This is a genomic window from Pseudoalteromonas sp. APC 3495, assembly GCF_030407645.1.
In the GTDB taxonomy this organism is placed as follows: domain Bacteria; phylum Pseudomonadota; class Gammaproteobacteria; order Enterobacterales; family Alteromonadaceae; genus Pseudoalteromonas; species Pseudoalteromonas tetraodonis.
This window is the reverse complement of record NZ_JASDDA010000005.1, coordinates 1-57,671: the sequence shown is the minus strand read 5'-3', so window position 1 is coordinate 57,671 and position 57,671 is coordinate 1. Positions and strand designations below refer to the sequence as shown.

The following is a 57,671-nucleotide window of genomic DNA, read 5'->3' as shown; positions in this document are numbered from 1 at the left end:
GTGCATTTAGTCAATTCTGCTTTAATGACCAACAATAAGCAATATATGAGCAGATTAAACTTAATAATTTTTTAACTTAAAACCTGTTGACTGCGTTTATATTGACCAATAGAGTGAGTTAAAAGTAGTGACTACAGCCATAATTTCAGTAATTATTTATTAAATAAACACGTGTTTAATCTCAAGTGTAATTGAATTTATAAATGTTTCGTTACGATTTAGCAGTTAAATTTATTTATATTCTACGCTAAGATGGCAATAACGTTTTAGCTGTACCAATTTAAGGAGCTATTTTGATAGCAAAGGTATTTAAAGGTATATGGACGGGGATCAACTTCTCACGTCGTTTAATACTCAACGTATTGTTTTTATTTTTGGTCGTCATTTTTATCGTATCGGTATCAAGTGACGGTGATAAAATTATTGTCGAAGAGGGCTCTGTTCTTAGACTTAACCTTAATGGCCCTATTGTCGAAGAAAAAACCTATATAGACCCTGTTGAAGCCGCTATTAATGATGCAACGGCCAGTGCTGACTCACCCAGTGAAATATTGCTCGACGATGTAGTTGAAGTAATTAATGAAGCAGCACAAGACTCGCGTATAAGCGCTATTTTGCTTGATTTACAAGAAATGCCAAAAGCACATTTAAATAAGCTCAAACAAATTACGCAGGCACTTGAAACATTTAAAGCAACTGGTAAAAAAGTGATTGCCTCAGGGTATTACTACACCCAAGCACAATATTACATTGCCGCGCATGCAGACGAAATTGCGATGCATCCTTATGGTAGTGTGCTTATTGAAGGCTACGGTATGTACCCGCTTTACTTCAAAGACGCATTAGAAAAATTAGAAGTCACTCAGCATATATTCCGTGTAGGTACCTTTAAATCGGCCGTTGAACCGTTTATCAGAAATGATATGTCAGAGGCAGCTAAAGAAGCAAACCGCGTATGGCTTGGTGCTTTATGGAATGAATATAAGCAAGACGTTAGTGCTGTACGTCCTTTTGATGAGTCAAACTTTGATGAAACAATGGATGTTTATTTAGCTAAAATGCAAGCCGCTAATGGTGATGCCGGTAAATATGCACTGGATAACCAATGGGTTGACTCATTAAAAACCAATCAGCAAATTCGCCAACAATTAATTGAATTGGTTGGAGAAAATGAAGATGGAAAAACATTTAAACAAGTCTCTTTTGGTGAATACTTAAGTTTAGTAAAACCGCCTATTGAGTTTGATAACCCTATGACTGAAAAAGTCGCTGTTGTGGTTGCTAAAGGCACTATTGTTGATGGTGAACGCCGTGCTGGTGAAATTGGTGGTGATTCAACTGCAGCCCTCCTTCGCAAAGCCCGACTTGATGACAAGGTTAAAGCGGTGGTTTTACGAATAGATTCAGGCGGTGGCAGCATGTTTGCCTCAGAAGTAATTCGTGCTGAAGTACTTGCACTTAAAGCTGCTGGTAAACCCGTTATTGCATCAATGAGCTCAGTAGCTGCATCAGGCGGTTATTGGATTGCATCGGCGGCCAATGAAATTTGGGCAGCGCCGAGTACAATTACCGGTTCAATTGGCGTATTTGGTACCTTTATGACATTTGAAGATACCCTCGCTAAAATAGGCGTGTATTCAGATGGCGTAGCGACCACCGAATTGGCAGGTTTTTCAATCACTCGCCCACTTAACGAGAAAATGGCTAAAGTTATTCAAATGAGTGTTGAAGAAGCATATGGACGCTTTTTAGATGTGGTTGCTGAGGCACGTAATATGACCCCAGAGCAAGTTGATAAAATTGCCCAAGGTCGGGTATGGATTGCCTCTCAAGCTCAAGAGCTTGGTTTAGTTGATAAACTTGGTAATAAACAAGATGCGATTAAAGCAGCTGCAGAGCTTGCAAAGCTTAACTACTATGACGTTAAAACAATTAAGCAATCGCTTAGCCCACAAGAAAAAATGCTTCAAGATATTTTCGGCAGTGCCGCCGTTAAATCAGTACTTGGGCTTGAAACACAAAAAACAGCAGTATTAGCCAGCCAAGCTAATCTGCAAAGTGTTATTAAACAATTAAGCAGTGAAGTAGAAAACCTAAAAGATTATAACGATCCACAAGGTGTTTATGCCCGCTGTTTAGAGTGTACAGTTGCACAATAGTGCCTTAACAGGCTGTATTGATTAGCAGTTAGCGTTATACTAAGCCCAGTTTTTTTACTGGGCTTTTTTTATGAAACGTAAACGCATTTATATCGCTTACACTGGCGGTACCATAGGAATGAAAAAATCAATCCGCGGCTATATTCCTGCTGAAGGGTTTTTAACCGAAACCGTGGTTAATAACGCAGAGTTTAATCGTGAAGAAATGCCACTATTTGATATTCATGAATACTGCCCGCTTATAGATTCTTCAGATATGTCACCGGCTCATTGGCAACTCATCGCCGATGACATAAAAAGTAAATACCAAGATTACGATGGCTTTGTGGTACTGCATGGCACCGATACTATGGCCTATACTGCATCAGCTCTTTCGTTTATGTTTGAAAACTTAACTAAACCTATTATTGTGACCGGCTCACAAATTCCGCTGTCTCAATTACGCTCAGATGGCCAAGTTAACCTACTTAATGCAATGTATTTAGCGGCTAACTATCCCATTGCAGAAGTCAGCTTATTTTTTAATAATCAGTTGTTCAGAGGTAATCGTGCCACTAAAGCCCATGCAGATGGGTTTGATGCATTCGCCTCACCTAACTTAGAGCCGCTTGCACTTTCAGGTATTAATATTCAGCTGATCAAAGGGCAATTAAGCCCGTATGTAGAAAATGAACTCCAAGTTACCCCTATTACACCGCAAGCTATTGGCGTGCTGTATTTATACCCAGGGATCAGCAAAGAAGTAGTAAAAAGCTTAGTTAATGGCAATATTAAAGCCCTTGTACTGCTAAGCTTTGGTGTAGGCAATGCGCCACAAGACCCTGAGTTTTTAGCGATTCTGGATGAAGCAAGTAAACGGGGTGTTATTATTACTAATTTAACCCAATGTTTAAAAGGCCAAGTGAACATGGGCGGTTATGCCACGGGTAATGCGCTGTTAAACATAGGCGTGATCAGCGGTTACGATATGACCTTAGAAGCATGCTTAACTAAGCTGCATTACTTGTTTAGTCAAAACCTAGAAATTGAAACAATTCGCCATTTAATGCAAGATAACCTGCGTGGTGAGCTGACCCGTTAAGTAATCAGTTAAGCGAATAACAAAAAAGGACGCTACTTAGCGTCCTTTTTAATTACTTAGATTTTATTAACGAACTTTTGCGTCAATATCAACTAAGTCAGTTAAATGACACGTTTCACCACTGTGGGTTTTAATGCCATGCTCACCAAAGTAATCACGCTGGGCTTGAACTAAGTGCCCATTACTTGGTGTTGTTAGCGTTGCTAAGTAGGTTTGTGTTGCACTAAGCACAGGAAACGCCAGACCCGTCATAACGGCTTGGCCAGTCACTTTACGCATCGCTAATGACTCTTTTTCAAGGGTATCAATAAACTCAACGCCTTGCGCTACACTATCAAGGTAATCAGCACGGATAATACACCCTGCACGCCATGTTTGTAGCGTTTTCGCTAAATCAACTTTCCATTGATGAGTTCGTGAAGCGCCTTTAATTAATGCAAGTCCTTGACGATAGGCCAACAGGCTCGCAAGGGTAAACGCATCTTTTAATTCATCTAAATCAATATCAACTTGCGTGGTATTTTGTGCGCTGTATGTCATTTCTTGTGCGGCAGTGGTATTACACGCATTGGTTAAATGACGAGCTTGTACAGCAGCCACTAACGACGGTACCGCAATACCTAATTCAAGGGCGTTTTGTGCTGTCCATAAACCGGTGCCTTTTGCGCCTACTTTATTGTCAATTAAATCTACAAGCGGCACATTATGCGAATTTTCAAGTGATAAAATATGGCTTGAGATTGACAGTAAATAGCTATTTAGTTGCCCTTGAGACCATTCGTTAAATATCTCTGCAATTTCTTTAGGTGAGCGATTAGTGCCGTGACGCAATAGCTGATACATTTCTGCAATCAGTTGCATGAGTGCGTATTCAATTCCATTGTGAACCATTTTTACAAAATGGCCGCTAGCTGACTGCCCTACACGCGCAAAACACGACTCGCCTTTATAGCTTGCAGCAACCTTTGTAAACCATGGCTCGACACGCTCCCAACCACCTTCAGAACCACTGGCCATCATAGCTGGACCGTGACGTGCACCCTCGGCACCGCCTGAAATACCCATAGTGGCAAATTCAAACTTATCTTGGTATTTGAGCTTACGGTTAATACCGTCTTTATAATTACTGTTACCACAATCAACAATAATATCACTGCACTGAACACCCGCTTCAATAAGCTCGTTGCAAACCGCATCAACTAACTCACCAGCAGGCACAAGTAATAAAATAGAACGCGGTGCTTCTAAACGCCTAACCATATCCCCTAAATCAGAGACAATGTGAAGTTTATCAGCCATGCCTTGTGATTTAGCACAACTTAGTAATTCTTCACCCGCATTTGGGTTTTTGTCATAAGCGACAAGCGTTATCCCTTTTTCAATCAAGTTCAGGGCAAGATTTTTCCCCATAACGCCTAACCCTACTAATGCAACTTGCATTTAGTGCCCTCCTCGGTAACAACTATTTGGTTAGTAAATTAAAATAATACCGCGTGCATTATACTCAGACCGCAGCCATGAGCAAAGCTACATGCATTTATTACAGCTAAAATAAACGCCGCAATTATATCAAACAACCGCCCTCTCAGGGGAAGAAATAGCAGTGCTATTTAAATTTTTAGATCATTGACGCCCTGTGACACCGGTGTCATAATGATGACATATTCATTTTGTATATAATAGTCGCAATGTTATAAAAATTGCATAAAACTAAAGATTGCTCTTTATTAGTAATCGCTAAAAACAAAATAACCGTCAACTTGCTTAAAAAAAGCACACAGGAGAATTTAATGTTAAGACGTACAAAAATAGTCGCGACACTTGGACCTGCAACAGATAGAGATAATAACTTAGAAAAAATTATTCGTGCAGGCGCAAATGTCGTTCGATTAAATTTCTCACACGGTGTTGCACAAGATCATAAAGACCGTGCACAAGCTGTTCGAGATATTGCAACTAAACTTGGTAAGCACATCGCGATTCTCGCTGACTTACAAGGCCCAAAAATTCGCGTTTCAACCTTCAAAGAAGGCAAAGTGACCTTATCTGTTGGTGCAAAATTTATTCTTGATGCCAAAATGGAAAAAGGCCAAGGCGATATTAACGCCGTCGGTATTGACTATAAAGAGCTACCACAAGATGTTGCCCCTGGTGATTTATTGCTATTAAACGATGGCTTAATTCAACTCACCGTAGAAAGTGTTGAAGGTCACTTAGTTCATACCATTGTGACTGTTGGCGGCGTACTTTCTAATAATAAAGGGATTAACCGTCTAGGTGGAGGCTTAACGGCACCTGCATTTACGGAAAAAGATAAAGAAGATTTAATCACCGCTGCTGAAATTGGCGTTGATTACATTGCAGTTTCTTTTCCTCGCAGTGGCGATGATATGCGTTATGTGCGTTCATTAGCGGAGGCTGCAGGCTCTAATGCACAGCTTTTAGCTAAAATTGAGCGTGCTGAAGCAGTAGAAACACAAGAAGCAGTTGATGACATTATTTTAGCGTCTGACGCTGTTATGGTTGCCCGTGGCGACTTAGGTGTAGAAATTGGTGATGCTGCACTAATGGGTAAACAAAAACTCATTATTCGTCGTGCTCGTTCATTGAACCGTACCGTTGTAACCGCTACGCAAATGATGGAATCGATGATCGATAACCCTATGCCAACACGTGCAGAAGTTATGGATGTTGCCAATGCAGTACTTGATGGCACAGATGCAGTGATGCTTTCTGCTGAAACAGCCGCTGGTGATTACCCGGAAGAAACCGTTGCTACTATGGCGCGTGTTTGTTTAGGTGCTGAGTCGCAAAAAGAAACACACGTTTCTAAACATCGTTTAGACAGCCGTTTTTCTTCTAATGCCGAATCAATTGCCTTATCAGCTATGTATGCAGCTAACCACTTAGACTCTGTTAAAGCGATTATCACCCTTACTGAGTCAGGTAGCACGGCAAAATTGATGTCGCGTATTAGCTCTGGACTGCCTATTTATTCACTTTCACGTCATGCAAGTACATTAGGTCAAACAGCGCTGTATCGTGGTGTTTACCCTGTATTTTTTGACTCTACAAAATGTGAAAAAGATAGCATGGTTAAAGATGCATTAAGCACACTCGTAGCCGCAGGCTCTTTACAAGCAGGCGATACCGTGATTATTACCCACGGCGATGCGATGGAAACGATTGGTGCAACCAACACGATGAAAATAGTCACTGTTTCGTAACTGTAACGCGCATAAAAAAACGCGAGCTATATGCTCGCGTTTTTTATGCTATTTATTAAAATTAGCTTGCTAATGCTGCTTTTACTTTATCACGGTAACTTCTACTTACTTTGAGCTCTTGTCCGTTATCTAACACTAATAAATATTCACCACTAACCTGAGTTACCAGCTTGCTAATTTGTTTGGTGTTAACAATCGCGCTGCGATGAACACGTACAAATAAGCTTGGATCTAATTCTTGTTCAAGCTCTTTCATGGTTTTACGTAATATATGCGTTTGCCCATCTTGGCAATGCAGACACATGTAATCACCTGCCGCATCTACCCACTGTATAGTAGCAACGGGTACTCTGACAATTTCGCCCTGCTCTTTTACGGCCAATGATTCAGGATAACGACGATCTGTAAGGGTATCGCCAGTGGCTAATTTCTTTAAAATTTCTTCGCAGTTATTGCCTGTTATCCCTGCTACGAAACTCGCTAGTTTTTTCTTATGGGCGTTATCCTGCTGAGTTTTTAAATAGGTATGCACTTTTTCTACCGCCTGTTTTAATCTGTTATCATCAACGGGTTTTAAAATGTAATCTAAAGCATGAATTTCAAATGCTTTAACAGCAAAGTGATCAAACGCCGTAACAAACACAATGGCAGGTAAATCTTTACTGCTTTCACTTAAAGCACGTGCGACTTCAAAACCGTTCATACCAGGCATTTGAATATCAAGAAAGACAAGATCAATTTTTTCGTTTTTACAACTTTCAATCGCATCAAAACCTGAGCTACACAGTTTGATCACTTCAATATCAGAAAACTCTTCAAGCCTGACGGCTAAACCTTTACGTGCTAATGGTTCATCATCAACAATAAGCGTTTTTATTCTTGTCATTTCTTCACAGCCTTCTCAAACGGGACTCGCAGATTAACTTTTAATCCACTTGGCGTATTATGTGATAATACAAACGAGTAATTATTTTCGTAGAGCGTTTTTAATCTGTCTCGGGTGTTTGCCACCCCTACGCCTTGTGCATTAACTAACTGACCATTTTCAATATCAGTGCCAGGCCCATTATCGCCCACTTCAAGTAATAATTCATTAGCAAAAACTTGCGCTTTTATATCAATAACACCACCTTCTGACATATGGGCAATGGCGTACTTAATGGCATTTTCGATGATCGGTTGTAATATTAAGCTTGGCACTAATGCTTGTTTGGCCTGCTCACTCACGTCCACATTAACTTGTAAGCGCTCATCAAAACGTACACGTTCAATTTCTAAATAGAGCATTAATGCATGTAACTCTTGCTCCAGCGGCACTTTTTTAATTGGATCAGTATTAAGTGTATAGCGTAAAAAGTCACTCAATTTAGATACCATCAAGTTAGCATCTTTATTTTCTTTTACCAAAACTAAGGTTGATATTGCATTGAGCGTATTAAACAAAAAATGAGGATTTAGCTGGTATCTAAGCATTTTTAACTGCGCTTCGTGCGCCATCGTGGTTGCTTTTAAGGCTTTTTGACGTTCACTTTGTAATAACTGGTAATACTTAACCCCAAAGTACAAACCACTCCAACACAAAATAATATAAACAGAATCGAGTCCTTGTTGTAAATAATAAAACCATTCTTCAGGACGATATCCGTGGCGATAAATTTCCCACAGGTTAAACTTTTGCACCACGGCCCATAATGTACCGGTTATATAAGAGGCGCCAAATACAACAATAATTAATACCCAAGGTGAGGCATTCCAAATTTTGCGATAAATATAACGCAGAGGCACAGTCATTAAACAGCCCGCATAGGCGTTTAGTAAAATAACGAATACGTAAATATCACGCATTTCGAATACTTTAGAACCAATATAGTTAACTAACGCATAACCTATCCAGCCTGCAATTTGCAAAAGCCAGAAAAAACGTTGTCTGTTATCAATTAAAGACTGCCAATTCAAAATTAATTATTACCTTGTAAATTTGTCACTATTATATCGATTTATCGTCAGGTATAGCACTACCAACTGTCTTACTTTTTAATAGCCCTATCGCAAACAATAAATTAAATAAATACAGGATGGATGCTCAGTTCTGGTTTAGTGGTTACGTCAAACAAACTAAAACTCGTGTTGCAATTACCCCTTGCGGATGATTTAAAACGCATAAAAAAAGCGAAAGGCATCCACCTTTCGCTTATCAATGTTTACTTTTATTTTTTAAGCAAGCTTATCTGAAGCAACTTTATAAGTCGGATCTTCAATTACGTTCACTTCAACTAAGTCACGTGCTTTATGCAGTAGTTCTGTACAGTCTTTACTTAAGTGACGCAAGTGCAGCTTTTTACCCGCTTTATTGTATTTGTCAGCTAAGCTGTCGATGGCCTCAATCGCACTATGATCCGCAACGCGACTGTATTTAAACTCAACAATCACATCTTTGGGGTCGTTCTTAACATCAAATAAATCAGCAAAGTTTTTAACCGAACCAAAAAATAAAGGCCCATGTAGCTCGTACACTTTTGAACCTTCTTTATCAATATAGTTAGTTGTGTAAATATGTTTTGCATGCTGCCATGCAAACACTAACGCAGAGACAATAACACCTACACACACCGCAATCGCAAGGTCGGTAATAACCGTTACACCCGAAACTAATACAATTACAAAAGCATCAGATAAAGGCACGCGTTTCATCATTTTGAAACTCGCCCATTCAAACGTACCCAGCACCACCATAAACATAACCCCAACTAATGCGGCCAGTGGGATCATTTCGATTAAGCTTGAAGCGAAGATAATAAATGCAAGTAACATCAATGCGGCACTAATACCTGATAAACGCGAACGCCCACCTGAATTAATATTGATCATAGATTGGCCAATCATGGCACAGCCACCCATTGCACCAAAGAAACCACATGTGACGTTGGCCGCACCTTGGCCAATACATTCTTTATTAGAATGGCCACGGGTTTCTGTAATTTCGTCAATCAAGCTTAGCGTTAACAGCGATTCAATTAAGCCAATAGCTGCAAGAATAAGCGCATATGGAAAGATAATTTGTAGTGTTTCTAGGTTAAAAGGGACCATAGGAATATGAAACTGTGGTAAGCCACCGGCAATGGTTGCAGCTTCATTTCCTGTCATGCCTTTTAAGAAATCAAGTACCGTACGTGCTTCTAAATCAAGACCAATCACTAAACCCGTTACAGTAACAATAGCAACCAGTGATGAAGGCACCGCGGTAGTTAATTTTGGTAAAAAGTGAATAATTGCCATCGTTAGCGCCACTAAACCTAACATGATGTAAAGCGCACTGCCCGTCATCCACATTTGGCCGCCAGCACCATCAGGCACTTTAAACTGTCCAAGCTGGGCTAAAAATATAACAATCGCTAAACCGTTAACGAAACCGAGCATAACAGGATGCGGAACCATACGAATAAACTTACCGAGCTTAAATACCCCAGCCAATATTTGTAGTAGTCCCATCAGCAACACAGTAGCAAATAGGTATTCCACTCCGTGATCAAGTACTAAACTTACCATCACAACCGCTAATGCACCGGTTGCACCCGAAATCATACCCGGACGACCACCAAAAATAGCCGTAATTAAGCCCACAATAAATGCGGCGTATAAACCAACAAGAGGTTCTACATTTGCAACAAAGGCAAATGCAACAGCTTCTGGGATCAAGGCAAGTGCCACTGTCAATCCAGAGAGAATATCGTTTTTAGCAGAGCTTGGCGCTCTGCTGAGTAAGTTAAACATTGAGTTCCTCAGTTTTATTTCGCTAACAAAAAAAGCGCTAGATTTTATCAAATTAGCGCTCATTTCACAATTATAGTTAATTCAGCCTGTGTGTTTTTAGCTGCTTAGTAAAGTTTAAAGTGGCAGTGCCGTGCTTCGTTTAACACACGTCATGGTCACATTAGAATGAACCTCTTGTACATATTCTAAGCTAAGCAAGTTATCGCGTACAAAGTGCTCATAACCTTCTATGCCTTGAGAAATAATACGCAACATAAAGTCCATAGTCCCAGCCATGGTGTAACATTCAGTCACTTCATCATAGCTAAGTATTAATTTTTCAAACTCAGCTAAATTCTTTTTACCATGGTTTGATAAACGTACATGGGCGTAAACCAACATATCAAAGCCCAGCTTTTTTTCATCAAGCAATGCGACTTTACTTTTGATGTAGCCATCTTGTTCTAATTTAGCAATACGACGCCAACAAGGAGACTGAGAAAGTCCGACTTTGTCTGCAATCTCAGCAGTTGATAAACTTGCATCTTGTTGTAAAAGTGCCAATATTTGGCGATCTACGTGATTTAGAGACATTTTATTTCTTATTTATCTAATAAATTGGTTAAATTATACAGCCTTTTTAAAAAGCAGTCTGCTTATTTTTAACAAATATGCACATCAACCAAACTGGCCACTTACAAATGGGTTAGTAGCCTGTTCATGAGCAACATGGGTGTTGTCACCATGGCCACTTAAAATTGCAGTGTTCGGTGGTAATGTCATGATATGTTGCATTATAGAGTCGATTAGCTGCTTGCTGTCGCCTTTAGGAAAGTCGGTACGCCCTATTGAACCTTTGAAAATAACATCCCCGACGATAACCGTATTGTGTGCTTGTTGATAAAACACAACATGCCCTGGCGTATGCCCTGGGCAATGAAGTACTTTAAATTCAAGCTGCCCAACCTTGATACTATCACCATGGGCTAACCATTCATCAGGATAGAAGGAGTTGATCGGTTTAAAGCCAAACATAGTGGCTTGCATCGGTAAATTGTCGAACCAAAAACGTTCATCCTCATGAGGCCCAATCATCTTTACCTTGTGTTGCTCGCGTAAATTATGCGCAGCGCCTACATGATCTAAATGCCCATGGGTTAACCAAATCGCTGCTAATGATAAATTATGCTGCTTAAGTGATGCATTAATTTTTTCAGCATCACCGCCAGGGTCGACCACGACAGCTTGCTGGGTTTGTTCACATACTATAATGCGGCAATTTTGCATAAACGGGGTTACGGGAATAGTGATTATTTTCATCTTATATTTCTTTATCTTTTTGTGCTGGAATAACTATATTCTCTTCGTATGACATTAAAACTGGGTATTTCAAATAAGCTTGATCATAAAATGGGCTATGCTCATATAACCAATTTAAACGTGCTTCAGCGTTCTTAGCAAAGTCTTTATCCTGGTTTACTTTTTTATCAAATTCTTGGGCTAATTTGGGGTCATCAGCAAGCATTTTTTCAGCAAACGGTATCAAAGCATAATTTTCCATATATTCAGTGCGCTGAAAAATAGTATTAAACTCTCCCCAAGCAAAAAATGAATCTGGTGCTTCAGGATGTAGCAAGTGGACAGCTAACTCTCCTGCCTTTTGCTGCGTACTCACTTCAAACCAACCATCTAAATCCACATTTGTAGCTGGTACATAATCAAAACTAGCCGACACTCTAAAACGCCCTTCAAATGGCGCTTTATCAAAACTATATTGCGCTACTTTTGCCATTTTTAATGGCTGAGTGTTGGCACCACTGAGCTTATTAACTGACACCCCATGCAGGGCTAATTTCTCAATAATATCGGTGTAAACAGGTGGAATAAAAAATGATTTTGGTACTTCAACCGTGTGCTGCACCTCTTTTTGCCAAAAAATAGGCAGCTTGTCATAATCCTGTTTTTTACCCAAATAGCTTACTTCTTGTTGATTTGACAATGGGCTCAGGCTTTTAGAATAAGCAATACCTTTAAACGCGATATGATCAGGCTGCTCAGAATAACCACGCTTAACAATTAATTGCTTAGGAACAAATTCTTGTTCTTTTTTTACTGCATTAGCGAGTTTATCTTTATGCGCTGATAATGCTTCAATAGCACCATCTATAAACACATAAGTCCCTAACACGCGTTGTTTGTATGGCTTTAAAGAATGGTTTTCAACTAAAATGGTAGGCAATGACTTTAAATCACCCCACCCGTTTGAAAACCGCGGTGTGGCAACCCAACCTGCTAAACCTGATTTAAATTCTTGCTTATCCATAACAAACACTAAAGGGCCCGGAACATGGCCTTGCTCAGTGAGGGTTTGATCAATCATTGGTTTAAAATAACGGTTAAGCGCATCTGAAATGGCAGGCGACTCGCTAGCAAATACTGGGTTATAGCCATAGGTTACATCGTATTGGTAATCAGCCCCATCAGTCACGTGTACGTCAATATACAAATTCGGATTATAATCATTAATTACTTGAAGGACGCTTTTAACCTCTGGTGTATCAAGCTTAGTGTAATCACGATTTAAATTAAGATTATTTGCGTTTGTTCTAAAACCCATTTTGACAGGGCCACGCTGATTAATACGATTAAACGCACTACTACGCTCGTGACCATCAACGTTTAATATTGGGATAAATAAAATGTTTACCTTTTTTAATATATCGCGTCGTTTACCCGTAGCAATGTCTCTAAGCAGCATAAACATCGCATCTTTACCATCAATCTCACCAGCGTGAATACCAGCCTGAATAAGCACGGTTGGTTTGGTGCTATTGGCCATTTGCCCCGCATCAAAAAAACCTTGCTCACTAGCAATCAACATTTTTATTGCTCGTTTACTATTACTATAGCCAATCGTTTTTGATTTAAATTGAGTGGGATTCGCCGCCACTAATCTATCAACAAATGCCATGGTATTAGCATAATTGGGAGACGAGACTCCTGCAGAAATTTCAAAGTCTGTGGTTAAGGGTCCCTGTTGTTGCAATAGTGAGGTACTACTACCTTCCCATGGTAATAATGGCGGTAAATGATCGCTATTTACCATACTTGCAGATAAAACCAATAAACTTATAAACATATACTTCTCTAACAAACCCATTAATTAAGAAAAATTATAGCAATTAAACTTTTCTAGTTGCCAAAACTGCGGTGGTTCAACAAAAAAATACAGCCAACGGCATTTTTAGTTGCAGCCCAGCCACGCTATCAACATCTACTGAATAAAAAGGGCTAATTAGTACCTAAAAAAACGAACACACAACGGCAATAAATAAAGGAAAAAGCCTACAAGCGCATAAAAAAGATAATAAATTACAGGCACAAAAAAAGGAGCCATGGGCTCCTTTTCATTACTTATACAAAAACTTAAGCTGCCGCTAGGCCTTCTTTTGCTTTTGCTACAAGCGCTGCGAATGCAACTTGGTCGTAAACAGCGATATCTGCAAGGATCTTACGATCGATTTCTACAGATGTCTTTTTAAGACCATTGATAAAACGGCTGTAAGACAGACCATTTTGACGTGAAGCAGCATTGATACGTGCAATCCATAGTTGACGGAAAGTACGTTTCTTAGCACGGCGGTCACGGTAAGCGTATTGACCCGCTTTAGTAACAGCCTGGAAAGCTACGCGGTAAACACGTGAACGTGCTCCGTAGTAACCTTTCGCTTGTTTTAAAACTTTTTTGTGACGTGCACGTGCGACAACGCCGCGTTTAACTCTTGCCATTTCTAAAAACCCCTATTAAGCGAATGGTAACATACGTGAAACTAGACCATGGTCATTTTTATGAACCATCATCTTAGGACGTAGGTGTAACTTACGCTTAGAAGTTTTCTTAGTCAGAATGTGACGAAGATGCGCTTGTTTACGCTTGAAACCGCCAGAAGCAGTCTTTTTGAAACGCTTAGCTGCGCCTCTGTGACTTTTTAGCTTGTAAGCCATTGCAATAACTCCAATTGTATTGCTTTAAATTTAGTAAGAAGGCGTGAGATATATTGCTATAGCTCCACTTTAAAGGCCTAACTTACTGCTATGTTCCGGTGAAAACCCGATATAAATACCGCAGTTTTACTTTAAAACCGGTTAACTCAGGTGGACATTTTCACATCACTTGCAAACCTGAGCTAAATTCGGTGCGTATTATCGCCTAATTATTACTTTTTAGCAACCGGTGCCATCATCATAACCATTTGACGACCTTCAACACGATTTGGGAAAGACTCAACAACTGCTAACTCTTCTAAATCGGTTTTAATACGGTTTAATAATTCGATACCAATTTCTTGGTGAGCCATTTCACGACCACGGAAGCGGATAGTTATCTTAGCTTTATCGCCAGCTTCTAAGAACTTACGTAAGTTGCGCAGCTTAACCTGATAATCGCCTTCATCCGTTCCCGGACGGAATTTGATTTCTTTAATCTGGATTTGCTTTTGCTTCTTCTTCTGCTCTTTTAGTTCTTTGCTTTTTTCAAAGATGAACTTACCGTAGTCCATAACCTTACAAACAGGCGGCTCAGCGTTTGGACTGATCTCTACAAGATCAACACCCGCTGCATCAGCCATAGCTTGCGCGTCTTTTAATGACTGAATTCCAGCTTGTTCGCCGTCGATGTCGATTAAACGAACTTCTAGCGCTGTAATTTCTTCGTTAATACGATTTTTTTGAGCTGTTTGTTGCCCTTTCTTGCCGCCTCTAATGGTACGTTCCTCCAAGAATATCAATAATATAAGCGTGTAGTTGGCCGTTTGTGATTGCCCTACACGCTCGATTTTTACTGTCGATTTTTGATTTCTTCACTGATTTTAGCGATAAAATCATCGACATTAAATTTGCCTAGGTCTTCACCTGTGCGAGTTCGTACTGCTACTTCTTGTTGTTCAACTTCTTTATCGCCAACAACCAGTAAGTAAGGAATACGCTTAAGTGTATGTTCTCGGATTTTAAAGCCAATCTTCTCATTTCTCAAGTCAGCAGCGGCTCTAATTCCAAGTTTATTTAATTTTTGTACAATTTCCTGCACATAAGGTGCTTGTTTATCGGTGATATTCATAATCACCACTTGCTTAGGCGCAAGCCACGTTGGGAATAAACCAGCGTACTCTTCTGTTAAGATACCGATAAAGCGCTCAATAGACCCTAAAATAGCGCGGTGTATCATAACAGGTGTGCGACGTTCGTTATTTTCAGCTACATAAGTAGCGCCCAAACGACCCGGTAATGCAAAATCTAGTTGCACTGTACCACACTGCCACGCTCTGTCTAAGCAATCGTACAAAGTAAATTCAATTTTAGGGCCATAAAACGCCCCTTCACCTGGTAAATAATCAAATTCAATGTCATTTGCTTTAAGTGCGTCAGCAAGTGCAAGCTCTGCTTTGTCCCACATTTCATCTTCGCCAATACGTTGCTCTGGGCGAGTTGAAAGTTTAACTACAATTTTTTCAAAGCCGAATGTTTCATACGTATCGTAAACCATTTTAATACAGGCCGATACTTCATCCATGATTTGCTCTTCAGTACAGAATACATGCGCATCATCTTGAGTAAAGCCACGCACACGCATTAAACCGTGAAGTGCCCCTGATGGCTCATTACGGTGACAACAACCAAACTCTGCCATACGCAGTGGTAAGTCACGGTACGATTTTAAACCTTGGTTGAATATTTGTACGTGGCCCGGGCAATTCATTGGTTTAATTGCGTATTCACGCTTTTCAGATTCAGTGGTAAACATTGCCTCTGAATACTTTTCCCAATGCCCTGATTTTTCCCACAAAGAGCGATCCATCATCATTGGACCTTTCACTTCTTCGTATTGGTACTCACGTAATTTTTCACGCACAAAGTCTTCTAGCTCGCGGTAAATGCTCCAACCATCGTTATGCCAAAATACCATACCTGGCGCTTCTTCTTGCCAGTGCCATAAATCGAGTGCTTTACCTATACGACGGTGATCGCGCTTCTCAGCCTCTTCTAAACGCTTTAAATACGCTTTAAGTTGCTTTTTATCGCCCCATGCTGTGCCGTAAATACGCTGTAGCATTTTGTTTTCAGAATCACCGCGCCAGTATGCGCCGGCCACTTTCATAATTTTAAAGTTTTGACAAAACTTCATGTTTGGCACATGAGGACCACGACACATATCGATGTATTCTTCGTGATGATATAAACCTGGACGGTCATCTTGTGCGATATTTTCGTCTAGTATTTCAATTTTGTATGTTTCGCCACGCGCTGCAAAAGTGTCGCGCGCTTCTTGCCAGCTAACGGTTTTTTTCACTACGTCGTAGTTTGTTTTTGCAAGCTGTAGCATACGTTTTTCAATGGCATCAAGATCATCTTGAGATAACGAATGTTCCATATCAATATCGTAGTAAAAACCGTTATCAATTGTTGGACCAATCGCCATTTTTGCATCAGGGAAAAGTTGTTTAACAGCATGACCAATTAAGTGCGCACACGAGTGGCGAATAATCTCTAGACCATCGTCGTCTTTTGCGGTAATGATCTCAAGACGAGAATCGTCACTAATTAAATCACACGCATCTACGCGTTCGCCATTAACACGACCCGCAATGGTGGCTTTAGCAAGACCTGGGCCTATATCGTTTGCTACATCAAGTGTGCTTACAGGGTTTTCAAAACTACGCTGACTACCGTCAGGAAGAGTAATAACTGGCATTATAAATCCTTACATACAGTGGTGACACCTACAATGTATCACGTGTATTTTTAATTAATTAAATGAGAATGACTCGACAACGCTTTTACGAATAAGCATTGACTATTTTTCGCCAAAAATGGCTAATGTAGATGCTGAGTCTGCTCAACTACAAGAGAGTTATTGTCGCGTGCTGCAGCATTAATTACAAGTTTTAAGCTATTAAAAACCACCCAATTTTACCATAAAAGTGCAATTAATAACGTTTAATAGGAGTCTGTTGGCTTTCTATATTAGGATTTGTTCAATCTAGGGGCGATTTAGTTAAAGCCCGGGAGCTATCACCTGGCGCTAAGTAAAAAATTGAGCAACGCTCACACCTATTTAAAGTAAACAACCCATAGCGCTGTCTTGGCTAAAAAAAGGAGGGCTGCACATTTAGCCGCAAAGATAAACAGACCTTGTTACATCAAAATGACGAATGGACGTTAAGCGCTAACAAAAACACCACTGTAAGTGCTTAAACTCGCATTTTAATGCGTGTTGCGTATAATAACGGGTAATTAAGTTATAGTAGAGATTAGCAATGAGAACATGTGGTGTAGAAATTACCGGTAGTGATGTACTACTTTGTATTTTAAGTAAAGATAATGACGTTTTTGATATTCGTGATGTGCGCCAAACACGCTTTACCTTAGGTAACGGTAACGACACTGAAGTAATGCGTAAGTTTCAGTTTGATTTTGCCAAGTTAATGCAAGATTACCAAATTGATTCGGTTGCCATTCGCGAACGCCAACCTAAAGGTAAGTTTGCTGGCAGCGCTAAAGGATTCAAAATGGAAACCGCTATTCAGTTAATCGATAATCTCGATGTACGCGTGTTTTCAACCACCGAAATAAAAGAACAAGTAAAACGTAATCCGATACCTATCGCGTTTGAAGACACCGGTCTTAAAAAGTATCAAGAAAATGCATTTGTTAATGCTTACGTTTACATCATGAAAAAAACGTATCGCAGCGACGAAATGTAAATTAATTACATCCTTATAAAAACGCGTATTCGCTAGAGAGTACGCGTTTTTTTGTCTTTAAATTCTACATAAAAACAGTAATACCAATTCGCTTAACTAAGTGATCTAATTTGAGGGAGGAAAATCGTGTCGATATCAAAGCAAAAATTTCGTTAGTTAGTTGTTCTAAATGAGAAATTTTAACACAGCTAGCGTCTGATTTGCCCCCTCAAAATGATTTAGTATTATTGCCGATTGGTATAATACATTAGTCTAACCCTCTTCCTTTTGTCGACAATTCGTGTTTATTTAAACAGCAGGCCTCTCAAAAATAAAAACATGGAGTATGTCATGAAAGCGACACAAAAAGTGATAAAAGAAGTAGAGCAAATAAACACTATACCGCTATCAAACAGCTATTTTAAAGGAATTCAGAGCACACCATTAGTAGAACAAACCATAGGCGATTACTTTGACGCCATTGTCGACAATAACCCAGACGCTCTGGCCGTAGTCGTTGCCCATCAAAATATACGTTTAAGCTATAAGCAATTTCAACAGCAGATTAATCAACTTGCTATGGGGTTACTGTCTTTAGGGGTAAAACCTGGTGAACGGGTCGGTATTTGGTCACCGAACAATATACAGTGGTGCTTAACACAATTTGCCACCGCTAAAATAGGTGCCATTATGGTATGCATTAACCCAGCTTACCGCCCTAGTGAACTGCAATATGCACTAAACAGTGTGGAATGCTCTACGCTTATAACCGCCACTGAATTTAAAGGCAGCCACTATATTAATATGCTGCAAAGTTTAGCTCCTGAGCTTAGCGGTTGTAACAAAGGTGAATTAACCGCAGCCAAATTACCCACTTTAAAAAATGTAATTTGTATTGGTGATGAACCCGTCGATGGGATGTTCTCATTTAATGAGGTTATGAGCATGCCCACCGATGCACATAAATTAGAACTGCAAGCGGTGGCCAAAACCCTCGATTGCAATCAAGATATCAATATTCAATTTACCTCTGGCACAACAGGAAACCCTAAAGGGGCTACGTTGACGCATAAAAATATATTGAATAATGCGCTTTTAGTCGCACAAGCTATGCACTTTACTGAGCGCGATAAGCTCTGTATTCCTGTTCCGCTATATCACTGCTTTGGCATGGTATTAGGCAGTTTATTGTGTGTCAGTAAAGGGGCCGCTGCAATTTATCCAAGTGATTCTTTTGATCCAAAAACTACATTAGAGGTGGTACAACAAGAAAAATGCACCGGCCTTCATGGTGTACCCACTATGTTTATCAGCGAGTTAGAGCTTAATAACTTTAACGAGTATGACTTAAGTACACTGCGAACGGGTGTTATGGCAGGCTCAACTTGTCCTGAACAGGTGATGCGTAAAGTACAAACACTCATGAATATGAATCAGGTGGTAATTGCCTATGGGCAAACAGAATGCAGCCCAATTAATAACATTACCGAAACCGACTCTTCTATTGAGCGTCAAGTCACTACGGTTGGCCGAGCACTTGCACACACCGAAGTAAAAATTATTGATGAGGTTGGTGACATTCAAAAAATCGGGCAGCCTGGTGAAGTCTGTAGCCGTGGGGCCGGCATTATGCGTTGCTATTGGAATGATGAAGAGAAAACCAAAGCTACTATCGACAATGAAGGCTGGCTGCACTCGGGCGATTTAGGGGTAATGGACAGTGAGGGCTTTGTCAGCATTGTTGGCAGAATTAAAGACATGATTATTCGTGGTGGTGAAAACATTTATCCGCGTGAAATTGAAGAAGTGCTTTACACCTATCCGGGTATACAAGACGCCGCTATTTTTGGCATTAGTGATGAAAAATTCGGTGAAGAAGTCTGTGCTTGGATCCAACCCAAAGAAGGTGAAGTACTAGATGAGCAAGCAATTCGTCTGTTTTTAAAGGACAAACTCGCCTACTTTAAACAACCTAAATACATTCGCTTTGTTGAAAATTACCCGATGACGGTAACCGGCAAATTGCAAAAATTTAAAATGCGTGAACAAATGCAAGAAGAGCTCGCCGAATCTGCATTTTCGTAATCCGATTCAATGCGAAGCACTATCAGCTTAGTGCTTTGCATTGTCTTACTCAATTTCAGGTTGTTTAGGGTCAACAAAATCGGTAATACTGATATTTCGTCCTGCATTTTTAGCTTTATAAACCCCTACATCAGCTGTTGCTAACAATGATTTTATTGAAGGTCTATATGTCGTGTATTGATCAATTGCAATACCGGCAGAGACAGTAATACGGTTAAAAGGTGAATATTGGTGTGCAATGGGGTCGTCTGCGAAGCACTTAGGTAAGTCACTTAACCAGTCTAGCTCATTCGCTTGCAATGTTTTTACCAATATGAATTCTTCACCACCAAAGCGCACCACAATATCAGCGTCACAATGTTTTAATCGGTTTGCTACTGCTATTAGTACGTTATCTCCCTCTAAGTGGCCGTAGTTATCGTTATATTTTTTAAAATAGTCGATATCAATCATGGCTAACCCTAAATATTGTGATGGCGCTAACTTGTTAATTAATGCTTTACAGCGCCGATCAAAACTATGCCGATTATGCATACCTGTTAACTGATCGGTGTTAGCTTTTTCCGTTTCAAATAACTCCGCTTTATATTGCTTTCTTAATAAGGTATCTAGTTGATATTGCACAATAGCCAATACAATCACCATGCTAAAATAAAAATAAAGTGTCCATACAATCGAAGTAGAAGAAAAAAGCTCAATAAATATCAAGGCAATGCCGATTATTGACCATAAAACCAGTTTATGTCCTAAGTGCAGCATCGGTATGGCTATAAATGCAGCCGCTACAAGCATAGGCCCTCCCTCTTTCAACTCACCGTAACGCTGAACATATACCCAGAAGAAATAACTAAATAAAAAACAAAATAAAACCGCATAAATAAAAAAGCGCGAATGTAAGTACTCTGAACTTAGTGTTTTATTTATAATAATCAGAACTATCGATAGCAATACCATAACTACACGTAAAATTGTTATGGTTGAATTAGCAGGCTCTTGTTGATTAAACCAAGCCATAAAAATAAAAGACAATAAAAAAAGTGTTACAAGGTAGAGTGATGCATCAGCAAGGCGCATTGAGCTTTTATTAAGTTGATTTTGGAAGTCGTGCTCTGTCGCACTTGAAAAATAAAAAATTGCGGGAATAAGTCGCACCTGCACTCTCCTTAATAAGCTCACTGATCCTTATCCACACTATAGTTTATTGTTATTAATTAGCGAGTTAAATTTACCTTATTAAATAATATTATACATTATTTTTGCTATATCCTGAACAATTCTTATTCAGGATATAACGAATAAAAGTAGAGAGTTAATTAAATAGCAGAGGCGCTACTATACAACGCCTTGTTCAATCATTGCATCGGCTACACGTCTAAAACCGGCGATGTTAGCGCCTAGTAATAGATTACCGGGCTGATCAAATTCTTTTGCGGTATCGCTTGCTGTTGTGAAAATATCTTTCATTATTTGCTTGAGCTTTTCATCAACTTCTTCAAACGTCCAGCTTTGCATACTGGCATTTTGCGCCATTTCTAGTTGGCTGGTTGCCACGCCACCGGCATTAGCCGCTTTACCCGGGCCATAAGCTATTTTTGCTTCAATAAAGCAATCAATCGCTTCTTTGGTTGAGGGCATATTGGCACCTTCACATACTAATTTACAGCCATTATCAAGTAGCGCTTTTGCATCCGCTTCGGTCAATTCATTTTGCGTGGCGCAAGGGAATGCCGCATCCGCACTGTAGCGCCATACCGTATGACCATCCTCTGGGTAGTCATCGCGAGGCGTATACTTGGCTTGTGAATGACTATCTAAATAGTCACTTAAACACCCTCTTGATTGCTCTTTGAGCTGTTTTATCAGCTTTAAATCAATACCATTCTCATCATATAAAGTGCCTTTAGAGTCACTACAGGTAATTGGCGTTGCACCAAGTTGATATAACTTTTCCATGGCATAAATAGCCACATTACCAGAGCCTGAAATTAAACAGCGCTTACCTGATAAGCTATCGTTACGCTCTTCAAGCATATTATTAGCAAAATAGGCAGCGCCATAGCCTGTGGCCTCTTTACGGGCAAGCGATCCACCCCAAAGTAAACTCTTACCCGTTAGCACCCCTTCATAACGCCCTGTTAAGCGTTTGTATTGACCAAACATATAGCCAATCTCTCTGGCACCTACGCCAATATCGCCGGCAGGTACATCGGTAGTCGGGCCAATATGGCGGTATAGCTCGTTCATAAAGGATTGGCAAAAACGCATAATTTCGCCATCAGAGCGTCCTTTAGGATCAAAGTTCGCACCGCCTTTTCCCCCACCAATAGGCAAACCTGTTAGTGCATTTTTAAAAATTTGTTCAAAGCCTAAAAACTTTATAATGCTGGCATTTACACTCGGGTGAAAACGTAAGCCGCCTTTGTAAGGCCCTAACGCCGAATTAAATTCAATACGGTAGCCTTTATTCACTTGAATATTGCCCTCATCGTCAACCCAAGGCACACGAAACATTAGTTGGCGCTCTGGCTCTACCATTCTTTGAATAATTGCTTGTTGTTGGTAATGACTTGTTTGCGCAAATACAGGTTCAAGTGAGTCAAGCACTTCTTCCACTGCTTGATAAAACTCACATTGCGCAGGGCTCGTTTGTTTTAACTGCGCAATGGTTGTGTGTATATAATTCATATTTATTCTTCCATGTAGGTATTTTTTAATTTGAAATAGGAAAAATGATCAATGCTATTGTTAGTGAAGAAATTAATTATCCGATCATTATTTTCACACTTTAACATCATAGATAAACTGGATGCACGTGTTTGATGTTGAATTAAATTGTTGTTTCTTTTGTATAAAAACCCATTAAAAAAGAATTTATATGCTAAAAACACCCATTTGAATGAATAACACGTTAAAAGTATTAAAAAAATAGTAAAACAAAATACGAGTCTACATTTTTACGAGAGCGACAAAATAAAATGCTTTATGAGACTGAAGTTGTAGAAGGATAGACTGATAATTGAGTAAATGTGGAGAGGTCAAAATGGAGGTTGTATTCAACCTCCATAAAATGCATTAAGCTTTTTCGCCATCTGGGCGAAAAGTACGCTGTACACCGGTTAAAAATAAACGCAAGATTTGATCGTTACACACACGGTAATGCTTGTTTTCAACTTTACGTGAAAATGCGCTTAGCTCATGTTTACTTAAATCAAAATCAACCAACGCCAAGGTCGCGATCACGTCTTCTGCTTTCATATTTAAAGCAATACGTAGCTTCATAAAAATAATATTGTTGTTCAATTTACTTTCAGGCTCTGGCTGCTCACCTTCACGCTTGCCGCGCTTGGTATTTATAAAACCATTTAAAAACACAGCAAACTCAGTATCACTTATTGGGGTATACCCAGGCTCGCCCTCTTTAGTTAACCATGCAATCACATGCTCAGTGCTTACGCTCTGCGCTGCTGCGGCGAAAACATCAACCATAGCTGAATCAGTTAAATCAAAGGTGTAGCGAATACGGCGTAAAATATCGTTATTTGTCAAAGTAAATCCCAAGGTAAATAAGCGCTCAGCAAACAAAAGCTGTTTAGTAGCGGCGCAGTTTATCAGAGTTACACTAAGCACCCTATTAAATACTGTGTTTAATTACCCAATACCTTTGCCGGATCTACGCGTGTTGCTTGCCATGCTGGATATAGCGTAGCAAATATCGCAAGCACAAAGGTGGCTATAACGGTCAACACAATATCTTGCCAAACTAATTTACTGGGCAAAAATTCGATAAAGTACACACCTTCTAGCGGGTTTTCACCCAGTAATAAGCTCAGCCAAGTAAATAGCTCACTAATATTAATTGCTAAAATCACGCCAACAATTGAGCCTAAAAGTACACCCACAAATGCTTGGGTTAAGCCTTGCATGACAAAAGTAGCCAATATGGTACTGTCTTTGGCACCCATGGTTTTTAAAATAGCAATATTGCCTTCTTTTTCACGCACTTCCATTACCAGTGAAGACACAATATTGAAACTCGCCACCGCGATAATTAAAAACACCACAATATAAACAATCGTGCGCACCATTTGAATATCTTGATACAAGCTACCTTGCGTTCTGAGCCAACTCGAAATATACACATAATCGGTAATGGTCTGGCCAACACGAAGCGCTATTTGATGCGCCGAAAACACATCATCAACACGCAAGCGTAACCCTGTTACTTGGCTTTGATCATAGCCTAAGGTTTGTTGTGCTTTGTTAAGATGAATAAAAGCAGCGCTGCTGTCGATTGGTCCGCCCATTTCTATAATGCCGGCAAGCGTGAGGGTAACGCGTTTTGGGGCGAGTAATGACTGGCCTTTTTCACTAATTTGCGGGATTAACAAGGTCACATTATCACCTAATGCGATATTAAGTTGCTTAACAATTTGCTTGCCTAAAATAACATCATCACCTGTTAACTGGCTGACTAATTTACCTTGTGTAAATTGGTTTATGGCTGACACATCACCTTCCAACGAAGGCTCAACACCTCGGATCTCAACCGCTTTTAATTGGCTTTTAAATTGCGCCATCCCATTAACAGCAATAAATGGGGCTGCGCCCGTTACGTGTGGTTGCTGTTTTAACTTTTCGACTTTAGTGGGCCAATCGGCAATCGGCCTACTTGGGGCAACATATTCAACTTGCGGCACTACACTCAATAAGCGATGCACTAATTGCTGCTCAAAACCATTGATCACCGATAACGCCACAATTAACACGGCAACACCAAGTAAAATACCGATAGTGGATGCTTTGGCTATAAAACTTACAAAGGCATTTTTTTCATCTTTATGGCCTGAATAGGCTCTAAAGCGTTTACTAATAAAGGCACTAAGCAACATGGCTAGACTCTTTTATTGATAGTTTACCATCATCTAAGTACGCTATCTTACCCAGCTTATCAGCCAGCTCTAAATCATGAGTAACCACCACAAAGCTGGTATTTAAACTTTTATTTAACTCATTAATTAAATCGTAAATTTTAATCGCATTTTGCTTATCTAAATTACCCGTTGGCTCATCAGCAAGCACCAGCGCAGGCTCTGTCACTAAAGCGCGTGCAATGGCAACACGCTGACGTTCACCACCAGAAAGAGCCGAAGGCTTATGGCTACTTCTATGTGCAAGGCCTACCTTATCTAGCATGTTAAGTGCTTTCTTATTGGCTTCTTTTGCGCTCAACCCTTTTATGAGTAATGGCATGGCAACGTTTTCAACCGCACTAAATTCCATTAATAAATGGTGGAACTGATAAATAAACCCTAAGTTTTTATTTCTGAAAGCCGCTTGCTGCGAGCGAGATAACTTAGCAACGTCTTGGTTTTTTATTTTTGCACTACCCGCACTGGCCGTGTCTAAGGTGCCTAAAATATGTAACAAGGTGCTTTTACCTGAACCTGAGCTGCCTACAATTGCCAGCATTTCACCTTGCGTTAGGGCTAAATCAACGCCTTTTAATACCTCAACCTGATTTTGCCCGTCTTGGTACACTTTACTTATTTTTTCACAACTAATTACTAAATCATTCATAACGTAATACCTCTGCTGGGTTTACTTTAGCGGCTTGGCGTGCTGGGTATAAAGTCGCTAAAAAGCTCATTGCTAAGCTTAAAACGGCAATAACACTTAAACTAACCACATCAAATTTGACGGGGAGTGAAATTCCCGATAGTAAATTTAAACCAACCAAAGCCAGCAGTTCATTTATATATAAACTTAATAAAAGACCTAAAAAAGCACCCACGGCCGTGCCAATTACTCCGTTATAGAGCCCTTGTACCATAAATACGGTTTGCACTTGGCTTGGTGTGAGTCCTAATGTTTGCAAAATTGCTACTTCGCTTTGTTTTTCACTGACCATCATGGTCAGTGCCGATACAATATTAAATACCGCCACCAGCACAATTAAGCCAAGGAGCATAGACATGATGCGTTTTTCCATCGCAACGGCGGCAAATAAAGTGCCTTGACTGCTTCTCCAGTCGGTGAGTTTAAAGTCATTGAGTATGTGTTGGCTGTCTTGCATAAATTGGTCAAGTGCAAACGGCTCATGCAGTGACACGCTTAAATTAGGTACCGTATTGTTGCTAAGTTTTAAAACCCGTTGTAGTGATACGCCACTGGTAAATGCCAGTCCCATGTCTATTTCGGAGCCAGTTTCATAGATAGCAGCAATTTTAAATAAACGTTGGCTTGGCATGCGCCCAAGTGGGGTGTACGTAGATGCGTTAGGCATAATTACACGTAACTTATCACCTAAGCCAACGCCAAGTTTGCGGCTTAAATAACGACTTATTGCAATATTATAATTATTATTTAGTACGCTTTGCCAATTGCCTTGCACTATTTTGTCGGTGATTTTATACAGCGAGCCGTTATTGTCGTAAAGCCCTTGTAATAACACCCCGTGAAGATCTTTATTGGTTTGCAATATGGCTTCACCGTGGCGGTACAAACTAACATGATCAACATACGGTGATTGCTCAAGCGCAGATTTTAACGAATTCATTTGCGCTTTGGAGTGATCTTTGGCTTGCACTTCAACGTGTGGAATAAGCCCCAACATATTTGATTTTAAACTACTCTCAAAGCCGTTCATTACACTGCTGACCGTAAAAAGCGCCATTAAACCAATCGCTATACCTGCAATAGAAAAAAACGAAATGAACGAAATAAACGCATTGCCTTTAGAGGAGCGGCTATATCTGAGTCCGATAAACAGGCTAACAGGTTGAAACATATTAATTAAAACATTAATGCCAAAAGTGTGGCGTTATAGTAGCACGAACTCAGCGCAATTGAATATCACCATAAATGTAAGAAATAATTTATAAATCTGATACTTGGCTATATTTTAAACAAGCCAGTAAACCCTGCTAAACTTTCAGCCCTGTTACTAAGTAATCAAGTAATACCCGCACATTAGTAGCCACAAATTGCCGTGGCGGATATAGACCCCACACGCCCTCTTGTTGTGGTTGGTATGCAGTTAATATAGGCACTAAATGACCGGATTTAATTTCATTTTCAATATAGTAATCAGGCAACTGAACAATACCCAAACCTTTTTTAGCGCCGTCAACCAGTGCCCAGCCGCTATTACAATGCAATCGCCCTGCTACCTTAATATGTTTATCACGATTATTTTCATTTACTCGCCAATAACTACTATTTCCAATTAAACATTGATGATTATTAAGCTCCCCCAAAGTGTGAGGCTCACCAAAACGCGCTAAATATGCAGGTGAAGCACACATAATAAATCGTCGCGAGCTCAAGCGCCGCGCTTTTAAGCTTGAATCTTTTAAATGGCCTAGTCGAATGGCTAAATCAAAGCCTCCCTCTAATAAGTTTTCTTGCTCGTTAGAGAGCGTTGCGATTACTTCTACCTCTGGGTGATCATGCATAAATGAATGCACAATGGGCATAATAAAACTTTCACCATACATAACCGGTGCTGTTAATTTAATTTTACCTTTAGGTGAGGTTTGTACCGATGCTAAGCCTTGAGTGGCCTCGTCCATTGCGTGCTGTAAATGTTTAACTTGGTGTAAAAACTGCTCGCCCTCTTTGGTTAACACAACCTTTCGAGTGGTACGTGTTAATAATTGCGTATTTAACCGTTGTTCTAGCTTTGTAACATGGCGGCTAATATGAGCAACCGATAAACCTAACGTCTGTGCAGCTTGGGTAAAACTTCCCTCTTCGCCAACAGCAATAAACTCATCAATACCTTCCCAACGCATAATTATTACCATACTGTAAAAGTGTTTTATTAAATTGAAGATTATCATTATCTGAGAAACAAATACAATAACCTCATCACCCAAACAGTATGGGTCTACAATTCATATTCAAACCACTACAAAGGATATACACATGTCTGAATTTATAAAATCAAAAGCAGCGATTGCCTGGGGTCCTAATCAGCCTTTAAGCGTTGAAGAAGTTGATGTGATGATGCCTAAAAAAGGCGAAGTAATGGTAAAAATCACTGCCACTGGTGTATGCCATACAGACGCTTTTACTTTATCAGGTGAAGATCCTGAAGGTATTTTCCCCGCTATTTTAGGTCATGAAGGCGCTGGGGTGGTTTACGCTGTGGGCGAAGGCGTTTCAAGTGTAGAAGTTGGCGATCACGTTATTCCTTTATACACCGCAGAATGTGGTGAATGTAAAATGTGTACTTCAGGTAAAACAAACTTGTGTTCAGCAGTTCGCGAAACGCAAGGTAAAGGCTTAATGCCAGATGGCACCACTCGCTTTTTCAAAGATGGCGAGCCTATTTACCACTATATGGGTACATCTACATTTTCTGAATACACAGTATTGCCAGAAATCTCATTGGCTAAAGTAAACAAAGAAGCGTCGTTAGAAGAAATTTGTTTATTAGGCTGTGGTGTTACTACCGGTATGGGCGCTGTAACAAATACGGCTAAAGTAAAAGCGGGCGATACGGTGGCTATTTTTGGTTTAGGCGGTATTGGTTTATCTGCCATTATTGGCGCTAAAATGGCTGGTGCAAGTCGTATTATTGGTATTGATATTAATACCTCTAAATTTGACTTGGCGACCAAACTAGGTGCTACCGACTTAATTAATCCAAAAGACTTTGACAAGCCAATTCAAGAAGTCATTGTTGAGATGACCGATGGCGGTGTTGATTACTCATTTGAATGTATTGGTAATGTTGATGTAATGCGCTCTGCGCTTGAGTGTTGTCATAAGGGTTGGGGAGAGTCTGTGATTATTGGTGTAGCCGGTGCTGGCCAAGAAATTTCAACTCGTCCGTTCCAACTTGTTACTGGCCGTGTATGGCGTGGTAGCGCATTTGGTGGTGTTAAAGGCCGCTCACAACTTCCTGAAATTGTAGAGCGTTACATGGCGGGTGAATTTGCGCTAAACGACTTTATCACTCATACCATGAGCCTAGAAGAAATTAACGATGCCTTTGATTTAATGCATGAAGGTAAAAGTATTCGTACTGTAATTCATTACTAATACGCTCATTTCACTTAATTCCCATCACAAGCCGTTGCTATTAAGTACCGGCTTTTAAGGATTGTTATGTTAGAAAATATTTCAACAGCTAAAGTGGCTGGCGGATGGCATAAGCAATACAGCCATAGCGCCTCAAGCACTCGTTGTACTATGCGTTTTGCAGTTTTTTTACCGCCAGGCGCCAGTGAAACCAATAAGGTGCCGGTACTGTACTGGTTATCAGGTTTAACCTGTACCGATGAAAACTTTATGCAAAAAGCAGGCGCATTTAAAAAAGCAGCGGAGCTGGGTATCGCCATTGTAGCGCCAGATACGAGCCCACGTGGTGATAACGTGCCAAACGAAGACAGCTATGATTTTGCACAAGGTGCTGGGTTTTACCTTAATGCCACAAAAGCGCCCTACAACACCCATTTTAATATGTATGATTACGTTGTTAATGAGTTACCGGCACTAATTGAGCAACACTTTCCTGTTACAGATAAAAAAGCAATTAGTGGTCATTCAATGGGCGGGCACGGCGCATTGATGATTGCACTTAAAAACCCACAATCGTACACCAGCGCTTCGGCATTTAGTCCTATTGTTAATCCTATGGCGTGTCCGTGGGGTGTAAAAGCATTTACAGGCTACTTAGGCGACGACAAAACAACGTGGACACACTACGATACTTGCGAATTAATGCAACAAGCCGAGCAAGCTAACTATTTACCTATGCTGGTAAGCCAAGGTGATGCTGATAACTTTTTAGAAGAACAGCTTAAGCCGCAAAATTTGGTCGATATCGCTAATAAAAAAGCGTATCCGCTGCAGCTCGAAATGCACGCTGGCTACGATCATAGTTACTTTTTTATTAGTAGCTTTATAGACCAACACTTATTATTTCATCATCAGTTTTTATCGGCTTAGATTCATTACTGTGTAGAGTAGATTTATCTACTTCTACACATTCTTTTAAGACCTTAGTAACCTGCCTACATTTTTTAATCACACCGTTATCTTCTTTTATAAATTCAATTATGGCTTTATCAGTTTCGTAACCAAGTTTGCTAAAACTAAAACTATCTTTATCCTTTACAAAATTATTAGTGCTATTGATGTTTAACTTGGATCTCGCCTTTTCATCCAGAAATATACCCATTACTGTGCAACCACTTAATACATTTAAAAAGATAATAATTAATAAAATGCGCATGTAAACTCTCGTTGCAAATAAGCCAAATTATATACGACTTAAAAAAGGAGTGTTGTAAAAATATGTAAGCCCCACAATTTTACATAATAGAGTTTGCTTGTGTGGTACGCAGCTGAAATTCATTGCTGGGTAAAAACGCACTTTATTGTGTAAATATTGCTAACGCCACTCATCCCCCTCGATAAAACAAAGGTAACACAATGATTTTATTTAAATTAATACCTTGGTTCAATTTTTGCTACTTATTTAAAATTTATCCGTGGAAATAGCAATGGAAATTGATCTACAGTGGAGAGACATTATTGATAACTTGATTCATCTTGGCATGGCGTATTTACTTGCCCTGCCAATGGCATATGATAGAGAGCATAGCCATAATGGTGCAGGTCTGAGAACGTTTCCTTTAGTTGCCGTCGCATCATGTGGTTATGCACTGATTGCTATGTCAGTTTTGGAGGGCGCAGAGGCGCAATCTAAAATGTTACAAGGTATTATTACTGGTATTGGTTTTATTGGTGGCGGCGCTATTTTAAAAAATAACCAGTCTACATCTGGAACAGCAACAGCTGCGAGTATTTGGAATATGGGTTTAATTGGTATCGCTATTGCGTACAGCCGCTATGAAATAGCTATTTTGTTGGCAGTAATAAACTTCATAACGCTTAGGTATGTTAAAAAATTTAAATAATGAAAATTATAATTAATTGCATAGCGCTGACGCGATCACTCTGTTAAATTCAATCTTCAAACTCGCCTTTTGATATAATATAACATATAATCAAGTTCATTTTTTCATTCTTGTTAATTGTATTTTATGTCATTATCTTTATCGCAAAGTCGCTTGCATCATATTGATCTATTACGCGGCATTATCATCATATTTATGGTGATAGATCACGGCATGTATTATTGTCTAAATTATTCAGTAACTGATCCCATGACCATACCCGGAACAGATGCGCTTACTTTTTTCACACGCTTTATATCGCATTTCTGTGCGCCATTATTTGTATTTTTAGCAGGCCTCTCTGCCGCTATTACAGAGCATAAATACGCGTGTACTCGTCAGTTTGCTAACGCTTTAATAGTTCGAGGCTTAGTGCTTATTTTATTTGAGTTTACAATTGTGTCATGGTCATGGAGTTTTAACCCTCTTTTCCCGATGTTATATGCTCAAGTAATTTGGGCGATTGGCTGGGGCTTTGTGGTGCTTGGCTTGCTTCGCTTAACAGGTATATACCCTGTATTTATAGCTGGCTTATTACTGGTATTTGGTCATAACTTACTTGATGGCATTACCTTTGAAAGTAACACCATCGCGCATACACTGTGGTCTATCGTTCATCAAAAAAATGTATTAGCACTGCCGTTTGGTTTTTCTATTAGAACGACATACCCCGTTGCGCCTATTGCTGGACTCATGTGTTTGGCTTATTGTGCAGGTGTATATTATAAATCTCAGCATTATAGTAAAAAAGTGATGAATTACGCGTTTATTATGGGTATGAGCTGCCTAGCACTTTATTCAATACTACGCGGCTTTAATTTATACGGTGATATGTCACAGTTTTCTACACATACAGCTCCACTGCTGACTATTATGTCGTTTTTAAATCCGACTAAATATCCGTTGTCGTTACAATTTATGTTACTTACTGTAGGGCTTGGTTTAATTGCGCTAAAACTGTTGAGCCACTTAAAGGCTAGTTTTTCGCAAAATTTTCTGCAAGTACTAGGTAAAACCAGCATGTTTTCCTACCTCACTCACTTGTATTTGCTACATGCTATCAGTTGGCTTTTAATACCTGCTCTTGGTTTTAACTTTAGTGATATGACCTATGGTGAAACCCTTGTTGGCTTACCATCAGGGTATGGTATGAGTTATATTGCAACCATGGCGATGATAGCTGTAGTGGTTGTGCTTACCGCCCTACTCGCTAAGCGCTACTTAAACTGGAAATATCGTAATAAAAACAGCCTGATTGCTAAATATATTTAGTAATCGCCCCCACAATATATTGTGGGGGAAATACTCGATAAAATGTTTCGTCACTTTATCAGATATATTAATTTAATTTTTTGAGTGCTTTTTTTAATGCATCATAATCGACATTTATAAATGATAACGCTTTGGTTCGCTCTTGTTGTTAATTGAACTCTGAATTACTCCAGACCCTAACGAAATCTACTAGCATGTTAGCCTCAAAATCATCACTGATATTCTTTTCATTACCATCCCAACCACCTACTTGTAACGATAAAATAATATAAGAAGGTAAACTTCCAACTCGGTCGTCATAGTGCTCCCAGACTTTTTCACCATCTATATACATACCGACATAACCAGGCTGCCAATGCATGCCATATATATGGAAACCATCTGAGGAATAATTATGATAAAGCTCGCCGGAATTTACTGACTTATGTTGGCTACCGTAACCATCCCAATGCAGAGCTGAGATACTGATGTCTTCCCCCCAGATACCTAAACTCTCCATAATATCAAACTCCATTCCCTGATCGAATGTAGGTGAGGTATCTCCCCAAGTGTCTTTAATTAAAAGAAATGGTTCTTGACCATAATTAGTATCTGCATAATTACCTCCACGCACAAAAGCATCTTCAGTCGGGAATAAACTTTCTTCATTTACAATTAAAGCGGGCCTATCAGAAATATTATTCGCTTCACTGCTAAAAATTTTTATAAGCTGGCTACGCATATAATTGTCAATCAATGCAAAGCTCGCCTCTTTACCAGAACTTTTTTGCTCTCTTATATAACTGGTAACATCCACTTCAATTATGTTTCCCGTAACCTCTCCATAGCTATGACTAAACCATAAGGGATCAACCTGCGGTTTAGTATTCCAAGTTACAGTATCTTGGGACCAATCTGCGGAAAGTGTTTTATGCACAGCTATGCTGCTTTGAGTGTTTGCTTCAGAGATCTTAAATCTTAATAATGCAGAAGAAATAGTAGTAGATACATCATCAAGATTAAATTTTAATAATGACTGCCTCCTATAAGTATCGTTACCATAAATGCCTTTGTCAGGTAGTAACCAAAATGCAGGCCAAGCACCATGTACTGAGTCATACTTAATTTTGGCTTCAAAGTAACCATATTTTTGTCTAAATTTACGAAAAGTACTTACCTCAGCGGCTTTATAAAAGTAACGTTTGGTTCCTTGATTTAATGTGTTTTTTTCTGCTTCAAACCGTAACATTTCATTTTCAATGCGAATAGTTTCTCGCCCAGCATTACCTGCGATACCACTCATTCCTAGATATTGCTTTCCAACATGCCAATTATTAGGGTTTAATAAAGTTGAATTAAAAGTATCTTCAAAAGTCAGCTCCCAATTACCAGCTAACGGCGGAGAAATGTTATTATCTGGCTCTCCCTCAACAAAGGAAACCGAGTCCATGTAAAATCTACCTGTTCCAAGAGGGCCTTGAATACCAATAGCCAGGACTTTCTCATTTTCATCAAGATTAAAGCCATTGAGATTGATTCTAATCGTGTGCCATGTATCGTCTGAAAAATTATTATGGCCAGGCAAACCATCCAATGTCCAAAATTCGTTATTGGTTTCATCAAGATTTATTTTTAATGAATCGTTACCGCGACGAAACATTAAAGTGCCCTTATTTCCTGATTTTCTGTATATTTTTTCCTCAAGTATTGAATTTTTAAAAGGAGGTACTTGAGCAATACGTAATCCTGATTGAGTCCAGTAGTGTGCCTGCATTAATATAGCTCTTTCGCCATCAGCTACAGGCTCACCAATTTTAGTTAAAGTCGATTCACTAGATGAGGTTGACCACAATGAAGTACCATTACGTGGTTTGTCATCAAATAAAATAATAGACGCAAAACTAAGTTTAGACAGAAAGAGTAAAGTACATAAAGTGAGACTTTTTTGCCCTATAAGCCAGCGTTTTAATGGTATTAATTTCATCACTACTCCTAAAGTAATTAATAAAATTGAGTATTTAACCTATCTGAGCAAAAATTATAGTAACTATTTATAAAGTTCTTGATGCATAATAAATAATACTTTTTAACTCAATAAAATAAATAACATACTACTAATTAATTATTATATTGTATGCAACAAACCTAATATTTTCAATTTATCAAGGTGCTTTATTTTTAATGCGGAAGAAGAGATTAGTAATTTGAAGTATTTGCAAAGAGGTGAAGTTTTAATATTTTTGTTAAGGAACTAATTAGCGCATTAGTTAAACTACAATATGGGTTCATACATTAAAAAAGGCGCTTAAAAAGCGCCTTGCTAACAAGTATGTGTGCTTAGAACATATCTTGATAGGAATGTGTTGTATTGAATATAATTGCTTTTTCAAAGCCTGGCAGCTGAATGCTGTGCTCATCAATAACAATGTCATTTTCATCAATCAGCCCATCACCAAAACGATAAACTAGCGCGTATTGACCTAAATCTGCTTGTTGTTGATAGTGCTGTTGTGCTTCTTTTACCGCTGCATGTTTGCTGGTATAGAGCCCCATCATTTCATCGCCATATCGCTTAGCAAGCATCTGCATCGTTACTTTTGCTGAAAGCACTGTGGCTGTTGCATTATTACCACCAAACCCTTTAGAATTTATAAATGCAATATCCATATCACCACAATCATAGTGACTGTTACGAATATCTAAATGATCTGCATAAACATCATCAGCCACTTTATCTATAGTGGTAATACCCGGCATAATATTATGACTAAATACACCTAAGGCAATGGCAAGCTGATCGCCACTGGCAGGTGCTATAGTATGGCCAACATACGCTTTAGGGGCGGTTACTTTCCAATTATCTATTGCAAATGTTTGCGCTACTTTATGATAAATTAACGACTCAGTTACGCGGTTTTGTGGTGTGCTTGAACCATGGGCTAAAATAAAGCTACGTTGCTGTAATGCCTCTTTACCTAGTAAGCTACTGGCAAGTGCAGCCGATTTTGCCATGGTAATGTAGTTACCAGGCCCAGGTGAAGTAATTGATTTTTTTACTCCATCGGCGTTAACAAATACATCAGGCACACAGCCCATAATGTCTGCACCTAGTTCAAGTGCCAGCGCATCATCCATTAATATAGCCACTTGTGCGCCTTCACCTAAAGTAAAGCCACAGTTTTCGCCAAATGGGCGGCTGCTTCTACGATAATCAGGTTCATCGTCATTACTTAAATCATCTAAGCGGCGCAAACCTTCAATATTAGCCAGCGCACTCATATTGCCAAAGCCTTCAACCACTTCAGGGGTAATTGCACATTCTACACTTGCCACAATTGCAACACGTGTGCGCCCTGCTTGTATATCATTTACTGCTGCGCGCAAGTTGTATAAAAAAGTAGCACACGCACCCGATGTAGAAAAAGTAGTCCCTACATTGCCCGTAACATAGGCATTGATAAAATCGGTCGACATTGTATTTAAACCCAGTGCTAGCTGCTTAGTGCTGACGCGATCACCCTGCTGGCGCGCTTTGACTAACCCACCTAAGCCTTTATCGTCCATTTGGCCAATAACCGATGCTGAATAGGTACCAATTTTATCAGGCTCAACACTATTCATAATGTATTGCCAATCAAGTCCGGTTGATTTTATTGCATCGGTGGCAGCAAAAATAGTGGCTTGTAAACCACGAGGTTGGTAGCGGCTATTGTACATAATTGACGGATCAAACCCTGTGGGTAGTTGCCCAGCAGATTTAATTGGGTTATCACGAGTAGAATCATGTTTAATATCAAATTGAGCCGCAATAGTTACTTTCACTTTTTTATTTTCAAGCTCTTCTACGTGCCAACTTTCAGGAACTGGCGAAGGTAAATCACGACGGCGTGTTTCAAACACAATCGCGTTTTCATCCGATGCGGTTAACGTCATTTTTTGCTGCCATGGCGTGGCATCTACATCAAAATGTTGTTTTTCAATTTTACGAATTAATGTACCTGCAATAATTTGCTCACCAAAACGTGCTTCTATGTCGCTTTGCTCAACATTATTGCCTTGCATGTCTTGTAGTTGTCCATTCACAACACTCACTAAATTCATTAATGTGGCAAGGCCTAAAAATGTTTCTTGGCGAGCTTGAGACTCTAAGCTATCTAACACGATACGACGATAACCTTGATGAAAAGAAGTACGGCCAGCGGCATTAATGCCTCCCATGCCGACAATGACGGGTAATGCGGTCATAATTTACCTTTAAAAAAAACGTGTTATAAGAATATGGAGTCAGTTTAAATGGATTACGCACACAACTTTGTGCTTTAATAGCCAAATATTAAGCATAAAAGGCCAAAAACAACTGGTCGGAGCATTTGAATGAGCAATAACCCAACAAATCCACCATTAAATATAGCTATTGCTGTTTACTCGCATCTACTGGTAACTAGTTTAACCTTGCCAATTGAAATGCTCAGAGCAGGTGAAGCGTTCGCCAAAGGGCACACTAGTAAAAAAAACTTCAGAGCACTGAATATTCATTTAATTGCAAAAAATATGGCTCCTATTGCAACCAGAACAGGTTTAGCCATCGTGCCTGATTGCAGCAGTGATAACGCCCCCTATTGCGATTTAATCATTGTTCCGGGTATTTGGCGTAATCCACGGCCTGTTGTTAAAACGAATCAACCAATAGTTAATTGGCTCAATGAGAGTTTTACCATGGGTAGCCATATTATTGGTGTTGGTACCGGCAATTGTTTGCTCGCAGAAGCCGGTTTACTTGATGGTCACCCTGCAACCACTCACTGGCATTATGCCAAGCAATTTTCTCAAGATTATCCAAACGTTAGCTTAAAACCTGATTTTTTTATTACCCAATCAGAGCGTATGTATACGGTAGCCAGTTTAAATGCCTTAGCTGACGTTATTGTTCATATTATTAGCCAATACTATGGTAAAGAAGCGGCGCAGCATGTTGAGCGGAACTTTTCACATGAAATACGTAAACCCTACGAAGATCAACGCTACTTAGAAGGCGCCGTTAACCGACATGCTGATGAACTTATTGCACAAATACAATTTTGGTTAAAAACTAATTTATCTAGTGAGTTAGATTTACAAGAAGTCGCGGCACAATTTAGCTTAAGCTACCGCACGTTTACACGCAGGTTTCGACTTGCTACAAATCAAAGCCCTATAGAGTACTGGCAGCAGCTACGTGTTGAAGGTGCAAAAGAATTACTGGCCTCATCGAACTTATCAATTCAGGAAGTCGCGTTAGAAGTTGGTTATAACGATCAAGGGCATTTAACCCGTGTGTTTAAAAAGGTATTGAGCCAAACCCCGAGCGAATACAGAAAAGTAGTCAGACGAAAGTTATTTGGTTAATGTTTCTTTGCCCTTGTTTGATATTTTAGTCAGGCCGTTGACAACGCAGTTTCGACCGTTGTTTTTAGCTAAATATAAATAATTATCGGCTAATCTTAAAATTTCACTCAGGTGAGTATGCTCAAGTGCATCAATACCGACCAAGCCAATACTGATAGTGATGTTTAACGTGCTCTGCATATAAGTAAATTGATGATTTTGTATGTCAGTTCTTAGCTTATCCATTGTGATTATAGCGACCTCTATGTCGTCATTTACCACCAATGTAAATTCTTCACCGCCAAAACGATAAACATGTTCATCGCCTAAATGTTTTTTAAATAACTGTGTTAATTGTACCAGCACTGCATCACCGGCATCGTGCCCATATTTATCGTTTACTTTTTTAAAAAAATCCAGATCAGCTAAGGCAAAACAATAGGGGTTAGAAAAGTCGATATGGTTATGAAAATGGCTTTTAAAAGCACGCCGGTTATAAGCCTGTGTTAAGCTGTCGCGTAATGCTAAATTAATAATTTCCTCTTGATTAGAGGCTCTCATCGATTCAAAAACATGTGAAACACCCCACACAATAATATACGTCAGAGAAAGATTAATGATGAGCTTAAAATTTATTTCAACTAACCGTTTGTCGATAACATAAAACAGCAGTAACAACGTAATCAAAAAGCCAAAGCTGCTTATAAAGCCATGCTTTTTTCCAAACAATAAGTAAACCAATACAGGAAGAGTACACACCCAATGCGATATGCCAGTCTCTAAGTTAATTGCGGTGATAGCAAGCAACACAACCGCAAAGTAAATATAAATAACAGCATAGCGATGCCATAATTTAGAGCGGTTTGTTCTCGTTTGGTGATAGGTATAAATACAAAAAAAAGCTAATGCAAGTTCAATAAAGCCCAAAACATAATTTTTACTCATAAACACATTAACGTAAGCGACAACTAAAGCAACTAATGTAATTATTAAGCTTATATTTTTGAATACGGTTAATCTGACTGATTCTGTTTTATCAAATGAATGCTGATGCATTAATATCCCTTTAAATTATTACCTCCCATAAACTTCAAGCATATCAGCCTAGGATTAAAAAATAGATAATAACTACAACTTATATGTAAGCCTACTTACTATAACAGCTAATATTAGCCTAAATTTAAATATGCGTGAACAAAGATTGATAGGCCTTGATTAGATCTTTTTATATATATAAATTATAGTATTACTCATTAGGTGTAGTGGTATTAACATAGGGAGATAGCCGATGGATGAATTAACCAATTTGCTTGTCGAACAACACAACAATGCATCCATTAAGGCTAAACTAGCTAACTTACTCACTTTGGTTCGTAAACATTTAGATATGGATGTTGCTTTTATATCTGAATTTATTAACGATGAGCGTGTTTTTAAAGTGGTCGATAACCCCTCTGAAAACCAAATTGTTAAAGTGGGTAATGCCGATCCGATTAATGAAACGTATTGCCAACAAATCACCGACAACAAGCTAAGCCCTATTATTACTAATACCAAAGCAAACCCAATAACCAAAGCGATGCCGGTTACAAAAAAATTAGGTATAGGGGCATATATAGGTGTACCTATCAACCTGTCGAACGGGAAATTATATGGTACGTTTTGTTGTTATAAATCACACCATGATGAGAGCTTAAATGAGCGCGATTTATCTTTTTTAAATATTATTTCAGAAATAGCGACCGGATTAATTCAAAAGAGTTTAGATAAAAGCGTATCGTACAACCACACAAAATCAACTATTGAGCAAATTATTAGCGATAATGATATTAGTATCTATTTTCAGCCTATTTATAGTCAACTAAATAATAAAGTTGTAGGTTTTGAATCGCTTGCACGTTTTTTTACCACCCCTTATAAAACCCCTGATATCTGGTTTGAAGAAGCGAGTAAGGTGGGTTTAAGTGAATCATTAGAAATGCTGGCCATTAAAAATGCAATAGCCAATATGGCAAAGTTTAATAATACAACTTACATTGCCATTAATTGCTCGCCTTCGCACATTCTTAGCGGTGCACTTGAACGAACATTACAACAGATTGACTGCACTAGGCTGGTATTAGAAATTACTGAACATTCGCCAATTTCTAATTACGAAAAAATGCGAGCTCCACTTAGGCCTCTCAGAAACAAAGGTCTGCGCTTGGCCATTGACGATGTAGGCGCTGGCTTTTCCTCATTTCAGCACATACTAGAGCTTGAGGCCGATATTATAAAATTAGATATTAGCCTGACTCAAAATATAAACACAGACGATCGTAAATTTTTACTGGCAAAAGCATTGTGTGGATTTGCAAAAGCAATCGACTGCACCATTGTTGCCGAAGGGATCGAAACCGCAGAAGAACTAAACTCGTTAAGAATACTCAATGTAGACAGTGTACAAGGTTATTTTATTGGCCGCCCCGCACCAATTGAAGATGCGCTTAGCTTCCAAAACAAAGCACTACCCGCATAAAAACGCCACTAATTAGTGGCGCTCGGTATCAATACTGTCTTTTCGATAATAGCGTTTATGATAACTTTTCACTTTAGCATGCACACCTTTACTTAAGCTTTTAAACTTAGCTTCTAGCACGTCAACGCCGTATAAAATACCCACCACAAGCACCGAGAGCTTAATAGCAGCCCCGAGGTTTTCGGTTGCTATCATCACGCCAATGGAAGCCAGTACCCAAATGGTGGCAGCAGAGGTAACCCCGACTACCGCACCGTCTTTTGCGAGCATTACGCCTGCGCCTAAAAAGCCGATGCCGGTAATTATTTGCCCGACTACGCGAGAATGATCAATCACATCCCCTTGTAAATTAAACGCAGTCGATAAAAACAAGTAAGTACCTAAGGTGATCAGTGCAGAAGTACGGATCCCTACAGGTTTGCCACGCAATTGCCGTTCTATACCAATAATAGCCCCACAAAAAGCCGCCGTACCAATAGCTGCCCACGAGTATGGGGCTACATCGATAAAATCTAAAAATGTCACTTAAAATCCTAATCTATTATTTTTTACCAATAGCAACTGCCGTTCTAAGCCTTTGACTACCAAAAGCCGACATTTTACTAAAATCGCTGCGTGCAATTGGCACATATTGACAGTCAATCGCTAATTGATTGTCGTTACCTGGTTCGCAAAACGGGTCATGTACGTACACACAGTGCGCATCTAAATGAGTAACACATACCCAATGCGGTGATTTTTTTCCATCAAACCGATAAGTGCTTATTAACAGTAACACACTAAAACCTTGGTTTAACCACGTTTCTATATCAGTTAGTTCAACATCTTTATAGGTAACAGGAATATTAGCCGAGGCTATGCCTTCAACAAATTGCTGATGTACTGTCGCCAGCACCGTTTTTTTATTATCACTGCGTACCCCATCTAAAAATAATGGCTCTGAGGTATTAACAATGACCTCACTTTTAAATCCCCGTTTATTTGCAGCCAGTGCCAAACCAAACGGATGACAACCGCCATGTCCCGAGGTCATAAAAATGGTGGTGCCTTCACGCCATAAAGCTAATTCGTGTGACTGACTCAGCTCTGTGCTGTTATCAAGCGAGCCCATTGCCATTAATAATGCCGCAGGCCCACAGGTAAACTCGGTAGTTTGCTGATACCATGGCGTTAAACGCTCAACTTGCAACTCGCTGGTTTGACGGATGTTTTTTTGCATGCGCAAGGCATCACTGTGATCATCGTAATAATCACTGTACTGACCAAAAACACGATACCCTACACTTTTATAAAGCCCTATGGCGCTGTCGTTATTTACTGCCACTTCTAAACGCAAATAAATACGCCCACGCTCACTAGTGGCTTTTTCAAGGGCTTTAAGCAGCGTTTTAGCGATTCCTTTGCCCTGCATCGTCGGTAATACGGCTAACGAATACAAACGCGCTAACCGCGTGCCTTTATGGCACCACACCAAACCGTAACCACATAATTGCGCATTGTGCTCGGCAACTAATAAAATCCCATGTTTAGCACTAAGCCAGCGCTTTAAACTTCGCGCACTAAGCTTATCGTTACTAAAGCAGGCATTTTCAAGCGCCACTAAGGCGTTTAAATCACTCGCGCTTGCAGGGCGAATACTAATATCCGCCCCTGCAAAAATCGTTATATCAGACAATGCGTTAAGCATTAGCCGCGACCTCGTGCTTCAAGGCGCTGTTTAAACTCATCCATAATGATCATGTATAACTCATCACCTAAGTAACCATCTTCTACTTTGTGATCAATACTTGGGTTATCGTTTACTTCCAACACATACGCACGGCCTTGATGCTCTTTTACATCCACACCGTATAAACCCTTACCCACGGTTTTACATGCTTTTAAAGCAGCATCCAGTACAGCTTTAGGTAATTCAAACGTAGGTAATGTTTCAAAGCCACCCGAGAAAAACCGTTTCGCGTCATGGTTATATATTTGCCAATGGTTACGCGCCATTAAATAACGACACGCATAAATAGCACGACCATTAAGTACCCCTACACGCCAATCATATTCTGTGTACATGTACTCTTGCGCCAGAACTAACGCACTTAAAGCAAATAATTCACTAAGCTTAGCTTCTAATTCATCACGATTAGCAACTTTATACACGCCTTTTGAAAACGACCCTTCTGGCATTTTTAATACCAGCGGATAAGTAAACGACGCTTCTAATTGCTCAATTGTGTCTTTTGATTGATCTGCCACCACCACGGTTTTTAAACTCGGTACTTTTTGATAATTGAATGCATCATGTAAGTACACTTTATTACAGCATCGTAAAATAGACTCCGCATCATCAATCACCACTAAACCTAGGCTTTGCGCTTTACTTGCAAGGCGGTACGTTGGGTGATCAATCGCTGTTGTTTGGCGAATAAACAACGCATCAAATTGGGCAATATTGTCTATTTCCTCAAAGCTGAGTGCTTTTGCGTTAATACCATGTTTCGCTGCTGCTTTTATAAAACGGGCTATTGCATCTTTATCACTTGGCGGTACTTTTTCGTTATGATCAACCAATATCGCCATATCCCAACGAAAACGGCGCTCAACTTTACCAATACGCCATTGCGTTTGGGTAAACTCATTTAGCTTTTCAATAAACGCAGCATATTGCTGCTCGCTTAGGGACGCTAATGATCCTTGTTGTAATAGGCCTTGCTCATCAACAAATAAAATAGGTGCCGGATATTGTTTAAATACCGATTTAGCGGCTTTAGCTTGTTGATCATTTCCCGCATGACCAAAATAAACAGCACCATCAATATGGCCAATATTTTGTAATGACGCTTGATTGCTTCGAAGCGCGTTAATTGTTTTTACACTCGGTAATACTTGGTGCTTGCGCGCCTCAGCAAGTAACGAACAGTAATAGCCTTTACTTAAATACTGGCTAGCATCACATAGATTTATTATGCGGGTTTTTGGTTCGTTGCGTTTTGGGTAGTCACGCAAATAGGTGTTAAAGGTAATGACATTTTCAAATGAAAGAGCAAGCGTTTGCTCATTGTTATCAACCACAATTAAGGTTTTAAACACGACTTTTCCTAGTTAAGTCAAAATATACAAAGCAGCCTTGCTAATCAGTTAGCTCAGCGAATAAAACAGCAAATAGAAACACCTATCGCACTAAGTGCAGCATTTAGCAAATCACTTAATACGATAGGTGCTTTAACGAATATCTACTATAAACGTTAGCGCTTAAATTGCTTAAGCGACAGGTGATTTATATGCCCTTTTTTAGATGCGCACAAACGAGATATTTTTAGCGTAAAGATAAAAATTTTTGATGAACTTTTTTATTGCTAATTTGTGTTTTAAAATAGCCAAAATTTAATACTAAAAGTGATCATCATGTCTCTTCCCGCTTGTCCTAAATGCCAATGTGAATACGTTTACGAAGACCAACAGCTGCTTATTTGTCCAGAATGTGCCTATGAGTGGAACCCGAATGTTACTAATGACGAAGACGCTATTTTAGTGAAAGACGCAAACGGCACTTTACTTGCTGATGGCGACAAAGTAACCGTAGCTAAAGATTTAAAAATTAAAGGTAGCTCACAAGTTATTAAAATTGGCACCAAGGCCTTAGTAAGACGTGTACTTGATAAAAAAGATCATGAGCTTGACTGTAAAGTAGATGGCATAGGTGAAATGATGGTGACGGCTAAATTTGTTAAAAAAGCCTAAACCCATTGAAATAAACAATTAAATACAGCAATAACCTGCGTAATCTTGGCGCTTTATTGCATTAACAAACTTACATCCACTTTAACTAATTGATTTTCATCGCCTTTTAAAAATTGAAAATCTAAATTAAGTTCTCAAAGTGGTGTGTTAGTTGTCTAGTATTACTACTTCTGCTTTGTGAAAGTGTGTTTTTGCGCTTTGCAAAACATCGGCAGTAAACTTTGAGTTTGGCACTGGTATATCAATAACATTGCCACTTTTACAAAATAAAGTAACGGTATTTGACGCTAGCTGTATTTTAATTATCGCCCCTTTAGGAATAAGCTGCATTCTACTTTTATTATTATTGAACCAGTGAGGTTTTTTGCAAAGTAGAACGTTTTCTCCAATATCAGAAAAAACACGCTCAGGCCTAAACGTTAAGTACTTTATAATTAAAGCCGTGAGTAAAACACCCGTAATTGTGACGGTAAAAATCCCTATCTCCATAATATTCCTTTAAATTTATGTCCTTTATTTAACTGCTTATCCGTTAATGATTATCAGACTCAAGCAAATCTTATAAGTTCACGCTATAAATGCCTTAGTTGTGATTGAGTGAAACCGGCTAACATCGAGTTATAAACACTCCTTAACTAGTTTATTATATTAGCTTATTAGATAACACAGTTAATGTTTCATCGTAAGCGCGTTGATTAAAATTATTCGAATGCGGGTTCATAAAACCATGCAAATAATCAACACACTTAGCGGAAACATTAGGCTTTGTTGCCAACTTAGCCTGAAGTGCTTTCACATCAAAATGTTGCTCATAGTGAGGAAAAATTAACTCTATTTCAAATGCCGGGTTTAGCTCAGTATGGTGCCTAATTTGCGAGCTGTAAAAACAAATGCCCTTAGCTATCGTTTTAATCGCCGGATGTGCAGACATTGACCAAATTGCCGATGCGCCAACACTAAAACCAATCAATATGATGTTACCAGCGAGTGGTTTAATCGTTTTTTGTAAAATAGCTACATACTCATCAAGGCCAGTATGCTGACTAAAATACTCATAGGCCTGCTGTTCACTGTTAAATGCCATATCCACCCCGCCATAGGGATCGACAATAGACTGAGCGTTTAGTTCTTCAGCTAATGCTTTTAAAGCCGCTGTTTTACCAAATATATCACTAACCAAAACTAAGTTCATAAACGGCTCATCTTTAATTTTATTCTTTAAGTTTCAGGCAATTATTTAACAAAGAGGCCTACGAGATGCTGCGTCTCAGCGTAAGAGACAAATAAATACTACATTCAAAGCACTTTAACCACATCGTAACTATGTTTTACATCACCGAGTGTTAAACTAACTTCATCATCGACTTGTTTACCTAATAACTGTTGGCCTAATGGTGCACCAGAGGTAAGTACTTGAATAGTTGTGCCTTTAATATCAACGGTTAATCCACCAGCTGCTGGGCCTAAATAAAACCATTTTTGTGTGCCTGCATCATCTTCTAAACACACCAATGAACTGACTGCTATTGTGCCTGTAACGACGTCGTTGTAGATGGCTTCAAATAGTTGTATTTCTTTATAACACTCATTCACCCGATCAGCGTGACCTTGCGCTAAATACGCAGCTTCAAGCCCGAGCGTATCATATTGAGTTTCTGCAATGCTTTCTTCGTGGGTCGCGGTATCGTGGGCTGTTTGAGCTGCAATTTTCGCAGTATTAAGCTGCTCTTCTAAGGCAAAACGCAGGTGCTCTGTAACATGGGCTTTATTCATTTGGAAATTCACTAAATACGGTAAAATAATTTTGCCATTTTAGCATTGTTGCTACACCTAACACTATCCCTTTACTGTGTAACAACAATGCTGATTTAAGCCTATGGCATATCCATTAATGCCTGCGTTTGCTGATCCACTTGCTTATCGTAGTTTTTAGCACTTAACCCAAGTAGCTCGGGTAATGTTGCAGCAATACAAATGGACGATAACGTGCCTACGACTATTCCTGCAAACAGAGCAATTGCAAATCCCTGAAGCGGAGCCCCTGCTAACAGCCAAACACTTGCCACCGTTGCGAGCGTAGTCCCGGAGGTAATAAGCGTACGAGTTAAGGTGCTTTTAATAGCACTGTTGATAATACTGCTTGGTTTGAGTGTGATGTTTGTTGGTATGCGCAACAGCTCGCGCACCCTATCTCCAACTATTATTGAGTCATTTAGTGAGTAGCCAATAATCGCAAACAAACTGGCTAAAACAGTTAGGTTAAACTCTATTTGTAACCATGAGAATAAGCCAACCACCAGCACTAAGTCATGAAATAAAGCCACCACAGAGCCTAATGCCAAACGCCATTCAAAACGAACAGCTAAATAAATCATTACCGCGACCATCGCAGCAAATAATGCTAAGCAGCCTTGTTCAAATAGTTCATCACCCACTTGAGAGCCAATATAAGCCGATGATAAAACCTCAGCATTTATAGTTGGGTTTTGGATTATAGCCGTTTTCCAGTCATCGTTATTGCTTGTATTATTGGGGCCTTGTGTTAGTTGAAAATGATTATTGCCCTGTGCTGTTAGCTCAAATTCCCCCTGATGATTTTTTGCAATAAATTGCTCAAGCTGTTTTAGTTCAACACCTTGGCTGGTGGTAAACTCTGTTAAGTATCCACCCGTAAAATCAAGGCCAAAGTTTAGCCCTTTTTGTGCAATGGTGAATACCGACAACAACACAAATATGGCGCTGATCAGCATGCCTGTATAACGTATACGAGACCCTGCCTCACATTTTAAAAAAGAATTAAGCATGCGCGTTTACTCCTGCTTTTTTACCCAGCTTTAAATATAAGCTTTGGCTTAAATATTTCGATACATACACACCAGTAAATACCGATGTGATAAGTCCCAGCGCCAGCGTTATAGCAAAGCCTTTTACAGGGCCATAACCTATGCCATATAAAATAATCGCGGTGATCATCGTGGTAATATTGGCATCTAAAATCGTATTCGCTGCCTGTTTATAGCCCTCTTGTATCGCTTGATATGGAGGGCGTCCTTTGCGGCGCTCTTCTTTTATACGTTCAAATATAATCACGTTAGTATCAACCGCCATTCCTATGGTTAGCACCAAACCTGCAATACCAGGAAGTGTTAAAACCACCCCAGGTAATAATGACATTAACCCCACTAAAGACGTTAAATTTAAAACTAACGCAACATTTGCAATAAGCCCTAAACGACGATACCACAGCGCCATAAAGGCAAGCGTTAACCCCATGCCTAACATTAACGCCGCCAATCCATTGTTAATGTTGTCTTGGCCAAGGTTTGGACCAATAGTTTGTTCATGTACTATGGTCACTGGCGCCGTAAGCGATCCTGCACGGAGTAATAGCGCTAAATCGGCAGCCGCTTGCTGGCTTTGCATATTGGTTATACTAAAGCGTGAGCTTAAATGCTGGGCTATATTCGCCACATTAATGACTTCGCTTTTTTTAACCACTTCACCTTTAGCATTTTGTGAATACTCTGAATAGAGCGTTGCCATCGGCTTGCCTATATTCGCCTTAGAAAACGCCGACATAGCATCGCCACCTTGGCTATCTAGGCTCAGTTGTACTAAAGGTTTACCCCAGTCATCACGGCCAATATTGGCATTATTAATATGCTCACCAGTAAAAATAGGCACAGGGTCGAGCTTAATAGTCCCACCCGATTGCAAATTAAATGTTTGCCCGCCAATCTCTTTAAGTTGATAAAACCCAAGTGACGCGGTAGCACCAATAATACGTTTTGCCTCGGCTGGGTCTTGGACGCCGGGTAGCTCAATGCGAATGCGCTGATTACCTTGGCGCTGTGTAACCGCCTCGGTAATTCCTAACTCTTCAATGCGTGAGCGAAGCGTAGTGAGTGTTTGGCTCATGACTTGTTTATCAAATGCGCTGCGCCCTTGCTCAGAATAACTCACTTTAACGACCTGTAAGTTGCCATGAGTTGATGTGGTTATAGTTAGATTTTCAAAGCGGCTTTTAAGGTCGTTAATAACTGAGGTTAGCTTTTCGGCTGCATTTTCTAATGCACTTATTTCAAAGCCTTGGTTAGTTTGCTTTGCTTTAACACCATAGGCTTTTTGTTTAACAATAATGGCTTTCGTTTGCTGGTAAGCACTGAGTAATTGCTCATCAATGGCTTTATCTAAATCAACATCAAGTACAAACAATACCCCGCCGTTTAAATCAAGACCCAGCTTTATGGGCGATAAACCAAACTCTTGTAACCAAACAGGGCTGGTTGCATGTTCTACAATTTTAACTTGTGTATTTGGGTAATTCGATTTTATAGCCGCTTGAGCTTGGGCACTTTGCGTAGGTGTATTTAAAAGCACATTAATTGTTGCTTGGTTTTCTACCCCTTGGCTGACCTCAAAACCTTGGCTATTTAAAAAGCGCACTATGTTTTCAGTACTTGGTATTGCTTGTGTTTTAACCTCAGGTGCGGCACTAATATGCAACCACGATTTATTCGGGTATAAATTAGGTAAAGCGCTTATTGCCAGTAAAACCAATACAACCAACATGGCTACATAGCTTAATTTAAATTTAGCCATAAATGGCTTTTTTTGTTTTTTTAAACTTAACATAGTTGTTCCTTATTACTCGGCATAGCCCAGTAACGTACCTATTAGGCACAATTAAACTTAAGGTCAAAACGCGATGCGTTAAAACCAATTAACGATAATTAAGGAACTTTAAGCGTGGTAGGTGGTTACAGCGGTGTATAACAGATTCGCATCTTTCCAGCCGCTCAAGCGCGACTTTTTACTTTTAAATACCCAGGTATACCAAGGCTGATTTATGGTGACTGCTTGCGGTCGCAAAAAAATATGCCTACACCCATTTAGCGCAAAAAACTCATGCACTACATCGTATTCAGGATCGCCCTGCGCACTGTGTAAAAATAAAAAGGAGTTATTGGCTGTTAGCCTAGGTTGATGCGCAGCAAACTCAGAATGCTTTGAGTTTTTATGCTGTAAATTACCTAGCGACTTTAACGGTGTGGGAGCGTTAGTTAAGTTTTCGACATTAACAACATGGCTATAACTGCTTTGGTTACTGTTTAATTCGTGCTTTACGCCCATAGCATGGCTTTGCACACTAAAGAGTGCAGCAAAAAACAAGCAAGTAGCTAAAAAAACGCGAAATTTAAACATCTGTCATTTAAAACTAAAATAAAGGATAGCTAGTATATAAGGGCAGCTAATTAAAATACAATAGCCAACATTAAGCTATTTCATTTATATAAAAACAAATACTGAGATCCTCAATGCGCTCCAGACAAAGTTCAGTAAAACGCCCCGATGCCATGAATTTAAAACAAAGCATTCAAACTCTTTGGCCTTATATCACTAAATTTAAAGGGCGTGTGCTGATTGCCATATTAGCGCTTGTGGGTGCTAAAGGCGCGACATTGCTCATGCCATGGGCTTTAAAAGAAATAATTGATGCGGTTGATAAATCAATTAACCCGCTACTGCTCGTCCCAACCTTATTACTCGTTATGTACGGCGCACTGCGATTTGCCAGCGTGTTTTTAGGTGAAGTACGCGATGCTGTATTTTCTCGAGTCACCGAGCATGCCATGCGTGATATTGGCCTTAAAGTATTTAAACATTTGCATTCGTTAGATTTAGCCTTTCATTTAGACAGACAAACTGGCGGTATAAGTCGAGACATAGAGCGCGGCACCAGTGGTTTGAGCTTTTTAATGCGCTTTTTAATGTTTAATATTGTGCCCACGTTGTTTGAAATAATGACCGTGGCGATTATTTTTGGCACCTTATTTTCTATTTGGTTTGCGCTGATCACCCTACTTGCTGTGGCTATTTATATCTTTTTTACCGTGGCAGTTACCCAATGGCGAAACCGCTTTATTCGCGAGTCAAATGCTGCCGACAACCAAAGTAACACACGCGCCATCGACAGCTTATTAAATTACGAAACCGTTAAATACTTTAATAACGAAGAGTATGAAGCTAAAACTTACGATACGTTTTTAGCAACCTGGGAACAAGCACGATTAAAAAACAGACTCTCGTTACTGGCGCTAAATTCAGGGCAAGCACTCATTATTGCCTGTGCAATAACCGCATTAATGTGGCTTGGCGCAAGCGAAGTTGTCACGGGCGAGTTAACGATTGGTGAACTTGTGATGATCAATGCGTATATGATTCAACTCTTTTTACCGCTCAACTTTTTAGGGTTTGTGTATCGCGAAATACGCCGTGCCCTCACCGACCTTGAAAACATGCTCGGCCTGCTTAATACACAACCTAAAGTGGCGGATGCTCATGAGGCTAAAGAATTGGTCATTAAACAAGGTGAAATTAGCTTTGATAAAGTAAGCTTTCACTACGACAGTAAAAGGCCTATTTTAAAAAGCATTAGCTTTAATGTTGCTGCCGGCTCAAAAGTCGCGATTGTGGGTGCAAGTGGTGCAGGAAAAAGCTCATTAGCCCGATTACTGTATCGCTTTTATGAGCTGTCATCAGGCACTATTAGCATAGATAAACAAGCAATTAATACAGTTACTCTTGCAAGCTTGCGTAAAGCCATTGCGATAGTCCCCCAAGATACTGTGCTGTTTAATAGCACCATCCGTGAGAATATTGCCTATGGCAGACCCTCAGCAACTGAAGATGAAATAAATAAAGCAATTAACATGGCGCACTTAACCGACTTTATAAATAGCTTAGACAAAGGCGATAAAACCCTCGTGGGTGAGCGCGGGTTAAAAGTCTCAGGGGGTGAAAAACAACGGATTGCCATTGCCCGTGCTATTTTAAAGCAATCACCCATCTTAATCTTTGATGAAGCAACTTCCGCGCTCGACTCTCATGCAGAGCAAGCTATTTTAAAAGCAATGCGAGAAGTGGCAAATGATCACACCAGTATTGTTATTGCACACCGACTTTCGACCATAACCGACGCAGACTCAATTATTGTTTTAAAAGCTGGTGAAATTATTGAACAAGGCAAACACCAAGAACTACTAAATCAAAACGGTGAATATGCCCGTATGTGGGCATTACAGCAAAAGCAGTCAAAGGCGCAATAAACTAAGCCGCTCAAGAACGATTTAAGTAGTTGAGTATTTTTTTGCTATTTTGATAGTATTTTATTCATCTTATCGACCGGTACGGTTATTCACCTCAAAAGGTTTGTTTGAAGTGAAGTTATCAATACAATCAAATAGCTATTTTTATAACAAAAATATAACGAATTAAATAACGTGAATTCATAGGGGAAAGTAATGAAAAAAAGTTTAATTGCAGCGGCACTCGCCGCTACATTTATTACCGGCTGTTCAGAGCCACAAACTACAAAAACTGAGCAAGTCGCAGCAGTCGCTGAAAAACCACAAGCAACTGAGCAAGCTGAATTAGGCACTTTTGGGGTTGATTTAACTGCCCGCAATGAAGCTGTAAAACCAGGCGATGACTTTTTTATGTATGCCAGCGGTTCATGGTACGACAACTACGAAATGCCAGCAGATAAAACACGCTATGGTGCGTTTTCTGCGTTAGCTGAACGCAGTGAAGAGCGTGTAAAAGAAATTATTGAAGATATTGCAGCACGTGAAAATTTAAATGCAGAAGAGCAACTAGTTGCTGATTTTTATAATTCGTACATGGATACCGACACGCTAAATAAGCTCGGTGTGACTCCCATTAAGCCATTGCTTAACGATATTAACGCTGTCGACTCAACTGATGACTTAGCAAAAATCTTTGGTAATTCATGGCTCACTGGTGTTAGCGCCCCAATTGGTGGTGGTATGTGGTTTAACCGCTTAGATCCTAATAAATACGAAATGTCGTTAGGTGCTGGTGGTTTAGGCTTACCTGATCGTTCATATTACCTTGAAGATGCAGAGCGTTTTGTCAAAACTCGTGAAGCGTATGTTGCACATATTGCCGACATGCTTAAATTTGCTGGTGTTGAAAATACCACTGAACGTGCACAAGCAATTTTAGCGCTAGAGACAAAAATTGCAGAAGGTCATTGGCCACGTGAAAAACGCCGTAATCGTGACATAACGTTAAACCAAATAAAACGCGACGAGTTAAGTACTCAGTACCCTGGATTTAATTGGGATTTATACTTTGCGCAAACAGGTTACAAAGTACCGCAGCTAAACGTGTCGCAGCCTGAACCTGTAAAGGCCATGATTGATTTAATCAACAACGAAGATATAAGCGTATGGAAAGACTACCTAACATATCATGCAATTAATGGTAACGCTGGGCTGTTGTCAGAAGACATATTTAACACCAGCTTTGCTTTCTTTGGTAAAGAGTTAAATGGTCAGCAGGAGCCTCGTCCGCGCTGGAAACGTGCGATCAGCCAAATGTCAGGCACTAGTTCACTAGGCTTTGCGATTGGTAAAATTTATGTAGAACGTTATTTCCCTGAGTCATCAAAGCAACAAATGTCTGAGCTGGTTGAAAACTTACGCACAGCCCTTGGCGAGCGTATTGATAACCTAGATTGGATGGGCGCAGAAACAAAAGTGAATGCGCGTGCAAAATTAGCGGCGTTTGTGCCAAAAATTGGTTACCCAGATGAATGGCAATCTTACGAAGGCTTAAGCATTAGCAAAAATGATTTAATGGCTAATGTAAAAAATATGCGTGAGTTTTTCCAAGCCGATAGCGTTGAAAAAGAGCTGAAAAAGACCGACCGCAATCGCTGGGGTATGACACCACAACGTGTAAATGCTTATTACAATAGCTCATTTAATGAAATTGTATTTCCTGCCGCTATTTTACAACCGCCGTTTTTCGATCCAAATGCAGATCCTGCGGTAAACTACGGTGGTATTGGTGCCGTGATTGGCCACGAAATGGGCCATGGCTTTGATGACCAAGGGTCAAAATCAGATGCTAACGGCATACAACGTAACTGGTGGACTGACGAAGACCGTGCTGCTTTTGATGCTAAAGCCGACAAACTGGCGGCTCAGTACAGCAAATATGAGCCAATTCCGGGTAACTTTGTAAATGGCCGCAACAGCTTAGGTGAAAATATTGGTGATGTAGGTGGTTTAGCCATGGCTTATCATGCTTACAAACTAAGCCTAAATGGTAAAGAAGCCCCTGTGATTGATGGTGTAACCGGCGATCAACGTTTCTTCTTAGCGTGGGCACAAGTATGGAAAGAAAAACGTACTGAGCAAAGCATGTTAAACCAATTACGTGGCGGTACGCATGCGCCAGGTCGCTTTAGAGCACAAGCTCCTCGTAACCACGACGCTTGGTACAAAGCATTTGATGTAAAACCAGGTGATGAGTTGTACTTACCAGAAGACGAACGTGTTCGTATTTGGTAATACTCTGACAAACGTTCATCATTTGTAACGAATAAACAACCCGCTTCGGCGGGTTGTTTTATTTTCCATTCATAATAACTGTTTCCCCCGTTACTTAGTAATCAATCTCAATACTTACTAGCCCTGCCCGGCATTTACCTTTAGAATATGGGCTTGCAAATTTTTTCAATTATTTATACATATTAAGGCGAAACGCAGATGGGAAGAGCTTACCAAAACAAAAAAGATTCAATGGCTAAAACTGCGGGTGCTAAAACTAAAGTTTATTCAAAATACGGTAAAGAGATTTATATTTGTGCTAAAAACGGCGGTGTTGATCCAGACGGTAACCTAGCACTGCGTCGTTTAATTGAACGCGCTAAAAAAGACCAAGTACCGGCTCACGTAATTGAACGCGCCATTGATAAAGCCAAAGGCGGCGGCGGTGAAGACTATGCAGCTACGCGCTACGAAGGTTACGGCCCAGGTAATTGCATGATTATTGTTGACTGTTTAACCGACAACAACAAACGTACCTTTGCTGATGTACGTGTGTGTTTTACTAAAGCAAACGCTAAAATTGGCGCACAAAACTCGGTATCACACTTATTTGATCACCTTGCTATTTTTGTATTTGACGGTGACGACGATGAAACCGTTCTTGAAGCGCTAATGATGGCTGACGTTGATGTAACCGATGTAGAAGTAGAAAACGGTAAAGTAACCGTATTTGCTCCACACACTGAATACAACAATACGCGTACCGCACTTGAAGAAATGGGTGTGACAGAATTTGACGAAGACTTAATTGCCTTTGTACCCCAAGTAGAAGCCCCTATTGAAGGCGAAGATGTAGAAGTGATGGAACGCTTTTTAGCCATGCTTGAAGATTGTGACGACGTACAAAACGTGTACCACAACGCACAATTTTAAACATTAAAGCTTAATCGTGTTTAAAGGCCAACTTAGTTGGCCTTTTTGTTGATTTTAAAATGGATTATTAATTTTGAATACCCTTTCACAACTTCGCAGCGGCCAATTACTTGGTGCTAAACACCTACAATTAGTTGAAGCGCTAAGCCACTTTCCAGAGGAAATTTTTACCCTCGCGGATACCCTCGAAGTCTTGGATTTATCTAATAACAATTTATCTGATTTACCTGATGAATTTGCCTGCTTAACAAAATTAAAACGACTGTTTTTATCGTTTAATCAGTTTAAACATATACCTAAAATACTCGCTAAGTGCCCTGCTTTGATCATGGTTGCATTTAAAGGTAATTACATCACTGAATTTGCAGATCACTGCCTACCTAAAACGATTGAATGGCTTATTCTTACAGATAATAAAATAGCTAAGCTGCCTGCAACATTTGGCCAATACACTGCGCTTAAAAAGCTGGCATTGGCAGGTAATCAGCTTAATGAACTTCCAATAAGCATGGCAAATTGCCATAACCTAGAACTAGTTAGGCTCTCTGCAAATCAGTTAACTCAAATTGATGATTGGCTATTTGAACTACCAAAGCTGACTTGGCTTGCATTTGCAGGTAATTGCTTTAATAAATCACAGTGCCTTACCCAATCAAATTTAGCCAATAAACCACTGAGTGACTACTCGCTCAGTAAAGTAATAGGCCAAGGCGCATCAGGGATTATCCATCTTGCTTATTCAACGAATAAAGAGCCGGTTGCTGTTAAGTTATTTAAAGGGACTATTACAAGCGATGGTTATCCGCTGGATGAAGTTAATTGCTGCTTGCAAGCGCTTGAGCATCCAAACTTAATTAAAGTACTGGCTTACATTGAACAACAGCAACAGCTTGGTTTAGTGATGGAGTTAATTGATACAAGCTTTACAAATCTTGGTTTACCGCCGAGCCTTGATACCTGTACTCGAGATACATTTGAAAGCGATTGCCACTACTCTACCCAAGTAATTTATGCCATAGCGCAGCAAATGGTTAGCACTGTGGCCCACTTGCACCAGCACAATATAAGCCATGGTGATATATATGCGCACAATACCATGGTTGACCCGCACGCGCGTGTGCTGTTTGGGGATTTTGGCGCGGCCACTGATCTTACTATGCTCAGTGACTATCAACGTCAACAAATGCAGTTAATAGAAGTGCGTGCTTTAGGGTGTTTAATCGAGGATTTACTCACAACCTGCCAAGAACAAAGTGCTGAAGTAATGCACTTACAACATATTGCGCAGCAATGCATGAGCGAAAATATCGCACAGCGGCCAACACTTGGCGCATTAGCTGACTTTTTATAATGGTTATGCGGCCATTAATATTATGGCCGCAATCTAAAATTGAACACTATTTTTGTTTTTTAAACGGGTAAATTTGTTGCTTTAGCATACCTACAGGCATGTAATCACCCACAACCCCATATTCTTTGGGCCACTCTGCTTGCCCTTTTACTGCAGAGCCAAACAAGTAATCTAAAAACGAAAAATGGGCTGCATAATTTCTATTAATTGCGGCTTTATCGGATGCGTGATGCCAATGGTGAAACTGTGGTGTAACCATAAAATACTTTAACCACCCAAATTTTACATTTACGTTAGCGTGATTAAATACCGCTTGAAAGCCTACAATAATCACGTACAAACTAATAATTTGCTGTGAAAAACCCAGCACAAATATAGGCGTTAACACTAAACTACGGGTGATAAGTATTTCTAAAATATGCTGACGAGAGCCTGCGAGCCAATCCATTTCTTTGGCACTGTGATGGACACCATGAAATCGCCATAAAAAGGGGACTTCGTGATAAGCACGATGTGTCCAATACTGCATTAAATCAGCCACCAAAATAATTAAAAATAGCTGCAGTATAAACGGCATTTGCGCTATGTAACCTTGTAATGTGCTCGACACCGCCCAACCAAAACCATAATGCACAAAATGATTAGTAACCAGTAATACAAAGCCTACTATTAGATGATTGACAAAGAAATGGTTTAAATCGCCGCGCCATTCACTACGCAGTATTTTTTGCTCTTTTCGATGCGGAAGTAGTTTTTCAATTAAAATAAAAATTAAGGTTGAGCCTAATAAGTCTAATATAAACCAATCTAAGCCAATATAAGGGGTGTTATCGGCAAAGTCATTCACTTCAACATTCGGGCCGCCAAAGCCAATGGCCAGCAAAATAAAAAACCACGCAGTCGCCCCCAAGCGCTTATTGGTATTTCGTACAAAATTAAGTAACCCCAGGCTTCCTGAAATAATAAGGGCAACAAACATAAGTTGACGTAAAAACTCGACGCTATAACTTTTACGCAATTCTGGAGTCGTTAAATATTCAGGGAAGTGGAATGCAAGCACTCCCAAGCAACTTAATATTGCCAAAAAGCAAGCAATATAACCGCTGATATTACCATCACCAATTTGCAGGAGGCTGGTACGAAATAAGCGGCGGAGTATATGACTAAGTATTGAATTATCCTTTTTCAATTTTTCGCTAGAGATAGAATATTCGCTACTAAATGCTAAAATCCTAAGATTATTTTCCCTTACAAATAGAAACTACTCATTAATTACTACCATTCGGATATTTTGTACAAAAAAGTAGAGTAGTTGTTTTAATTTGATTTTGGCTGTTGACCTAACATGTATTATTAAGTAACATTTTTTTATATTATATTTTTAAAGGAATAAAAATGTCATCATCATTTTCTATTAGTAATCTTCCATACGATTTACCAAACAACTTAAATGAGCAACTCAGAATACTTTCAAATATAGTTAAAATACCTTTCTCCTTAGTCAAAGATGGTGGTCAAAATGAAGTGGAGGCTATATGTGGTGCAATTCTTTATAGGCACTTAGACCGTCATCAATAAATAGAAGCAATGACCTTAATTAGATCCGTACCAAATGGGGCGTTAAAAGCGAAGCTTATATCAATAGCTGTTGAGCCTACATTCGTTAATAAGGATTGGGGCATATGGTCTTTTACAACGGAAGAACTTATAGCTGATCAGTATTTTCATAGTCAAGTTGATAACTTTGCATCATATATTGGTGTTGGAGCCTCGGCCTTAAGTGGAAAGGATTTATTAGTAAAGCTTTGGAGTAATAGAAAAGTGACCAAAGGTGGAGTCGTTACTCTCGTCATTTGGGGTACTGTATTATTTAATAAATCAGAGCTATCAAAAGTAAATAATGAAATTCAACGTCGAAGCTCAATTAGAACAATAAATATTCAACCTTAATAATGAAAACTTTTACTGCTCACATACTATTAACATTTTGTATGACCATGTTGATGCTTCTAGCGTGGGATTTTACAATGAATAATCTCCAAGAAGACATTGTATTTTTTAGTTCGTTAGTGGTTATTTTTATTTACTTAAATTATCTGTCTTGTTTAAAGACAGAAGAGAATAAGCCAATAAAATGAGTGTAAGAATC

At 39.5% G+C, this 57,671-nt stretch carries 50 protein-coding genes; 18 read left to right on the top strand and 32 right to left on the bottom strand.

Features of this window, described 5'->3' with window-relative positions:
- The first annotated feature begins 293 nt into the window (after positions 1-293).
- The gene (sppA, locus tag QL984_RS03280; RefSeq protein WP_008112457.1) at positions 294-2,159 is read left to right on the top strand and encodes a signal peptide peptidase SppA; all 1,866 of its coding nucleotides are present in this window, start codon (positions 294-296) and stop codon (positions 2,157-2,159) included.
- A 70-nt stretch (positions 2,160-2,229) separates the two neighbouring features.
- Positions 2,230-3,240 carry an asparaginase gene (gene ansA, locus QL984_RS03275; protein ID WP_024601031.1) on the top strand — a complete coding sequence of 337 codons (1,011 nt, stop codon included), beginning with the start codon at positions 2,230-2,232 and terminating at the stop codon, positions 3,238-3,240.
- Between the two features lie 66 nt (positions 3,241-3,306).
- Here ansA and gndA read toward each other — a convergent pair whose 3' ends face one another.
- Positions 3,307-4,680 (bottom strand): NADP-dependent phosphogluconate dehydrogenase, encoded by a 1,374-nt coding sequence (gene gndA / locus QL984_RS03270; RefSeq protein WP_013464864.1) that lies wholly within the window; start codon positions 4,678-4,680, stop codon positions 3,307-3,309.
- Positions 4,681-5,030: 350 nt separating this feature from the next.
- On the opposite strand from gndA, the gene pyk reads away from it, so the two are divergent.
- The gene (gene pyk / locus QL984_RS03265) at positions 5,031-6,467 is read left to right on the top strand and encodes a pyruvate kinase (protein ID WP_008112452.1); all 1,437 of its coding nucleotides are present in this window, start codon (positions 5,031-5,033) and stop codon (positions 6,465-6,467) included.
- Positions 6,468-6,528: 61 nt separating this feature from the next.
- Here the strand turns inward: pyk and QL984_RS03260 are convergent, their stop codons facing one another.
- The 10 genes from QL984_RS03260 to thrS all read right to left on the bottom strand — a co-directional run bounded on the left by QL984_RS03260 (position 6,529) and on the right by thrS (position 16,965).
- Entirely contained in the window at positions 6,529-7,353 is an 825-nt protein-coding gene (locus QL984_RS03260; RefSeq protein WP_008110464.1) for a LytTR family DNA-binding domain-containing protein, read from the bottom strand.
- Positions 7,350-8,423: a histidine kinase gene (locus QL984_RS03255; RefSeq protein ID WP_008110465.1), complete on the bottom strand. Its 1,074-nt coding sequence runs from the start codon at positions 8,421-8,423 to the stop codon at positions 7,350-7,352. The genes QL984_RS03260 and QL984_RS03255 overlap by 4 nt, the downstream gene beginning before the upstream one ends.
- 258 nt (positions 8,424-8,681) lie before the next feature.
- Positions 8,682-10,238 (bottom strand): SulP family inorganic anion transporter, encoded by a 1,557-nt coding sequence (locus QL984_RS03250; protein WP_008110467.1) that lies wholly within the window; start codon positions 10,236-10,238, stop codon positions 8,682-8,684.
- Positions 10,239-10,352: 114 nt separating this feature from the next.
- The gene (locus QL984_RS03245) at positions 10,353-10,811 is read right to left on the bottom strand and encodes an Lrp/AsnC family transcriptional regulator (protein WP_008110469.1); all 459 of its coding nucleotides are present in this window, start codon (positions 10,809-10,811) and stop codon (positions 10,353-10,355) included.
- 84 nt (positions 10,812-10,895) lie between these two features.
- The gene (locus QL984_RS03240; RefSeq protein ID WP_024601034.1) at positions 10,896-11,537 is read right to left on the bottom strand and encodes an MBL fold metallo-hydrolase; all 642 of its coding nucleotides are present in this window, start codon (positions 11,535-11,537) and stop codon (positions 10,896-10,898) included.
- Between the two features lies 1 nt (position 11,538).
- Positions 11,539-13,356, bottom strand: a complete 1,818-nt coding sequence (locus QL984_RS03235; RefSeq protein WP_024601035.1) for a M14 family metallopeptidase — start codon at positions 13,354-13,356, stop codon at positions 11,539-11,541.
- 287 nt (positions 13,357-13,643) lie between these two features.
- On the bottom strand, positions 13,644-14,006 hold the full coding sequence (gene rplT / locus QL984_RS03230) for a 50S ribosomal protein L20 (protein WP_008110477.1): 363 nt from the start codon (positions 14,004-14,006) through the stop codon (positions 13,644-13,646).
- A gap of 15 nt (positions 14,007-14,021) precedes the next feature.
- Positions 14,022-14,222: a 50S ribosomal protein L35 gene (gene rpmI, locus QL984_RS03225; protein WP_004587840.1), complete on the bottom strand. Its 201-nt coding sequence runs from the start codon at positions 14,220-14,222 to the stop codon at positions 14,022-14,024.
- A gap of 212 nt (positions 14,223-14,434) precedes the next feature.
- Positions 14,435-14,995: a translation initiation factor IF-3 gene (gene infC, locus QL984_RS03220; protein ID WP_008110479.1), complete on the bottom strand. Its 561-nt coding sequence runs from the start codon at positions 14,993-14,995 to the stop codon at positions 14,435-14,437.
- A gap of 59 nt (positions 14,996-15,054) precedes the next feature.
- On the bottom strand, positions 15,055-16,965 hold the full coding sequence (gene thrS, locus QL984_RS03215) for a threonine--tRNA ligase (protein WP_024601037.1): 1,911 nt from the start codon (positions 16,963-16,965) through the stop codon (positions 15,055-15,057).
- Between the two features lie 565 nt (positions 16,966-17,530).
- Here thrS and QL984_RS03210 point away from each other — a divergent pair.
- Together QL984_RS03210 and QL984_RS03205 are read left to right on the top strand one after the other, a co-directional pair.
- Positions 17,531-17,977, top strand: a complete 447-nt coding sequence (locus tag QL984_RS03210) for a DUF3010 family protein (RefSeq protein ID WP_008110482.1) — start codon at positions 17,531-17,533, stop codon at positions 17,975-17,977.
- Positions 17,978-18,307: 330 nt separating this feature from the next.
- Entirely contained in the window at positions 18,308-20,041 is a 1,734-nt protein-coding gene (locus QL984_RS03205; protein WP_058154554.1) for an AMP-binding protein, read from the top strand.
- A 45-nt stretch (positions 20,042-20,086) separates the two neighbouring features.
- On the opposite strand, the gene QL984_RS03200 is transcribed toward QL984_RS03205, so the two are convergent.
- From QL984_RS03200 to QL984_RS03170, 7 genes are all read right to left on the bottom strand, one after another.
- On the bottom strand, positions 20,087-21,193 hold the full coding sequence (locus QL984_RS03200; protein ID WP_024601039.1) for a diguanylate cyclase: 1,107 nt from the start codon (positions 21,191-21,193) through the stop codon (positions 20,087-20,089).
- A gap of 180 nt (positions 21,194-21,373) precedes the next feature.
- Positions 21,374-22,726, bottom strand: coding sequence for an NADP-specific glutamate dehydrogenase (gene gdhA / locus QL984_RS03195; protein ID WP_028835295.1), 1,353 nt, complete (start codon positions 22,724-22,726; stop codon positions 21,374-21,376).
- Between the two features lie 387 nt (positions 22,727-23,113).
- Entirely contained in the window at positions 23,114-23,587 is a 474-nt protein-coding gene (locus QL984_RS03190; RefSeq protein ID WP_036956525.1) for a DUF1456 family protein, read from the bottom strand.
- A gap of 98 nt (positions 23,588-23,685) precedes the next feature.
- Positions 23,686-24,930, bottom strand: coding sequence for a lipoprotein-releasing ABC transporter permease subunit (locus QL984_RS03185; RefSeq protein ID WP_013464854.1), 1,245 nt, complete (start codon positions 24,928-24,930; stop codon positions 23,686-23,688).
- Positions 24,920-25,618, bottom strand: coding sequence for a lipoprotein-releasing ABC transporter ATP-binding protein LolD (lolD, locus tag QL984_RS03180; RefSeq protein ID WP_008110493.1), 699 nt, complete (start codon positions 25,616-25,618; stop codon positions 24,920-24,922). The genes QL984_RS03185 and lolD overlap by 11 nt, the downstream gene beginning before the upstream one ends.
- Positions 25,611-26,828, bottom strand: coding sequence for a lipoprotein-releasing ABC transporter permease subunit (locus QL984_RS03175; protein ID WP_024601043.1), 1,218 nt, complete (start codon positions 26,826-26,828; stop codon positions 25,611-25,613). The genes lolD and QL984_RS03175 overlap by 8 nt, the downstream gene beginning before the upstream one ends.
- A 136-nt stretch (positions 26,829-26,964) precedes the next feature.
- Complete coding sequence (locus QL984_RS03170) at positions 26,965-27,837, bottom strand: LysR family transcriptional regulator (RefSeq protein ID WP_171046528.1); 873 nt, start codon at positions 27,835-27,837, stop codon at positions 26,965-26,967.
- Positions 27,838-27,967: 130 nt separating this feature from the next.
- Here QL984_RS03170 and QL984_RS03165 point away from each other — a divergent pair, with 130 nt between their 5' ends.
- Both QL984_RS03165 and fghA read left to right on the top strand, forming a co-directional pair.
- Positions 27,968-29,089 carry an S-(hydroxymethyl)glutathione dehydrogenase/class III alcohol dehydrogenase gene (locus QL984_RS03165; RefSeq protein WP_013464850.1) on the top strand — a complete coding sequence of 374 codons (1,122 nt, stop codon included), beginning with the start codon at positions 27,968-27,970 and terminating at the stop codon, positions 29,087-29,089.
- 66 nt (positions 29,090-29,155) lie between these two features.
- The gene (gene fghA, locus QL984_RS03160) at positions 29,156-29,998 is read left to right on the top strand and encodes an S-formylglutathione hydrolase (protein ID WP_036956439.1); all 843 of its coding nucleotides are present in this window, start codon (positions 29,156-29,158) and stop codon (positions 29,996-29,998) included.
- Here the strand turns inward: fghA and QL984_RS03155 are convergent.
- Positions 29,952-30,284: a hypothetical protein gene (locus tag QL984_RS03155; protein WP_128583585.1), complete on the bottom strand. Its 333-nt coding sequence runs from the start codon at positions 30,282-30,284 to the stop codon at positions 29,952-29,954. The two genes, fghA and QL984_RS03155, sit on opposite strands and share 47 nt — an antisense overlap.
- 271 nt (positions 30,285-30,555) lie before the next feature.
- Here QL984_RS03155 and QL984_RS03150 point away from each other — a divergent pair, with 271 nt between their 5' ends.
- Both QL984_RS03150 and QL984_RS03145 read left to right on the top strand, forming a co-directional pair.
- On the top strand, positions 30,556-30,972 hold the full coding sequence (locus QL984_RS03150) for an MgtC/SapB family protein (protein ID WP_013464847.1): 417 nt from the start codon (positions 30,556-30,558) through the stop codon (positions 30,970-30,972).
- Positions 30,973-31,098: 126 nt separating this feature from the next.
- The gene (locus QL984_RS03145; RefSeq protein ID WP_036956438.1) at positions 31,099-32,283 is read left to right on the top strand and encodes a heparan-alpha-glucosaminide N-acetyltransferase domain-containing protein; all 1,185 of its coding nucleotides are present in this window, start codon (positions 31,099-31,101) and stop codon (positions 32,281-32,283) included.
- Between the two features lie 148 nt (positions 32,284-32,431).
- Here QL984_RS03145 and QL984_RS03140 read toward each other — a convergent pair whose 3' ends face one another.
- Together QL984_RS03140 and QL984_RS03135 are read right to left on the bottom strand one after the other, a co-directional pair.
- On the bottom strand, positions 32,432-34,246 hold the full coding sequence (locus QL984_RS03140; RefSeq protein ID WP_138764090.1) for a DNRLRE domain-containing protein: 1,815 nt from the start codon (positions 34,244-34,246) through the stop codon (positions 32,432-32,434).
- 353 nt (positions 34,247-34,599) lie between these two features.
- The gene (locus QL984_RS03135; RefSeq protein WP_036956436.1) at positions 34,600-36,507 is read right to left on the bottom strand and encodes a beta-ketoacyl synthase; all 1,908 of its coding nucleotides are present in this window, start codon (positions 36,505-36,507) and stop codon (positions 34,600-34,602) included.
- Positions 36,508-36,636: 129 nt separating this feature from the next.
- Between QL984_RS03135 and QL984_RS03130 the strand changes: the two genes are divergently transcribed.
- Positions 36,637-37,647, top strand: a complete 1,011-nt coding sequence (locus tag QL984_RS03130; protein WP_013464843.1) for a helix-turn-helix domain-containing protein — start codon at positions 36,637-36,639, stop codon at positions 37,645-37,647.
- Here QL984_RS03130 and QL984_RS03125 read toward each other — a convergent pair.
- Entirely contained in the window at positions 37,636-38,682 is a 1,047-nt protein-coding gene (locus QL984_RS03125) for a GGDEF domain-containing protein (RefSeq protein WP_244152565.1), read from the bottom strand. The two genes, QL984_RS03130 and QL984_RS03125, sit on opposite strands and share 12 nt — an antisense overlap.
- A gap of 232 nt (positions 38,683-38,914) precedes the next feature.
- Between QL984_RS03125 and QL984_RS03120 the strand changes: the two genes are divergently transcribed.
- A complete protein-coding gene (locus tag QL984_RS03120; protein WP_138764089.1) occupies positions 38,915-40,144 on the top strand; it encodes an EAL domain-containing protein in 1,230 nt (409 codons plus the stop codon).
- Positions 40,145-40,156: 12 nt separating this feature from the next.
- Here the strand turns inward: QL984_RS03120 and QL984_RS03115 are convergent, their stop codons facing one another.
- From QL984_RS03115 to QL984_RS03105, 3 genes are read right to left on the bottom strand one after another with little or no spacing between them, the layout of a single operon-like run.
- Complete coding sequence (locus QL984_RS03115; protein ID WP_013464839.1) at positions 40,157-40,669, bottom strand: MgtC/SapB family protein; 513 nt, start codon at positions 40,667-40,669, stop codon at positions 40,157-40,159.
- Positions 40,670-40,685: 16 nt separating this feature from the next.
- Complete coding sequence (locus tag QL984_RS03110; RefSeq protein WP_024601052.1) at positions 40,686-41,831, bottom strand: GNAT family N-acetyltransferase/peptidase C39 family protein; 1,146 nt, start codon at positions 41,829-41,831, stop codon at positions 40,686-40,688.
- Positions 41,831-43,225: a RimK family protein gene (locus QL984_RS03105; RefSeq protein WP_028835308.1), complete on the bottom strand. Its 1,395-nt coding sequence runs from the start codon at positions 43,223-43,225 to the stop codon at positions 41,831-41,833. Before QL984_RS03105 ends, QL984_RS03110 begins: the two co-directional genes overlap by 1 nt.
- Before the next feature lie 315 nt (positions 43,226-43,540).
- On the opposite strand from QL984_RS03105, the gene QL984_RS03100 reads away from it, so the two are divergent.
- On the top strand, positions 43,541-43,876 hold the full coding sequence (locus tag QL984_RS03100) for a zinc ribbon domain-containing protein YjdM (protein ID WP_013464836.1): 336 nt from the start codon (positions 43,541-43,543) through the stop codon (positions 43,874-43,876).
- A 147-nt stretch (positions 43,877-44,023) separates the two neighbouring features.
- On the opposite strand, the gene QL984_RS03095 is transcribed toward QL984_RS03100, so the two are convergent.
- From QL984_RS03095 to QL984_RS03070, 6 genes are all read right to left on the bottom strand, one after another.
- The gene (locus QL984_RS03095; protein WP_231485830.1) at positions 44,024-44,365 is read right to left on the bottom strand and encodes a hypothetical protein; all 342 of its coding nucleotides are present in this window, start codon (positions 44,363-44,365) and stop codon (positions 44,024-44,026) included.
- Between the two features lie 154 nt (positions 44,366-44,519).
- Positions 44,520-45,068 carry a hypothetical protein gene (locus QL984_RS03090; protein ID WP_138764088.1) on the bottom strand — a complete coding sequence of 183 codons (549 nt, stop codon included), beginning with the start codon at positions 45,066-45,068 and terminating at the stop codon, positions 44,520-44,522.
- Between the two features lie 104 nt (positions 45,069-45,172).
- A complete protein-coding gene (locus QL984_RS03085) occupies positions 45,173-45,649 on the bottom strand; it encodes a GreA/GreB family elongation factor (RefSeq protein WP_013464833.1) in 477 nt (158 codons plus the stop codon).
- A 101-nt stretch (positions 45,650-45,750) separates the two neighbouring features.
- Positions 45,751-46,680, bottom strand: a complete 930-nt coding sequence (secF, locus tag QL984_RS03080; RefSeq protein WP_138764087.1) for a protein translocase subunit SecF — start codon at positions 46,678-46,680, stop codon at positions 45,751-45,753.
- On the bottom strand, positions 46,673-48,511 hold the full coding sequence (gene secD / locus QL984_RS03075; RefSeq protein WP_138764086.1) for a protein translocase subunit SecD: 1,839 nt from the start codon (positions 48,509-48,511) through the stop codon (positions 46,673-46,675). Before secD ends, secF begins: the two co-directional genes overlap by 8 nt.
- Before the next feature lie 108 nt (positions 48,512-48,619).
- A complete protein-coding gene (locus QL984_RS03070) occupies positions 48,620-49,081 on the bottom strand; it encodes a hypothetical protein (RefSeq protein ID WP_028835311.1) in 462 nt (153 codons plus the stop codon).
- A 113-nt stretch (positions 49,082-49,194) separates the two neighbouring features.
- Here QL984_RS03070 and QL984_RS03065 point away from each other — a divergent pair, with 113 nt between their 5' ends.
- From QL984_RS03065 to QL984_RS03050, 4 genes are all read left to right on the top strand, one after another.
- Positions 49,195-50,985: an ABC transporter ATP-binding protein/permease gene (locus QL984_RS03065; protein WP_024601058.1), complete on the top strand. Its 1,791-nt coding sequence runs from the start codon at positions 49,195-49,197 to the stop codon at positions 50,983-50,985.
- A 195-nt stretch (positions 50,986-51,180) separates the two neighbouring features.
- Positions 51,181-53,259 carry a M13 family metallopeptidase gene (locus QL984_RS03060; RefSeq protein ID WP_096038408.1) on the top strand — a complete coding sequence of 693 codons (2,079 nt, stop codon included), beginning with the start codon at positions 51,181-51,183 and terminating at the stop codon, positions 53,257-53,259.
- 198 nt (positions 53,260-53,457) lie between these two features.
- Positions 53,458-54,171 carry a YebC/PmpR family DNA-binding transcriptional regulator gene (locus QL984_RS03055; protein WP_013464827.1) on the top strand — a complete coding sequence of 238 codons (714 nt, stop codon included), beginning with the start codon at positions 53,458-53,460 and terminating at the stop codon, positions 54,169-54,171.
- A 73-nt stretch (positions 54,172-54,244) separates the two neighbouring features.
- Positions 54,245-55,522 carry a protein kinase gene (locus QL984_RS03050; RefSeq protein WP_028835314.1) on the top strand — a complete coding sequence of 426 codons (1,278 nt, stop codon included), beginning with the start codon at positions 54,245-54,247 and terminating at the stop codon, positions 55,520-55,522.
- Between the two features lie 46 nt (positions 55,523-55,568).
- On the opposite strand, the gene QL984_RS03045 is transcribed toward QL984_RS03050, so the two are convergent.
- Entirely contained in the window at positions 55,569-56,693 is a 1,125-nt protein-coding gene (locus QL984_RS03045) for a sterol desaturase family protein (RefSeq protein WP_138764106.1), read from the bottom strand.
- A gap of 224 nt (positions 56,694-56,917) precedes the next feature.
- Between QL984_RS03045 and QL984_RS03040 the strand changes: the two genes are divergently transcribed.
- Entirely contained in the window at positions 56,918-57,100 is a 183-nt protein-coding gene (locus QL984_RS03040) for a hypothetical protein (RefSeq protein ID WP_036956428.1), read from the top strand.
- 9 nt (positions 57,101-57,109) lie between these two features.
- Complete coding sequence (locus QL984_RS03035; protein ID WP_036956427.1) at positions 57,110-57,472, top strand: hypothetical protein; 363 nt, start codon at positions 57,110-57,112, stop codon at positions 57,470-57,472.
- Positions 57,473-57,671: the final 199 nt, after the last annotated feature.

Coding starts and splice junctions, on each gene's coding strand:
- QL984_RS03110 (WP_024601052.1), bottom strand. CDS start 41,831: ATGCTTAACGCATTGTCTGATATAACGATTTTTGCAGGGGCGGATATT.
- QL984_RS03100 (WP_013464836.1), top strand. CDS start 43,541: ATGTCTCTTCCCGCTTGTCCTAAATGCCAATGTGAATACGTTTACGAA.
- ansA (WP_024601031.1), top strand. CDS start 2,230: ATGAAACGTAAACGCATTTATATCGCTTACACTGGCGGTACCATAGGA.
- QL984_RS03205 (WP_058154554.1), top strand. CDS start 18,308: ATGAAAGCGACACAAAAAGTGATAAAAGAAGTAGAGCAAATAAACACT.
- QL984_RS03210 (WP_008110482.1), top strand. CDS start 17,531: ATGAGAACATGTGGTGTAGAAATTACCGGTAGTGATGTACTACTTTGT.
- lolD (WP_008110493.1), bottom strand. CDS start 25,618: ATGAATGATTTAGTAATTAGTTGTGAAAAAATAAGTAAAGTGTACCAA.
- QL984_RS03145 (WP_036956438.1), top strand. CDS start 31,099: ATGTCATTATCTTTATCGCAAAGTCGCTTGCATCATATTGATCTATTA.
- secF (WP_138764087.1), bottom strand. CDS start 46,680: ATGCTTAATTCTTTTTTAAAATGTGAGGCAGGGTCTCGTATACGTTAT.
- QL984_RS03260 (WP_008110464.1), bottom strand. CDS start 7,353: ATGACAAGAATAAAAACGCTTATTGTTGATGATGAACCATTAGCACGT.
- QL984_RS03185 (WP_013464854.1), bottom strand. CDS start 24,930: ATGTTGCTTAGTGCCTTTATTAGTAAACGCTTTAGAGCCTATTCAGGC.
- QL984_RS03130 (WP_013464843.1), top strand. CDS start 36,637: ATGAGCAATAACCCAACAAATCCACCATTAAATATAGCTATTGCTGTT.
- pyk (WP_008112452.1), top strand. CDS start 5,031: ATGTTAAGACGTACAAAAATAGTCGCGACACTTGGACCTGCAACAGAT.
- thrS (WP_024601037.1), bottom strand. CDS start 16,965: ATGCCAGTTATTACTCTTCCTGACGGTAGTCAGCGTAGTTTTGAAAAC.
- QL984_RS03250 (WP_008110467.1), bottom strand. CDS start 10,238: ATGTTTAACTTACTCAGCAGAGCGCCAAGCTCTGCTAAAAACGATATT.
- QL984_RS03235 (WP_024601035.1), bottom strand. CDS start 13,356: ATGTTTATAAGTTTATTGGTTTTATCTGCAAGTATGGTAAATAGCGAT.
- QL984_RS03150 (WP_013464847.1), top strand. CDS start 30,556: ATGGAAATTGATCTACAGTGGAGAGACATTATTGATAACTTGATTCAT.
- rpmI (WP_004587840.1), bottom strand. CDS start 14,222: ATGGCTTACAAGCTAAAAAGTCACAGAGGCGCAGCTAAGCGTTTCAAA.
- QL984_RS03065 (WP_024601058.1), top strand. CDS start 49,195: ATGCGCTCCAGACAAAGTTCAGTAAAACGCCCCGATGCCATGAATTTA.
- QL984_RS03090 (WP_138764088.1), bottom strand. CDS start 45,068: ATGAACTTAGTTTTGGTTAGTGATATATTTGGTAAAACAGCGGCTTTA.
- gdhA (WP_028835295.1), bottom strand. CDS start 22,726: ATGAATTATATACACACAACCATTGCGCAGTTAAAACAAACGAGCCCT.
- secD (WP_138764086.1), bottom strand. CDS start 48,511: ATGTTAAGTTTAAAAAAACAAAAAAAGCCATTTATGGCTAAATTTAAA.
- QL984_RS03070 (WP_028835311.1), bottom strand. CDS start 49,081: ATGTTTAAATTTCGCGTTTTTTTAGCTACTTGCTTGTTTTTTGCTGCA.
- gndA (WP_013464864.1), bottom strand. CDS start 4,680: ATGCAAGTTGCATTAGTAGGGTTAGGCGTTATGGGGAAAAATCTTGCC.
- QL984_RS03060 (WP_096038408.1), top strand. CDS start 51,181: ATGAAAAAAAGTTTAATTGCAGCGGCACTCGCCGCTACATTTATTACC.
- fghA (WP_036956439.1), top strand. CDS start 29,156: ATGTTAGAAAATATTTCAACAGCTAAAGTGGCTGGCGGATGGCATAAG.
- QL984_RS03095 (WP_231485830.1), bottom strand. CDS start 44,365: ATGGAGATAGGGATTTTTACCGTCACAATTACGGGTGTTTTACTCACG.
- QL984_RS03240 (WP_024601034.1), bottom strand. CDS start 11,537: ATGAAAATAATCACTATTCCCGTAACCCCGTTTATGCAAAATTGCCGC.
- QL984_RS03035 (WP_036956427.1), top strand. CDS start 57,110: ATGACCTTAATTAGATCCGTACCAAATGGGGCGTTAAAAGCGAAGCTT.
- QL984_RS03135 (WP_036956436.1), bottom strand. CDS start 36,507: ATGACCGCATTACCCGTCATTGTCGGCATGGGAGGCATTAATGCCGCT.
- QL984_RS03120 (WP_138764089.1), top strand. CDS start 38,915: ATGGATGAATTAACCAATTTGCTTGTCGAACAACACAACAATGCATCC.
- rplT (WP_008110477.1), bottom strand. CDS start 14,006: ATGGCAAGAGTTAAACGCGGCGTTGTCGCACGTGCACGTCACAAAAAA.
- QL984_RS03125 (WP_244152565.1), bottom strand. CDS start 38,682: ATGCATCAGCATTCATTTGATAAAACAGAATCAGTCAGATTAACCGTA.
- QL984_RS03175 (WP_024601043.1), bottom strand. CDS start 26,828: ATGTTTCAACCTGTTAGCCTGTTTATCGGACTCAGATATAGCCGCTCC.
- QL984_RS03055 (WP_013464827.1), top strand. CDS start 53,458: ATGGGAAGAGCTTACCAAAACAAAAAAGATTCAATGGCTAAAACTGCG.
- QL984_RS03155 (WP_128583585.1), bottom strand. CDS start 30,284: ATGCGCATTTTATTAATTATTATCTTTTTAAATGTATTAAGTGGTTGC.
- QL984_RS03245 (WP_008110469.1), bottom strand. CDS start 10,811: ATGTCTCTAAATCACGTAGATCGCCAAATATTGGCACTTTTACAACAA.
- QL984_RS03040 (WP_036956428.1), top strand. CDS start 56,918: ATGTCATCATCATTTTCTATTAGTAATCTTCCATACGATTTACCAAAC.
- QL984_RS03140 (WP_138764090.1), bottom strand. CDS start 34,246: ATGAAATTAATACCATTAAAACGCTGGCTTATAGGGCAAAAAAGTCTC.
- QL984_RS03085 (WP_013464833.1), bottom strand. CDS start 45,649: ATGAATAAAGCCCATGTTACAGAGCACCTGCGTTTTGCCTTAGAAGAG.
- QL984_RS03165 (WP_013464850.1), top strand. CDS start 27,968: ATGTCTGAATTTATAAAATCAAAAGCAGCGATTGCCTGGGGTCCTAAT.